The 57,671-nt window shown below is 41.4% G+C and carries 62 protein-coding genes, 1 tRNA gene, 4 pseudogenes, 1 riboswitch and 1 other annotated feature (1 of these 69 running past the window's edge); of the genes and pseudogenes, 8 read left to right on the top strand and 59 right to left on the bottom strand.

The annotated features are described in order from the left end of the window. From DW059_RS07535 to putP, 32 genes and pseudogenes are all read right to left on the bottom strand, one after another. Window positions 1-250 carry the 5' end (the start) of a DNA-directed RNA polymerase subunit alpha gene (locus tag DW059_RS07535; protein WP_022242763.1) on the bottom strand. It extends 713 nt beyond the left edge of the window, so the window shows 250 of its 963 coding nt (coding positions 1-250); it begins with the start codon at window positions 248-250; the stop codon falls past the left edge of the window. Window positions 251-309: 59 nt separating this feature from the next. Next, window positions 310-903 carry a 30S ribosomal protein S4 gene (gene rpsD / locus DW059_RS07530; protein WP_022242764.1) on the bottom strand — a complete coding sequence of 198 codons (594 nt, stop codon included), beginning with the start codon at window positions 901-903 and terminating at the stop codon, window positions 310-312. An 18-nt stretch (window positions 904-921) separates the two neighbouring features. Next, a pseudogene (rpsK, locus tag DW059_RS07525) lies at window positions 922-1,313 on the bottom strand (30S ribosomal protein S11). Window positions 1,314-1,363: 50 nt separating this feature from the next. Beyond that, window positions 1,364-1,732 (bottom strand): 30S ribosomal protein S13, encoded by a 369-nt coding sequence (rpsM, locus tag DW059_RS07520; protein WP_022242766.1) that lies wholly within the window; start codon window positions 1,730-1,732, stop codon window positions 1,364-1,366. Between the two features lie 262 nt (window positions 1,733-1,994). Further along, on the bottom strand, window positions 1,995-2,108 hold the full coding sequence (gene rpmJ, locus DW059_RS07515) for a 50S ribosomal protein L36 (RefSeq protein ID WP_003022746.1): 114 nt from the start codon (window positions 2,106-2,108) through the stop codon (window positions 1,995-1,997). Window positions 2,109-2,278: 170 nt separating this feature from the next. After that, on the bottom strand, window positions 2,279-2,497 hold the full coding sequence (infA, locus tag DW059_RS07510; protein WP_022242767.1) for a translation initiation factor IF-1: 219 nt from the start codon (window positions 2,495-2,497) through the stop codon (window positions 2,279-2,281). 19 nt (window positions 2,498-2,516) lie between these two features. Then, window positions 2,517-2,783 carry a KOW domain-containing RNA-binding protein gene (locus DW059_RS07505; protein WP_117698353.1) on the bottom strand — a complete coding sequence of 89 codons (267 nt, stop codon included), beginning with the start codon at window positions 2,781-2,783 and terminating at the stop codon, window positions 2,517-2,519. Then, complete coding sequence (gene map / locus DW059_RS07500) at window positions 2,765-3,547, bottom strand: type I methionyl aminopeptidase (RefSeq protein WP_022242769.1); 783 nt, start codon at window positions 3,545-3,547, stop codon at window positions 2,765-2,767. Before map ends, DW059_RS07505 begins: the two co-directional genes overlap by 19 nt. Before the next feature lie 3 nt (window positions 3,548-3,550). Continuing rightward, window positions 3,551-4,195 carry an adenylate kinase gene (locus DW059_RS07495; RefSeq protein ID WP_022242770.1) on the bottom strand — a complete coding sequence of 215 codons (645 nt, stop codon included), beginning with the start codon at window positions 4,193-4,195 and terminating at the stop codon, window positions 3,551-3,553. A 117-nt stretch (window positions 4,196-4,312) separates the two neighbouring features. Continuing rightward, on the bottom strand, window positions 4,313-5,629 hold the full coding sequence (gene secY / locus DW059_RS07490) for a preprotein translocase subunit SecY (RefSeq protein WP_117698352.1): 1,317 nt from the start codon (window positions 5,627-5,629) through the stop codon (window positions 4,313-4,315). Then, window positions 5,629-6,069 carry a 50S ribosomal protein L15 gene (gene rplO / locus DW059_RS07485; protein ID WP_022242772.1) on the bottom strand — a complete coding sequence of 147 codons (441 nt, stop codon included), beginning with the start codon at window positions 6,067-6,069 and terminating at the stop codon, window positions 5,629-5,631. The genes secY and rplO overlap by 1 nt, the downstream gene beginning before the upstream one ends. A 25-nt stretch (window positions 6,070-6,094) precedes the next feature. Continuing rightward, complete coding sequence (rpmD, locus tag DW059_RS07480) at window positions 6,095-6,274, bottom strand: 50S ribosomal protein L30 (protein ID WP_022242773.1); 180 nt, start codon at window positions 6,272-6,274, stop codon at window positions 6,095-6,097. A gap of 13 nt (window positions 6,275-6,287) precedes the next feature. Then, on the bottom strand, window positions 6,288-6,797 hold the full coding sequence (gene rpsE, locus DW059_RS07475; protein WP_022242774.1) for a 30S ribosomal protein S5: 510 nt from the start codon (window positions 6,795-6,797) through the stop codon (window positions 6,288-6,290). An 18-nt stretch (window positions 6,798-6,815) separates the two neighbouring features. Continuing rightward, window positions 6,816-7,184, bottom strand: a complete 369-nt coding sequence (gene rplR, locus DW059_RS07470; protein WP_117698351.1) for a 50S ribosomal protein L18 — start codon at window positions 7,182-7,184, stop codon at window positions 6,816-6,818. Between the two features lie 18 nt (window positions 7,185-7,202). After that, complete coding sequence (gene rplF / locus DW059_RS07465) at window positions 7,203-7,742, bottom strand: 50S ribosomal protein L6 (protein WP_022242776.1); 540 nt, start codon at window positions 7,740-7,742, stop codon at window positions 7,203-7,205. A gap of 190 nt (window positions 7,743-7,932) precedes the next feature. Beyond that, complete coding sequence (gene rpsH, locus DW059_RS07460) at window positions 7,933-8,337, bottom strand: 30S ribosomal protein S8 (protein WP_117698350.1); 405 nt, start codon at window positions 8,335-8,337, stop codon at window positions 7,933-7,935. A gap of 115 nt (window positions 8,338-8,452) precedes the next feature. After that, complete coding sequence (locus DW059_RS07455) at window positions 8,453-8,638, bottom strand: type Z 30S ribosomal protein S14 (RefSeq protein WP_022242778.1); 186 nt, start codon at window positions 8,636-8,638, stop codon at window positions 8,453-8,455. 17 nt (window positions 8,639-8,655) lie between these two features. Continuing rightward, on the bottom strand, window positions 8,656-9,195 hold the full coding sequence (rplE, locus tag DW059_RS07450; RefSeq protein ID WP_022242779.1) for a 50S ribosomal protein L5: 540 nt from the start codon (window positions 9,193-9,195) through the stop codon (window positions 8,656-8,658). Between the two features lie 24 nt (window positions 9,196-9,219). Beyond that, window positions 9,220-9,531, bottom strand: a complete 312-nt coding sequence (gene rplX, locus DW059_RS07445; protein WP_022242780.1) for a 50S ribosomal protein L24 — start codon at window positions 9,529-9,531, stop codon at window positions 9,220-9,222. Between the two features lie 13 nt (window positions 9,532-9,544). Further along, window positions 9,545-9,913 carry a 50S ribosomal protein L14 gene (gene rplN / locus DW059_RS07440; protein WP_022242781.1) on the bottom strand — a complete coding sequence of 123 codons (369 nt, stop codon included), beginning with the start codon at window positions 9,911-9,913 and terminating at the stop codon, window positions 9,545-9,547. Window positions 9,914-9,931: 18 nt separating this feature from the next. Next, entirely contained in the window at window positions 9,932-10,189 is a 258-nt protein-coding gene (gene rpsQ / locus DW059_RS07435) for a 30S ribosomal protein S17 (protein ID WP_022242782.1), read from the bottom strand. Between the two features lie 64 nt (window positions 10,190-10,253). Further along, window positions 10,254-10,463: a 50S ribosomal protein L29 gene (gene rpmC, locus DW059_RS07430; protein ID WP_022242783.1), complete on the bottom strand. Its 210-nt coding sequence runs from the start codon at window positions 10,461-10,463 to the stop codon at window positions 10,254-10,256. After that, complete coding sequence (gene rplP / locus DW059_RS07425) at window positions 10,453-10,890, bottom strand: 50S ribosomal protein L16 (RefSeq protein WP_022242784.1); 438 nt, start codon at window positions 10,888-10,890, stop codon at window positions 10,453-10,455. The genes rpmC and rplP overlap by 11 nt, the downstream gene beginning before the upstream one ends. Beyond that, entirely contained in the window at window positions 10,890-11,546 is a 657-nt protein-coding gene (gene rpsC / locus DW059_RS07420; RefSeq protein WP_117698349.1) for a 30S ribosomal protein S3, read from the bottom strand. The genes rplP and rpsC overlap by 1 nt, the downstream gene beginning before the upstream one ends. A gap of 10 nt (window positions 11,547-11,556) precedes the next feature. After that, complete coding sequence (gene rplV / locus DW059_RS07415) at window positions 11,557-11,943, bottom strand: 50S ribosomal protein L22 (protein ID WP_022242786.1); 387 nt, start codon at window positions 11,941-11,943, stop codon at window positions 11,557-11,559. A gap of 27 nt (window positions 11,944-11,970) precedes the next feature. Further along, window positions 11,971-12,252: a 30S ribosomal protein S19 gene (gene rpsS, locus DW059_RS07410; RefSeq protein ID WP_022242787.1), complete on the bottom strand. Its 282-nt coding sequence runs from the start codon at window positions 12,250-12,252 to the stop codon at window positions 11,971-11,973. Between the two features lie 18 nt (window positions 12,253-12,270). Next, entirely contained in the window at window positions 12,271-13,113 is an 843-nt protein-coding gene (rplB, locus tag DW059_RS07405) for a 50S ribosomal protein L2 (RefSeq protein ID WP_022242788.1), read from the bottom strand. Between the two features lie 68 nt (window positions 13,114-13,181). Beyond that, entirely contained in the window at window positions 13,182-13,481 is a 300-nt protein-coding gene (rplW, locus tag DW059_RS07400) for a 50S ribosomal protein L23 (RefSeq protein ID WP_022242789.1), read from the bottom strand. Beyond that, window positions 13,481-14,101, bottom strand: coding sequence for a 50S ribosomal protein L4 (rplD, locus tag DW059_RS07395; protein ID WP_022242790.1), 621 nt, complete (start codon window positions 14,099-14,101; stop codon window positions 13,481-13,483). Before rplD ends, rplW begins: the two co-directional genes overlap by 1 nt. A gap of 27 nt (window positions 14,102-14,128) precedes the next feature. Beyond that, complete coding sequence (gene rplC, locus DW059_RS07390; RefSeq protein ID WP_022242791.1) at window positions 14,129-14,812, bottom strand: 50S ribosomal protein L3; 684 nt, start codon at window positions 14,810-14,812, stop codon at window positions 14,129-14,131. Window positions 14,813-14,904: 92 nt separating this feature from the next. Continuing rightward, window positions 14,905-15,216: a 30S ribosomal protein S10 gene (gene rpsJ, locus DW059_RS07385; RefSeq protein WP_117698348.1), complete on the bottom strand. Its 312-nt coding sequence runs from the start codon at window positions 15,214-15,216 to the stop codon at window positions 14,905-14,907. Window positions 15,217-15,626: 410 nt separating this feature from the next. Then, on the bottom strand, window positions 15,627-17,198 hold the full coding sequence (putP, locus tag DW059_RS07380; protein ID WP_117698347.1) for a sodium/proline symporter PutP: 1,572 nt from the start codon (window positions 17,196-17,198) through the stop codon (window positions 15,627-15,629). 159 nt (window positions 17,199-17,357) lie between these two features. Here putP and DW059_RS07375 point away from each other — a divergent pair, with 159 nt between their 5' ends. The 3 genes from DW059_RS07375 (at window position 17,358) to DW059_RS07365 (ending at window position 21,410) form a co-directional block, all read left to right on the top strand. Then, on the top strand, window positions 17,358-18,176 hold the full coding sequence (locus tag DW059_RS07375; RefSeq protein ID WP_117698346.1) for a hypothetical protein: 819 nt from the start codon (window positions 17,358-17,360) through the stop codon (window positions 18,174-18,176). Between the two features lie 193 nt (window positions 18,177-18,369). Next, the gene (locus DW059_RS07370; protein WP_117698345.1) at window positions 18,370-19,023 is read left to right on the top strand and encodes a zinc ribbon domain-containing protein; all 654 of its coding nucleotides are present in this window, start codon (window positions 18,370-18,372) and stop codon (window positions 19,021-19,023) included. 76 nt (window positions 19,024-19,099) lie between these two features. Next, window positions 19,100-19,330, top strand: a binding site (T-box leader). An 85-nt stretch (window positions 19,331-19,415) separates the two neighbouring features. Next, entirely contained in the window at window positions 19,416-21,410 is a 1,995-nt protein-coding gene (locus DW059_RS07365; protein ID WP_117698344.1) for a 2-isopropylmalate synthase, read from the top strand. 174 nt (window positions 21,411-21,584) lie between these two features. Here the strand turns inward: DW059_RS07365 and DW059_RS07360 are convergent, their stop codons facing one another. From DW059_RS07360 to DW059_RS07280, 17 genes and pseudogenes are all read right to left on the bottom strand, one after another. Then, window positions 21,585-22,610: a LacI family DNA-binding transcriptional regulator gene (locus tag DW059_RS07360; protein WP_117698343.1), complete on the bottom strand. Its 1,026-nt coding sequence runs from the start codon at window positions 22,608-22,610 to the stop codon at window positions 21,585-21,587. Window positions 22,611-22,676: 66 nt separating this feature from the next. Then, window positions 22,677-24,485, bottom strand: coding sequence for a glycoside hydrolase family 13 protein (locus tag DW059_RS07355; RefSeq protein WP_117698342.1), 1,809 nt, complete (start codon window positions 24,483-24,485; stop codon window positions 22,677-22,679). A 17-nt stretch (window positions 24,486-24,502) separates the two neighbouring features. Continuing rightward, window positions 24,503-25,345, bottom strand: a complete 843-nt coding sequence (locus tag DW059_RS07350; RefSeq protein ID WP_117698341.1) for a sugar ABC transporter permease — start codon at window positions 25,343-25,345, stop codon at window positions 24,503-24,505. Between the two features lies 1 nt (window position 25,346). Then, window positions 25,347-26,246, bottom strand: coding sequence for a carbohydrate ABC transporter permease (locus DW059_RS07345; RefSeq protein WP_117698340.1), 900 nt, complete (start codon window positions 26,244-26,246; stop codon window positions 25,347-25,349). A 4-nt stretch (window positions 26,247-26,250) separates the two neighbouring features. Beyond that, a complete protein-coding gene (locus tag DW059_RS07340; protein ID WP_147326033.1) occupies window positions 26,251-27,477 on the bottom strand; it encodes an extracellular solute-binding protein in 1,227 nt (408 codons plus the stop codon). Window positions 27,478-27,533: 56 nt separating this feature from the next. Next, entirely contained in the window at window positions 27,534-28,697 is a 1,164-nt protein-coding gene (locus DW059_RS07335; protein ID WP_158552081.1) for a starch-binding protein, read from the bottom strand. Window positions 28,698-29,034: 337 nt separating this feature from the next. Next, window positions 29,035-29,937: a TraX family protein gene (locus DW059_RS07330; protein WP_117698337.1), complete on the bottom strand. Its 903-nt coding sequence runs from the start codon at window positions 29,935-29,937 to the stop codon at window positions 29,035-29,037. Window positions 29,938-30,100: 163 nt separating this feature from the next. Then, window positions 30,101-30,487 (bottom strand): hypothetical protein, encoded by a 387-nt coding sequence (locus DW059_RS07325; RefSeq protein ID WP_117698336.1) that lies wholly within the window; start codon window positions 30,485-30,487, stop codon window positions 30,101-30,103. A 109-nt stretch (window positions 30,488-30,596) separates the two neighbouring features. Further along, window positions 30,597-31,346 carry a DUF4367 domain-containing protein gene (locus DW059_RS07320; RefSeq protein ID WP_117698335.1) on the bottom strand — a complete coding sequence of 250 codons (750 nt, stop codon included), beginning with the start codon at window positions 31,344-31,346 and terminating at the stop codon, window positions 30,597-30,599. Then, window positions 31,343-31,885, bottom strand: coding sequence for an RNA polymerase sigma factor (locus DW059_RS07315; RefSeq protein WP_117698334.1), 543 nt, complete (start codon window positions 31,883-31,885; stop codon window positions 31,343-31,345). The genes DW059_RS07320 and DW059_RS07315 overlap by 4 nt, the downstream gene beginning before the upstream one ends. 39 nt (window positions 31,886-31,924) lie before the next feature. Beyond that, window positions 31,925-33,133: an MFS transporter gene (locus tag DW059_RS07310; protein ID WP_117698333.1), complete on the bottom strand. Its 1,209-nt coding sequence runs from the start codon at window positions 33,131-33,133 to the stop codon at window positions 31,925-31,927. After that, window positions 33,130-33,606, bottom strand: coding sequence for a YbaK/EbsC family protein (locus tag DW059_RS07305; protein ID WP_117698332.1), 477 nt, complete (start codon window positions 33,604-33,606; stop codon window positions 33,130-33,132). The genes DW059_RS07310 and DW059_RS07305 overlap by 4 nt, the downstream gene beginning before the upstream one ends. A gap of 23 nt (window positions 33,607-33,629) precedes the next feature. Beyond that, the gene (gene hydF / locus DW059_RS07300; RefSeq protein WP_117698331.1) at window positions 33,630-34,820 is read right to left on the bottom strand and encodes a [FeFe] hydrogenase H-cluster maturation GTPase HydF; all 1,191 of its coding nucleotides are present in this window, start codon (window positions 34,818-34,820) and stop codon (window positions 33,630-33,632) included. A 13-nt stretch (window positions 34,821-34,833) separates the two neighbouring features. Next, window positions 34,834-36,250: pseudogene (hydG, locus tag DW059_RS07295) on the bottom strand ([FeFe] hydrogenase H-cluster radical SAM maturase HydG). An 85-nt stretch (window positions 36,251-36,335) separates the two neighbouring features. Then, entirely contained in the window at window positions 36,336-37,391 is a 1,056-nt protein-coding gene (gene hydE, locus DW059_RS07290; RefSeq protein ID WP_117698330.1) for a [FeFe] hydrogenase H-cluster radical SAM maturase HydE, read from the bottom strand. Further along, complete coding sequence (locus DW059_RS07285) at window positions 37,381-37,650, bottom strand: TM1266 family iron-only hydrogenase system putative regulator (protein ID WP_117698329.1); 270 nt, start codon at window positions 37,648-37,650, stop codon at window positions 37,381-37,383. The genes hydE and DW059_RS07285 overlap by 11 nt, the downstream gene beginning before the upstream one ends. Window positions 37,651-37,895: 245 nt before the next feature. Then, window positions 37,896-45,458 carry a GBS Bsp-like repeat-containing protein gene (locus tag DW059_RS07280; RefSeq protein ID WP_158552078.1) on the bottom strand — a complete coding sequence of 2,521 codons (7,563 nt, stop codon included), beginning with the start codon at window positions 45,456-45,458 and terminating at the stop codon, window positions 37,896-37,898. Between the two features lie 256 nt (window positions 45,459-45,714). Next, window positions 45,715-45,814: riboswitch (TPP riboswitch) on the top strand. Window positions 45,815-45,848: 34 nt separating this feature from the next. Here DW059_RS07280 and thiT point away from each other — a divergent pair. Continuing rightward, window positions 45,849-46,505 carry an energy-coupled thiamine transporter ThiT gene (thiT, locus tag DW059_RS07275; RefSeq protein WP_117698327.1) on the top strand — a complete coding sequence of 219 codons (657 nt, stop codon included), beginning with the start codon at window positions 45,849-45,851 and terminating at the stop codon, window positions 46,503-46,505. Between the two features lie 181 nt (window positions 46,506-46,686). Here thiT and DW059_RS17585 read toward each other — a convergent pair. Then, window positions 46,687-48,059 (bottom strand): annotated as a pseudogene (locus DW059_RS17585) (sodium-dependent transporter). Window positions 48,060-48,442: 383 nt separating this feature from the next. Between DW059_RS17585 and DW059_RS07265 the strand changes: the two are divergent. The 3 genes and pseudogenes from DW059_RS07265 to DW059_RS07260 all read left to right on the top strand — a co-directional run bounded on the left by DW059_RS07265 (window position 48,443) and on the right by DW059_RS07260 (window position 49,563). Then, window positions 48,443-48,910, top strand: coding sequence for an Hsp20/alpha crystallin family protein (locus tag DW059_RS07265; protein ID WP_117698326.1), 468 nt, complete (start codon window positions 48,443-48,445; stop codon window positions 48,908-48,910). A gap of 56 nt (window positions 48,911-48,966) precedes the next feature. Beyond that, window positions 48,967-49,092: a hypothetical protein gene (locus DW059_RS16735; RefSeq protein WP_255415056.1), complete on the top strand. Its 126-nt coding sequence runs from the start codon at window positions 48,967-48,969 to the stop codon at window positions 49,090-49,092. A 31-nt stretch (window positions 49,093-49,123) separates the two neighbouring features. Further along, window positions 49,124-49,563, top strand: a pseudogene (locus tag DW059_RS07260) (Hsp20/alpha crystallin family protein). A 104-nt stretch (window positions 49,564-49,667) separates the two neighbouring features. Here the strand turns inward: DW059_RS07260 and DW059_RS07255 are convergent. After that, the gene (locus DW059_RS07255) at window positions 49,668-50,141 is read right to left on the bottom strand and encodes a methylglyoxal synthase (RefSeq protein ID WP_117698371.1); all 474 of its coding nucleotides are present in this window, start codon (window positions 50,139-50,141) and stop codon (window positions 49,668-49,670) included. A gap of 217 nt (window positions 50,142-50,358) precedes the next feature. Then, window positions 50,359-50,432, bottom strand: a tRNA-Pro gene (locus DW059_RS07250). A 168-nt stretch (window positions 50,433-50,600) separates the two neighbouring features. Here DW059_RS07250 and DW059_RS07245 point away from each other — a divergent pair. Then, complete coding sequence (locus DW059_RS07245; protein WP_117698325.1) at window positions 50,601-52,922, top strand: diguanylate cyclase domain-containing protein; 2,322 nt, start codon at window positions 50,601-50,603, stop codon at window positions 52,920-52,922. A gap of 79 nt (window positions 52,923-53,001) precedes the next feature. On the opposite strand, the gene DW059_RS15900 is transcribed toward DW059_RS07245, so the two are convergent. The 7 genes from DW059_RS15900 to DW059_RS07220 all read right to left on the bottom strand — a co-directional run. After that, the gene (locus DW059_RS15900; protein ID WP_156454671.1) at window positions 53,002-53,139 is read right to left on the bottom strand and encodes a hypothetical protein; all 138 of its coding nucleotides are present in this window, start codon (window positions 53,137-53,139) and stop codon (window positions 53,002-53,004) included. Between the two features lie 70 nt (window positions 53,140-53,209). After that, window positions 53,210-54,325 carry a 3-dehydroquinate synthase gene (aroB, locus tag DW059_RS07240; protein ID WP_117698324.1) on the bottom strand — a complete coding sequence of 372 codons (1,116 nt, stop codon included), beginning with the start codon at window positions 54,323-54,325 and terminating at the stop codon, window positions 53,210-53,212. Window positions 54,326-54,452: 127 nt separating this feature from the next. Next, the gene (locus DW059_RS07235) at window positions 54,453-55,352 is read right to left on the bottom strand and encodes an NAD-dependent epimerase/dehydratase family protein (RefSeq protein WP_117698323.1); all 900 of its coding nucleotides are present in this window, start codon (window positions 55,350-55,352) and stop codon (window positions 54,453-54,455) included. Window positions 55,353-55,391: 39 nt separating this feature from the next. Next, window positions 55,392-55,853, bottom strand: coding sequence for a GNAT family N-acetyltransferase (locus tag DW059_RS07230; protein WP_117698322.1), 462 nt, complete (start codon window positions 55,851-55,853; stop codon window positions 55,392-55,394). 84 nt (window positions 55,854-55,937) lie between these two features. Continuing rightward, window positions 55,938-56,417, bottom strand: a complete 480-nt coding sequence (locus tag DW059_RS07225; protein WP_147326032.1) for a hypothetical protein — start codon at window positions 56,415-56,417, stop codon at window positions 55,938-55,940. Window positions 56,418-56,492: 75 nt separating this feature from the next. Beyond that, window positions 56,493-56,660 (bottom strand): hypothetical protein, encoded by a 168-nt coding sequence (locus DW059_RS15895; protein WP_156454672.1) that lies wholly within the window; start codon window positions 56,658-56,660, stop codon window positions 56,493-56,495. Between the two features lie 473 nt (window positions 56,661-57,133). After that, on the bottom strand, window positions 57,134-57,671 hold a 538-nt coding region (locus DW059_RS07220; RefSeq protein ID WP_117698321.1), incomplete at its 5' end, for an IS3 family transposase.

The raw sequence follows: 57,671 nt of genomic DNA, 5'->3' as shown, positions 1-57,671 counted from the left end.
CTTTGATGTTCATAATGATTTCAGTAACATCTTCCTTTACGCCAGGAATAGAACTGAACTCATGAAGTACACCATCGATTTTAACCTGACTTACTGCTGCACCTGGCAGGGATGACAACATGATTCTTCTTAAAGAATTACCAAGTGTTGTACCATATCCTCTTTCCAAAGGTTCGCATACGAATCTTCCATATCTTTTGTCTTCAGAAATTTCAGCAATTTCAATTGTTGGTTTTTGAAAATCGAACACTACAAAGCCCCTCCTTCTTTCGGGTAATTTGTTTCTTCTTTCAGCCCGCTAGTTTATGATTATTTAGAATACAACTCGACGATAAGCATCTCGTCTACTGGTACATCAATCATTTCTCTGGAAGGTAACTCTTTTACGGTTCCCTGCATTTTCTCTGCATCAACATCAAGCCATTCCGGAACTAATCTGCCGCCAGCTACTTCTACGACATCTTTCATTCTCTGGGAATTTTTACGGCTCTCTTTGATTTCGATTACATCGCCAGCTTTTACCAGGTAAGAAGGAATGTTAACTAACTTTCCGTTAACTGTAACGAATTTGTGGTCAACGATCTGTCTTGCTTCTCTTCTGGTTCTTGCAAATCCAAGACGGAAGATAACATTATCAAGACGGCTCTCTAAGATAGTCATCAGGTTTGTACCTGTCATACCTTTCATCTGGTCTGCTTTATCATAATAGTTACGGAATGGTTTCTCTAATACTCCGTAAATGAATTTTGCTTTCTGTTTTTCGCGAAGCTGAAGGCCATACTCAGATACCTTCTTGTTCGCTCTCTTTAATTCTCTGTTAGATTTTTTATCATATCCCAAATAACTTGGCTCTAAACCAAGAGATCTGCATCTTTTCAGAACAGGAACTTTATTTACTGCCATTTTAGATATCCCTCCTAATTATACTCTACGACGTTTGGTGGACGACATCCATTATGAGGAACTGGAGTTACGTCACGAATAGAAAGAACTTCAAGTCCGGCTGCCTGAAGGGCACGGATTGCTGCTTCTCTTCCTGATCCTGGTCCTTTAACCATAACATCAACTGTTTTTAATCCATGTATAAGAGCTGCTTTTGTAGCAGTTTCTGCTGCCATCTGTGCAGCATATGGAGTAGATTTCTTTGAACCTCTAAATCCAAGACCACCGGCACTTGCCCATGATAATGCATTACCTTCAGCATCTGTTAATGTAACGATGGTGTTATTGAAGGATGCCTGAATATGTGCCTGTCCATGTTCAACGTTTTTTCTTACACGCTTTTTTGTCACTTTTTTTGTAACTTTAGCCATATCTAAACTAACCTACTTTCTTAAATTTAAAATTATAAAGTTGCCAAGAATTATTTCTTCTTGTTTGCAACAGTTCTCTTAGGACCTTTTCTTGTTCTTGCATTGGTCTTTGTTTTCTGACCACGAACTGGAAGTCCTTTTCTATGACGGATTCCACGATAGCATCCGATTTCCTGTAATCTCTTGATATCAAGAGCTGTCTGACGTCTTAAGTCACCTTCTACAACCTGAGTCTCATCGATTACTGCACTAATTCTTTTTACCTCGTCGTCAGTTAAGTCTCTGCAACGGGTATCAGGATTAACGTTTGCCTCAGCAAGGATACGGTCAGCACTAACTCTGCCGATTCCATAGATATAAGTCAAACCAATCTCAACACGTTTTTCTCTTGGTAAATCTACACCTGCAATACGAGCCATGTGTGTTTACACCTCCATATAGATTTCTTTGTTAATAGTAAGGAATTCCAAAGACCCATGCAGCTGCGGTTTCCCGCCCTGAAATGTGTGCATACACCTTTTTCTTCCTATAGTAATGATTGCTTAGCAATCCCAGCCACAATCTGCTGCATCCTCTCGGTATGTAAGGACTGCGCAACAGACCACGCGCGTTCGCGTTATATTATGAACAGCACATTCTCATGCGCTGCAGCCGCACATAATTTTTCAAACAAAGTGGAAATTAACCCTGTCTCTGTTTGTGCTTAGGGTTTTCACAGATGATTCTGATGCTTCCCTTTCTTTTGATAACTTTGCACTTCTCGCAAATAGGTTTAACTGATGATCTTACCTTCACAGCATAATCCTCCTTTCTACTTGCCTGCGCCCCGGAAAACCTGTTTCCATGGGTATTTCTCTTTTCTTTCTGCTAAACAGCATAATATGCCCTTGTTTTCACAAAAGCGTCCATTTAGCATTTTAGCATAGAGAATCCGAAAAATCAACTACTTTTCTCGAATTTTCTCCTTATTTATCTCTCCAGATAATTCTGCCCTTTGTCAGATCATATGGAGACATCTCAATCGTAACCTTATCACCTGGTAAGATACGAATGAAATTCATTCTTAATTTGCCGCTGATATGCGCCAGTACCTGATGGCCATTCTCAAGCTGCACCTGAAACATTGCGTTTGGAAGCTTTTCCAAAATTGTTCCTTCTACTTCAATTACATCTGCCTTTGACATTTTCTTTCCTCCTGCTAAATCAATCTTTTCTGGTTAATATATATTGCTCATAAGCCTTAATCAGCTTTGCTGCTTTTGCATTTTCTGTAAGCCCCGGGTTATTTACTGCTTCTAAGACTTCCTGCGGAAGCTTTTTTACAAGCTGTACATGTTTGTAGCTTTTCTTTCTCGGCCGGTCACAGGTTCTTGTGGTTCCATTTACAAGATAGACGAATTTTTCATCCTGTGACTGCACTACATAGTACTGATTCCGGTCGTGACCTGCCTTTACTCTTGCCAGATACATTCTCTTTCCTCCTCTGTCAATGTAAGGATTTCCGGTCTTCCTTCTGTAATCAAAATGGTGTTTTCATAATGTGCAGATAAGGAACCATCGTAGGTTACTACTGTCCATTCATCATCCATCCATTCCACATCCGGGCTTCCGGCATTTATCATCGGCTCAACTGCCAATGTCATTCCTGCCTTCAGCTTCAGTCCTCTTCTCCACTGACGGAAATTCGGAATCTCCGGTTCCTCATGAAGATGGGTTCCAATGCCATGCCCTACCAGATCATATACAACTCCGTAGCCGTAACTTTCTGCATAATCTCCAATTGCTCCTGAGATTTCATAAAGCCTTCTTCCGGCTCTTGCATACTGCATTCCCTGGAAAAAGCTTTCCCGGGTTCTTTCTATTAAAAGAGCAGCCTCTTTACTGATTTCACCAACTCCATGGGTTCTTGCCGCATCGGAATGATATCCCTTATAGATAAGACCAGTATCAAGGCTTACGATATCGCCTTCCTTAATAATATGGTCTTTTCTTGGAATTCCATGAACAACTTCGTCGTTGACCGATACACAGACGGATGCCGGATAGCCCTGATAATTCAGGAAATTCGGTTCGCAGCCAAGGCTGCGGATGGTCTCTTCTCCGATTTTATCAATCTCCCATGTGCTGATTCCAGGTTTGATTGCACGTTCCAGTTCCTGATGTACTTTAGCAAGATACTTTCCTGCCTGACGCATCAGCTCTATTTCTTCTGCTGATTTAATCGTAACCGACATTATTTACGCTCCTAAGATTGTAACGATGGCTTTGAATACTTCATCCATCGGCTGTGTTCCGTCTACAGATTTTAAAATGCCCTGATTCTTATAATAATCAATCAATGGCTGTGTCTGCTCATGATATACTTTTAATCTCTTCTGAACTGTCTCTGGCTTATCATCTTCACGCAATACGATTTCGCTGCCACAACGGTCACAGATTCCTTCTACCTTTGGTGGAATGGAAATAAGATGATAGGTTGCTCCACAATTTAAGCAGGCTCTTCTGCCGCTCATACGATTTACGATATTTTCGTCTGGAACATCTACATCAATTGCATAGTCCATCTTCTCGTTTATTTTACCAAGTGCTGCATCCAATGCTTCTGCCTGAGGAATGGTTCTTGGAAAACCGTCCAGTACGAAGCCGTTCTTGCAGTCATCCTGCTGTATTCTGTCCATTACCAGATCACAGGTTAATTCATCCGGAACTAAAGCTCCCTGGTCCATATACTGTTTTGCTTTCTTGCCTAATTCTGTTCCGTTTTTGATATTTGCACGGAAAATATCTCCTGTTGAGATGTGTGGAATAGAATATTTATCTGCAATCTGTTTTGCCTGTGTACCTTTACCAGCACCCGGCGCTCCTAACATAATAATTTTCATATAAAGAAAACCTCCTGTTTACCTTCTTCTTTGCAAGCTAATCTGCTTTTTCTTCTATAAACAACTTTAGTGCACCACAGGAGACGCTGCATTTGCAGCACCCCCTTCTGGTACACATTAGTCATTCAAAAATCCTTTATAGTAACGAACTAACATCTGGGATTCGATCTGTTTAATTGTCTCGATAACAACACCTACGATAATGATGATAGATGTTCCACCGAAAGATACGTTTGCTTTAAATACTCCATTGAAGAAGATTGGAATAACTGCAACAATGGATAAGCCTGCCGCACCGATAAAGACAATGTAATTTAAAATCCGATTCAGATAATCGCTGGTTGGTTTTCCAGGTCTGATACCCGGGATAAATCCACCCTGTCTCTTCATGTTGTTCGCAATCTCCAGCGGATTGAATGTAATGGATGTATAGAAGTATGCAAATGCAATAATCAATACAAGATATACAGCCAAACCAATGCTGTAGATTGGCTCCTGTGGGTTGCACCAGTTAGACTGGGATAATCCCTTTAAAATCTTACTGCCAATTCCTGTTCCATTGCCCTTTCCTAAGAGAGACGCAATAACAACCGGGAACTGCATTAAAGACTGTGCGAAGATAACCGGGATAACTCCACCGGTATTTACTTTCAGAGGAATATGCGTAGACTGACCGCCTACCTGTTTTCTTCCCTGAATTTTCTTCGAATATTGTACCGGAATCTTTCTCTGAGCTGCCTGAAGTACAACGACAAAGACAACGGTTACTAAAATGATTGCTGCGATAATTACTACTGCAAGAACTGCTTTTGCAGGAATCTTTCCTTTTACAAACTGCTCATACAGTGTTCCAAAATCGCTAGGAATTCGTGAAATAATGTTGATTACAAGTACGATAGAAATACCGTTTCCAACACCCTTTTCCGTAATTCTCTCACCAATCCACATAAGTACTGCAGAACCTGCTGTCAAGGTTACAATTACCTGAAGAACCGTAAGCCATCCTTTATCGGTCAGATAACCGCTTCTGGAGAATCCGATTGCCATTGCAATTGCTTCGATTAAAGCCAGAGCAACAGTCACATAACGTGTAATCTCTGCAATTTTCTTTCTTCCTTCTTCACCGTCACGCTGCATCTCTTCCAGTTTTGGAATTGCAATCGTCAACAGCTGCATGATGATGGAAGATGTGATATATGGTGTGATATTCAATGCAAAGACGGACATCTGTAAGAATGAACCGCCTGTTACTGCATCGAAAAAGTTAAACGCATCACTACTCTGATTAGCAAACCAGTCTGCAAACACATTCCGGTCAACACCCGGAATCGGTAACTGTGAACCGATTCGGATGATAATCAGCATAAAAAAGGTAAATAAAATTCTATTTCTAATATCTTTTACTTTAAATGCGTTACGAACTGTATCAAACATTAGATCACCTCAGCTTTTCCACCAAGAGCCTCGATTTTTTCTTTTGCGCTTGCGCTGAATGCATTAGCCTGAACTGTGAGCTTCTTAGTAAGTTCGCCGTTTCCAAGGATCTTAACTCCATCTCTTGGATTCTTTACGATACCTTTTTCCAGTAAAGTTTCAACAGATACTACTGCATCGTTGTCAAATACTTCAAGAGCAGATACATTGATTCCAACGATAGTCTTGGAATTAATACATTTGAAACCTCTCTTCGGTAATCTTCTGTATAAAGGCATCTGGCCACCTTCAAAGCCTGGTCTTGGAGCTCCGGAACGAGCTTTCTGTCCCTTGTGTCCTTTACCAGCGGTCTTACCGTTTCCTGAACCGTGACCACGGCCTCTTCTGAAATTATCACTATGCTTAGAACCTAATGCCGGCTGTAAATTGGATAAATCCATTTCTGGCACCTCCTTATCTCTATAATTAGATTTCTTCTACTTTCACTAAATGTCTTACCTGCTGAATCATTCCTCTAACAGCTTTGTTATCCGGACGTTCAACTGATGCGCCAATTTTCTTAAGACCTAATGCTTCTACTGTCTTTTTATTCTTTGGCACTGCACCGATAGTAGATTTTACGAGTGTAATTTTTAAATTTGCCATTTCTTATTCCTCCTTAACCTACTACTTCTTCTACAGATAATCCACGAAGTTTTGCAACTTCTTCCGGGGATTTCAGTTTGCTTAAAGCATCGATAGTAGCAAGTACTACGTTCTGCTTATTGTTGGAACCAAGAGATTTTGTACGAATATTCTCGATTCCTGCCAGCTCACATACGTTACGAGCCGGACCGCCTGCGATAACACCGGTACCTTCTGGAGCTCTCTTTAATAAAACAGATGCACCAGTATGTTTTCCGCTGATATCATGAGTAATACTATTGTTCTCATCTAATTTTACAGTGATAAGTTTTTTCATAGCATCTTCTTTTCCTTTGCGGATTGCTTCAGGAATTTCAGTTGCTTTTCCAAGTCCTGCGCCCACATGACCATTGCCGTCACCAACAACAACAAGAGCTGTGAAACGCATGTTACGTCCACCTTTTACAACTTTCGTAACGCGCTTGATTGATACCACTTTTTCTGTTAATTCTAATTGACTAGCATCAATAATTGTACGTTTCATGTACTGTTTTCCTCCTTATTAGAATTCTAATCCAGCTTCTCTTGCTGCGTCAGCTAATGCTTTTACTTTTCCGGAATATATGAAACCGCCTCTATCAAAGACAACTGTTGTAATACCTTTTTCTAATGCTTTCTTTGCAATTGCAGTACCAACCTGTGCTGCTGCATCAACGTTATTAGTCTTCTCGCAAGCTGCTTTTACATCTTTATCCATTGTAGATGCTGCTACGAGGGTATTGCCAACTGTATCGTCAATAATCTGAGCGTACATATGATTATTACTTCTAAACACAGCTAAACGTGGTCTCTCTGCTGTTCCAGCCAGGCGATTACGCAGTCTTCTATGTTTATTTTCACGAGCTGCTGTTCTTGATTCTTTATTAACCATCTCTCGTCACTCCTTTAATTATTTCTTACCAGTTTTACCAACTTTACGTCTAATAACTTCATCAGCATATTTGATACCTTTTCCTTTGTAAGGTTCAGGTCTTCTCTTATCTCTGATTTCAGCTGCGTACTGGCCAACTTTTTCTTTATCGATACCTTTGATGATAATCTTGTTACCATCTACTGTAGACTCTAATCCTTCTGGATCTTCCATCTCTACCGGATGAGAATATCCAAGGTTTAATGTAAGTTTCTTTCCTGCTTTAGATGCTCTGTAACCTACACCATTTACTTCAAGTTCTTTGGTAAATCCATCTGTTACACCAACAACCATGTTGTGAATCAGTGTTCTTGTTAATCCGTGTAAGGATTTCATTTTCTTCAAATCATTTGGTCTTGTAACGGTTACTTCAGAACCTTCTACTTTGATTTCCATCTCGGATGGTAATACTCTGCTTAATGTTCCTTTTGGACCCTTTACAGTCACCTGATTATTTTCTGCTAATTCCACAGTAACACCTGCTGGAATTGCGATTGGCATTCTTCCAATTCGTGACATGCCCGTACCTCCTGTATAATTTGTGGTTTATTGTTACCTGCGCTATGCCTTAAGAATATACTCTTAAGGTAGTTCTGCTCGCTAACTTCGCACCGCACCCCAAAGGGCTTGCGCTCAGTAATCTCACAGAACGGCTTTCACACTAGCCTCAATCTTCGCCTGCGGCTCGATTTCATCAAGTGTTCAATGCCTACCAAACAAATGCTAATACTTCGCCACCAACCTGAAGCTTTCTAGCCTCTTTGTCAGTGATGATTCCCTGGTTTGTGGAAAGAATTGCGATTCCAAGTCCACCAAGTACCTTAGGAAGATTATCTTTACCAGCGTATACACGAAGTCCTGGTTTAGAAATTCTCTTCAGTCCGGTAATAATCTTTTCATTCTTATCTGCACCATATTTTAAGGTTACACGAATGGTCTTAAAGATTCCATCTTCAATGATGTCATATTTTGCAATGTATCCTTCTCTTACTAAAATGTCTGCGATTGCCACTTTGATTTTAGAAGCCGGGATATCAACTGTATCATGTTTTGCAGTGTTTGCATTACGGATTCTTGTAAGCATATCTGCAATTGGATCACTTGTCATTGTCATGATGTGTCTGCCTCCTATTATTCTTCTCTTTCTTTGTTGTAGATGTTCTCTGTCAAGTTCGACCTACGCCACAAGGGCTTCGGTCTCACTCAATTTAAGAGAATGGCTTTACAGCCTACCAGCTTGCTTTCTTTACGCCCGGAATCTGACCTTTGTAAGCCAGTTCACGGAAGCAAACTCTACAGATTCCATATTTTCTTAAATATGCATGTGGACGACCACAGATTCTGCAACGATTGTATTCTCTAGAAGAGAATTTCTGTTTACGCTGCTGTTTTACTTTCATAGAAGTCTTTGCCATTTAAATTCCCTCCTGTCTTATTTAGCGAATGGCATATTGAATAATGTCAATAATTCGCGTGCTTCTTCGTCTGTCTTTGCAGTTGTTACGAAAATAATATCCATTCCTCTTACTTTATCAACCTTATCGAATTCAATTTCAGGGAAAATGATCTGCTCTTTGATACCAAGAGCGTAGTTACCTCTACCGTCGAAAGCGTTCGGATTAACTCCTCTGAAGTCACGTACTCGTGGTAAAGCTAAGTTTACCAGACGGTCTACGAACTCATACATCTTCTCGCCTCTTAAAGTAACTTTACATCCGATTGGCATTCCTTCTCTTAACTTGAAGTTAGCGATGGAATTCTTTGCCTTTGTAGTAACTGGTTTCTGACCGGAAATTGTTTCCATATCTTTCATAGCTGACTCTAAGATTTTAGCGTTTTCTTTTGCTTCACCAACACCCATGTTGATAACAATCTTAGAAAGCTTTGGTACTTCCATAATGTTTTTATAGCCGAACTTTTTGGTCATTGCATCAATGATCTCGTTCTGGTACTGATCTTTAAGTCTACTCAACTTGCTGCTCCTCCTCTCTTACGATTAATCGATTACATCACCTGTAGATTTTGCATAACGTACTTTCTTATCTCCATCCATTTTGAAACCTACACGGGTAGCTTTTCCTTTGTGAAGATACATTACGTTAGAAGCATCAATAGGTCCTTCCTGATGGATGATTCCACCCTGCTGGTTAGCCATGCTTGGTTTTGCATGTTTTGTTACCATATTGATACCTTCAACAAGTAAAGTATTGTTTTTCTTATTTACAGCAATTACTTTGCCTTCTTTGTCTTTGTCTTTTCCAGCGATTACCTTTACAGTATCACCTTTTTTAATTTTCAAGCTTGCCATTTTCGGGTACCTCCTACAATACTTCCGGAGCCAGAGAAACAATTTTCATAAACTGTTTTTCACGAAGCTCTCTTGCTACTGGTCCAAAAATACGAGTTCCTCTTGGGGTTTTATCATCTTTGATAATAACTGCAGCGTTTTCATCGAATTTGATATAAGAGCCATCTTTACGACGAGCACCTTTTACTGTACGAACAACGACTGCCTTTACAACGTCACCTTTTTTAACAACGCCGCCTGGTGTTGCATCTTTAACAGTAGCTGTAATTACATCACCAATATTTGCATATCTTCTGGTTGAACCGCCCATAACACGGATGCACAGCAATTCTTTTGCTCCAGTGTTATCAGCAACCTTAAGTCTGGTTTCCTGTTGTACCATGCCGGTAGCCTCCTTCTATTATTTTGCTCTTTCCATAATCTCTACAAGTCTCCATCTCTTATCTTTAGAGAGTGGTCTTGTTTCCATTACTCTGACGGTATCACCGATTTTACACTCGTTGTTCTCATCATGAGCTTTTAATTTGTATGTCTTCTTTACGATCTTGTTATATAATGCATGTCTTACGTTATCTTTAACAGCAACAACAATGGTCTTATCCATTTTATCACTTACAACAACGCCTACACGTGTTTTTCTAAGATTTCTTTCTTCCACGACGAATCTCCTTTCATTTATGATTGCCTGTTTGCCTGCTTAAGCAGGTATGATTCTTTTGAAATTATTCAGCAACTTTTTCTTTCTGAGTAATAACGGTCTGGATTCTGGCAATATTCTTTCTAACTTCTTTGATTCTGCTCGTGTTATCCAGCTGATTTGTTGCGTTCTGGAATCTCAAATTGAAAAGTTCTTTTTTAGCTTCAACCAACTGCATTTTTAAATCAGCAGCGGACTGTGTGTTTAATTCTTCTAAATATTTACTAGTTTTCATTTGATTCACCGCCTTCTAAGTCTGCACGAGAAACCACTTTGCATTTACAAGGTAATTTGTGTGTAGCAAGACGTAATGCCTCTTTTGCAACCTCATCAGATACATCAGAGATTTCAAATAATACACGTCCTGGTTTTACTACAGCTACCCAGTACTCTAAAGTTCCTTTTCCGGAACCCATACGGGTTTCTGCTGGTTTTGCAGTTACTGGTTTGTCTGGGAAAATTTTAATCCAGACACGGCCACCACGCTTGATATATCTTGTCATAGCAATACGGGCTGCCTCAATCTGATTGGAACGAATCCAGCATGGTTCAAGTGCTACGATACCGTAGGAACCATTTGTAATTTTATTTCCTCTCATCGCTTTTCCGGCCATAGAACCACGGAACTGTTTACGATGTTTTACTCTCTTAGGCATTAACATTACTGAACTCCTCCTTCCTTATTTCCTTTTGTAGGAAGTACTTCTCCTTTATAAATCCAAACTTTAACACCGACTTTACCGTATGTGGTGTCTGCTTCAGCAAATCCATACTCGATATCTGCTCTTAATGTCTGAAGTGGAATAGTTCCTTCTGAATAGAACTCGGTACGAGCCATATCAGCTCCGCCAAGACGTCCGGATACGGATGCCTTAATACCCTTTGCTCCAGCTTTCATACATCTTCCCATGCAGGATTTCATTGCTCTACGGAAGGAAACACGGTTCTCTAACTGAAGTGCAATGTTCTCAGCTACTAACTGAGCATCTTTGTCTGGTCTCTTTACTTCTTTGATATCTACAACAAGTTTCTTGTCTGTAAATTTCTGTAATTCAGCTTTTACTTTCTCGATTTCAGCTCCGCCTTTACCGATTACAACGCCCGGCTTAGCTGTGTAAAGGATAACCTTTACTCTGTCGGATGCTCTTTCGATTTCAATCTTAGAAACACCTGCAGCATATAATTTCTTTTTCAGAAATGTTCTGATGTTATAGTCTTCTACTAAGAAATCAGCAAAATCAGATTCTGCGTACCATTTGGAATCCCAGTCTTTGATAACGCCGACTCTTAAGCCATGAGGATTAACCTTCTGTCCCATGTTTGCCCTCCTATCTTTCATTCAGCACAATTGTTAAGTGGCTTGTTCTCTTCTCGATTCTGTAAGCTCTACCCTGTGCTCTTGGTCTGATTCTCTTCATTGTTGGTCCTTTGTTTGCGTAGCACTCCTCAACATAAAGGTTTTCTGTGCTCATTCCGTTATTGTTCTCTGCATTTGCAATAGCAGATTTTAATAACTTCTCTATTACGCTTGATGCGTATCTTGGATTGTAAGTTACAATCGCAAGTGCTGTCTCAACATCTTTACCGCGGATAGCATCTAATACGAAACAAGCTTTCTGAACTGACATTCTTGCATAAGACAACTTTGCGGAAGGTCTAGTATCTTTTACTGCATTTCTTTCTCTCTTAATCTGACTTCTATGTCCTTTTGCCATGAGTGAAACCTCCTTTCAAAATTCTATTTATCTAACGCCTGATTTCTTCTCGTCTTTTCCATGGCCTCTGTAAGTTCTTGTTGCTACGAACTCACCGAGTTTGTGTCCAACCATATCCTCTGTGACATATACAGGAACATGTTTTCTTCCGTCATGAACAGCAATTGTATGTCCAACGAAGGATGGGAAAATTGTGGAACGACGTGACCATGTCTTGATAACTGATTTATCATTTGCTGCGTTCATAGCATCTACTTTTTTCAGTAAGCTTTCGTCTGCAAATGGTCCTTTTTTAAGTGATCTTGCCATTTTATTTCCTCCTATCTACTATTTAATAGCTCTGCCGTCTCTTCTTCTTACGATTAACTTGTTAGAAGCTTTTTTCTTCTTACGTGTCTTAAGTCCAAGAGCAGGTTTGCCCCAAGGTGTACATGGACCTGGACGTCCAACTGGTGCCTTACCTTCTCCACCACCATGTGGATGGTCATTCGGGTTCATAACAGAACCGCGGACTGTCGGGCGGATACCCATGTGACGTTTACGTCCCGCTTTACCGATATTTACAAGGTTGTGGTCACCGTTACCGATTACACCAATGGATGCACGGCAGTTCAGAGGAACCATTCTCATTTCTCCTGAAGGAAGACGAAGTGTTGCGTATTTTCCTTCTTTAGCCATCAACTGTGCGCTGTTACCTGCAGAACGTACTAACTGTCCGCCCTTGCCAGCGTATAACTCAATGTTGTGTACCTGGGTACCTACCGGGATGTTCTCCAGTGGTAAGCAGTTTCCAACTCTTACTTCTGCTTCTGCTCCGTTCATAACAGTCATTCCGTCTGTTAATCCTTCTGGAGCAAGGATATATGCTTTCTCGCCATCTGCATAACTAATTAAAGCGATGTTAGCTGTTCTGTTTGGATCGTACTCGATTCCGATTACAGTTGCCGGGATACCATCTTTTCTTCTCTTGAAGTCGATGATTCTGTATTTTCTTCTGTTTCCACCACCCTGATGTCTTACTGTAATTTTACCCTGATTGTTACGACCGGAGTTCTTCTTTAAAGAAGTTGTAAGGGATTTCTCAGGAGTCTTCTTTGTGATTTCAGAGAAATCAGATCCAGTCATATTTCTTCTGGAAGGTGTATATGGGTTGTATGTCTTAATTCCCATTGTTTTTCTCCTTTCAATAAATAAGTTTATTATCGCACTTTTCTGTGCCTAGCTGAGTTTCCCGGATTTTACAGTCCGGAGAAAATCTCGATATCTGCACTATCTTCTGTTAACTGAACGATAGCTTTCTTTGTTTTCGCAGTTTTTCCAACTACAGCACCACGTCTTTTGTTCTTGCCCTCCTGGTTCATTGTGTTAACCTTGGCAACCTTAGCGCCTTCGAACATTTTCTCAACTGCTTCTTTGATCATGGTTTTGTTAGCTTCCGGATGTACTAAGAAAGTATATTTCTTTTCTCCCATAGCTGCCATACTCTTCTCAGTTACTACTGGTTTGAGGATTACATCATAATACTGTACGTTTGCCATTATGCATACACCTCCTCGATTTTTTCAACAGCAGCCTTTGTTGCTACTACTGTGTCATATTTCAATACATCAAATACGTTCATTTCGCTGGTCTGTGTTGTCTTAACAGTTGCAATGTTTGCAGCGGATTTGATTACGTTTGTATCCATATCGCCTAAAATAACTAATGCTTTGTCTGCTTTCAGATTGTTCATAACCTCTGCGAATTTCTTTGTTTTGATTTCGTCTAATTTCAGTTCATCAACAACGATGAATTTATTTTCCTGAACTTTAGATGTTAAAACAGATTTTAAAGCTGCTCTCTTTTCTTTCTTGTTTAATTTGAAAGAATAGTCTCTTGGTACTGGAGCGAATACTGTACCACCGCCAGTCCACTGTGGAGATCTTGTTGAACCCTGTCTTGCATGACCAGTTCCTTTCTGTCTCCAAGGTTTTCTTCCGCCACCGGATACTTCAGAACGTGTCTTAGCTTTCTGAGTTCCCTGACGATTGTTAGCTAACTGCTGAACTACTGCCATGTGTACCAGATGTTCGTTAATTTCTACACCGAATACAGCATCGTTTAAGTCCATATTGCCAACTTCTTTGCCTTCCATATTATAAACAGATACTTTAGCCATCTGTGTGTTCCTCCTTTCTTAAATGCACTATTTTGCTGCTTTTACTGATTCTTTGATTGTTACTAAAGCTTTCTTAGGTCCTGGAACAGCACCTTTGATTAAAAGCAGGTTGTTCTCTGCGTCTACTCTTACAACTTCAAGGTTCTGAGTTGTAATCTTAACGCTTCCCATATGTCCCGGCATTCCTTTGCCCTTGAATACACGGCTAGGTGTAGAACAGGAACCATTAGAACCCTGATGACGATGGAATTTAGAACCGTGAGCCATAGGTCCTCTATGCTGACCAAGTCTCTTAATAGCGCCCTGGAATCCTTTACCTTTAGAAATTGCAGTTGCGTCTACATGATCGCCTTCTGCAAAGATATCTGCTTTGATTTCATCTGCAAGATTATAATCAGCTGCATTTTCAAGCTTGAACTCTCTTACAAATCTCTTTCCAGACACACCAGCTTTTTTGAAATGTCCCATTTCAGCTTTGTTTACGCCATGTCTGTTTCTGATTTCTTTCTTACCGTTGGCATCTTTGTTTACAACTTTTTCTTTCTTGTCAACAAAACCAACCTGTACTGCACTGTATCCGTCGTTTTCAACAGTTTTAATCTGTGTTACTACACAAGGACCAGCCTGTAATACAGTTACCGGCACTAATACGCCGTCTGCATTGAAGATTTGAGTCATTCCGACTTTTGTTGCTAAAATTGCTTTCTTCATTATCTTTCCTCCTGTTTTTTCTACAGCGGAACGGTTTCCCGTTCATCCTAGAAAGCCTTGCGGCCCCTCAGGATTTACTACTTGTTTTGACTTTATTTCATTTTGATATCGATGTAGACACCAGCTGGCATTTCTAATCTTGATAATGCATCAACTGTTTTCTGTGTCGGAGCAATGATATCAATCAGTCTCTTATGAGTTCTCTGCTCGAACTGTTCTCTGGAATCTTTGTACTTGTGTACTGCTCTAAGAATGGTAACTACCTCTTTCTTAGTTGGCAGCGGCACCGGTCCGCTCACCTGTGATCCATTTTTCTTTACAGTCTCGATGATTTTTTTTGCTGATGAATCTACTAATTCGTGATCATAAGCTTTCAATGTGATTCTCATTACTTGACTTGCCATAAAAAAAGTCGCCTCCTTTTCGCACTTTAATTCAGTACGACAAGCGGTGACTGTACACTTCTCCGTGTGTGTCATAAGCTTTACACACGTTGTTTCTACCTCTGTAGACCATATTCGTGATACAGTGACTTGTCGCCAGTTTCCTAACTTGACATTCGCTCCACGGAAAACCTGCCACAGTGGGCAGCAACCTCACGCTTCTACGCTATCAATGTCACAGCAAGGATTAGTATACACGACAGGTTACGCTTTTGCAATACTTTTTTTAGAAAAATTGTATTTTTTTGTGTACAATCCATTTCCTATCTTTTTTACGGTATTTTTCACTTCTGCCTTGTTTTTTCATTATAAAAAGCTGTTTACTTGCCGGCATCCTTTTGCCATTGCAAATAAACAGCTTTTCTTTTCTATTATAATTCTATGCTCTTGTCAGCAACGTCTGCAAATTCTTTCTGCATTTCCTCGCTTGGTGCTTTGGTGCAAAGACTCACAATTACGATACAGATTAAACTTAAGAAGAATCCTACCAGAAGGGAATAGATTCCGGTTCCGGTTCCAAGTGTTACCATGGCACCGTCTGCGTTTTTCATCAAAGGAATATAATCCCAGATGATAACTGCCAGACCGCCGGATATAATTCCTGCAATTGCTCCCGGTTTGTTCGTACGCTTCCAGAACAGGGATAATACTACCAGTGGTCCAAATGCGGCGCCAAAGCCTGCCCATGCATTGGATACCAGTCCCATGATGGAGTTGTTCGGATTCAGTGCAATGATATAAGCAATAATTGCAACCACTACTACGGTAATACGGCTGACCATAAGGACCTTTTTATCACTTGCTTCTTTATTTACCACACCTTTATAAATATCTTCTGATACGGAAGATGCGGTTACTAAAAGCTGTGAATCTGCAGTAGACATAATTGCTGCAAGGATTCCGCACAGGAAGATTCCTGCAACAAACGGCAATGCATACTGCTTCGTAAACAAATGTGTAATCATATTAATGAATACATTTTCCGCAGAATCTGCCCCGGCGCTTCCAAGCACTTCCGGATACAGGTACGCTCTTCCAACCACACCAATGATGCAGGCAAAGGTTAAGGATAATGCTACCCAGACAATTGCAATACCTTTGGATTTCTTTAATTCTTTCTGGCTCTTTACCGCCATAAATCTGGTCAGGATATGAGGCATTCCGCAATATCCCAATCCCCATGCGAGCTGCGAAATAATATCGATGGCACGATATGGCTCTCCACCATTCTGCCAGAGGCTCATATAGGAATCGCTTCCTCCCGCTACTCCGCTGGCATCTAAAAGTTCTCTTAATCCGCCATTGCCACTTACCACCGCATATGCCATCAGAGGCACTGCAAGAAGTGCAACCAGCATCAGCATTCCCTGGATAAAGTCTGTTACACATACTGCCATAAAACCTCCCATGAAGGTATACAGTAAAATAACAACTGCACCGATGGTTAAAGCTACGGTATAATCAACACCAGTTACTGCATGGAACAATTTTCCGCCTGCTGCAAATGCAGATGCAGTATATACCAGGAAGAATACGACTATTACTATAGAAGAAATACACAACAACACATTCTTCTTATCATGGAAACGATTCTGGAAATACTCCGGTAAAGTCAGGGAGTTATTGGCACGGATGGTATATCTGCGCAGTCTTCCGGAAATAAATATCCAGTTGCAGACCGTTCCAATAAACAGTCCAATAGCAATCCATGCCTGACCGGTTCCAAATGCATATACCGCACCCGGAAGTCCCATCAGAAGCCATCCGCTCATATCAGATGCCTGTGCACTTAATGCTGCCACCCAGCCGCTTAAGCCTCTTCCTCCAAGAAAATAATCTTCTGAATTCTTTGTACTTTTCATATATTTCGCACCTATGGCAATCATCACACCCATATATACCACAAATGCTGCAAGAATCCACAGCACGTTACTGTTAAACATAAAATGTCCTCCTCTTAAATTACTTAATATTTAGAATAGCAATTGTTTGTTTTGTTGTAAAGTCTTATTTTATTTTGCCGATATTATTTATATAGTAGATTCTCATAAACGGCATATGTGAAAATGGATTTTCACAGAACTTTTCAAGGAGGAAAAGATATGAATCTCAAACTCGAAAACTCACTTGTGGTTCTTTCCCAACGCAAGAAGGAACAGGGGCTCCCGCAGCGTCCTACAAAAAAAGAACGGAACCAGGAGCTGACCCGGGAGGAACGCCTGTTACAGCATTATCAGGAACAGATTTCCCAGATGCATGAAAGTAATTTCCAGCAGGAGCTTCAGGCAAAATTAGATTCCGGTCAGGAATTAACTCCGGAGGAAGAACAGTATTTAGAAAAAGTCAATCCGGATGCCCTAAAAGAACATGAGAAGTTAAAGGAAGAAGTGGCAGCTTACCGCAAACAGCTTCAAAACTGCCGTACCAAAAAGGACGTTGAGAAGCTAAAGCTCTATAAAATGGGGCAGTTTATGTCTGAGGTTAAGACGGTTTCCAATGACCCCCACATTCCAAAAGCCAAGAAAAAGGCTATGTTAGAGCAGATTTTAAAGCGCACCTATGCCATTGAAAAAGAACACAATGATTATACCAAGACGCCGGAATATCAGACAAAACCGGACAAAGAGCCTTATGAAGATGTAAGTCCAGCCGATAAGGATAAAAGTTCTGCCGATTCAACCAATGCAACGACATCCGATTCTACCGATAATGCAGAAATCTCTTCCGGTTCAGATTCTGCCGAAGAGTCTGTGGGTGCAGCGGATGATGGCTCAGATAAGCACACTGCCGATTTGGTCAAAGCAGAGCATGACGATAAGTCTGGTGAAGAACCTGTCACTGCTCAGTCTGTACGACGCGAAATTAATATCCATCTTTCCGGGCTCCGCAAAAAAGCAGCTCATATTGATGCCAGCGTGTAAGGCAGATGGGGATTTCTTCTTATTTTATTGTTTACAGATATCAGGAAAACAGATAGAATGATATGATATAGGTGATTCGATGATATTTTTAAGGTTTTTGAGAGAAAGATGATTTCATTCTGTCAACGACCTGAATACAATACATCTGCATTACCTTATATAATATAATGAATACAAAAGGGGGAGACATTTTATGCAATGTCAATCATGCGGAACACAATATCCAGATAACTTTAGAACCTGCCCGAACTGCGGTGCACCGGCTCCAATGCCAAACCAGCGTCCATACAACGGACAGCCAAATCCTTATAATGGACAGCCCCAATTTAATAACGCTCAGCAGAACCCTTATAATGGACAGCCTCAGTTTAACAATGCTCAGCAGAACCCTTATAATGGACAGCCTCAGTTTAACAATGCTCAGCAATATCCTTATGGCAATCCATACGCTGCACCGAATCAGGTTCCACAGGGAATGAGTAAACACGATTTCTATCATTCTCCACTCTGCAAGAAATACAGAGGAAATATTATTGCTTCTTCTGTTATCATTTATATATGTGTAGGAATTAATCTGCTTCTTATTGCTTTTTTACATAATTATACCTCACTGATTGATGCTGCAATTATGCTCGGACTCGGACTTGCTATTCATCTTGCGCAGAGCCGTGTATGCTCCATTTTACTTTGTGTCTATGGCGTCATTAATACCATTTTCGTATTCCTTTCGTCGGGAGAGTTTGGCGGATGGCTGATTCTTGTGGCAGCAATTTATGCTATTGTGGCAACTTTCCAGTATCAGGGTGCTTGGAATAAATATAGCAAGAGTGGTCAGATTCCTTATTAAAATATATCAATATAAGTGATTAAATTTAATCATACACAAATGTACTTTTTTGTGTTAGTATTACCAAAGACATTTGAAAAAGGCTATGAAAAGGAATAGTAACTGTCAGGAATTCTCTCAGAAAGCCGCCGGTTGATGCAAGACGGCAGAAGGAATACAGTGAACTCGCCTTGAAGCTGCCGGCTGAACCCTATAGTAGGTCGCGACGGACTCCCACCGTTACCCGGGAATGGCATGATAGTGCTAATGAGTGCATGTAACAACATGAAATAGAGTGGTACCGCGAAAGTTTTCTTTCGTCTCTATGATTCATCTTCGAATGATAGAGACGGAAGATTTTTTTACGCGAATAACACTGCAACATAATCAGAATATTTTTTTGGAGGTTCAATATGAAAGGATACGAAAAATATCAGCGTGCATATTTTATGCCGCCTGAATGTACTTATGACTGGGTAAAGAAGGATTATATCGACAAGCCGCCTATCTGGTGCTCCGTTGATTTACGTGATGGCAACCAGGCTCTGATTGAGCCGATGAGCTTAGAGGAAAAGCTGCAGTTCTTTGAAATGCTGGTTAAAATCGGTTTCAAAGAAATTGAAGTTGGTTTCCCTGCTGCTTCCGAGACAGAATACAACTTTATGCGCGCCTTAATCGACCGCAATATGATTCCGGACGATGTTACCGTCCAGGTTCTGACCCAGGCAAGAGAGCATATCATCAAGAAAACCTTTGAAGCGGTAAAAGGTGCTCCGCACGCAGTCATTCATCTTTACAATTCTACCTCTGTTGCACAGCGTGAGCAGGTATTTAAAAAGAGCAAAGAGGAAGTAAAACAGATTGCCATTGACGGGGCAAAGCTTTTGAATAAACTGGCTTCTGAGACCGAAGGAAACTTCTCCTTTGAATACAGCCCGGAAAGTTTCCCGGGAACTGAAGTGGACTATGCCGTGGAAGTCTGCAACGCAGTACTTGATGTATGGCAGCCAAAGGCTTCTAATAAAGCAATCATTAATATTCCAACCACTGTTGAAAATGCAATGCCGCATGTATTTGCCACTCAGGTAGAATACATTCACAAGCATTTGAAATATCGTGATGCCGTAACACTTTCCCTGCATCCACACAATGACCGTGGCTGCGGTGTCTGTGACGCAGAGCTTGGTATTCTTGCCGGAGCCGACCGTATCGAAGGAACTCTTTTCGGTAATGGTGAGCGTACCGGTAATGTAGATATCATCACACTTGCCATGAACATGTTCTCACACGGCGTTGATCCGAAGCTTAACTTCTCCAACCTGCCTGCAATCCGTGAGAAATATGAAAATTTTACCAGAATGCACGTTTACGAACGTCAGCCATATGCCGGTGATCTGGTATTTACCGCTTTCTCCGGTTCCCATCAGGATGCCATTGCCAAAGGTATGGCATGGCGTGAAGAGAAAAAGCTCAACGAGTGGTCTGTCCCTTATCTTCCGGTTGACCCAATGGATGTGGGCAGAACTTACGATTCTGACGTTATCCGTATCAACAGCCAGTCCGGTAAAGGTGGCGTAAACTACATTTTGAAACAGAACTTTGGCATTTCTCTGCCAGAGAAAATGCGTGAGGAAGTCGGCTATCTGGTAAAACATGTTTCCGATGAAGAGCACAAAGAGCTGTCTCCACAGTGGGTATATGAAATCTTTGAAGATAAGTATGTAAAACGCCAGCCTTACTTCCAGATCGAAGAATGCCACTTCAAACAAGTGGATGGTATTATGGCAGAAGCTACGATTGTTCATGGTGGGCAGAACCGCCTGGTAAGCGCCAACGGAAATGGCCGTCTGGATGCTGTCAGCAACATTATCAAACAGTACTTCGGCATCAGCTATGAGCTGTCCATATACGAAGAACACGCTTTGAGCCATGGTTCCTCTTCCAAGGCTATGTCCTATGTAGGAATCACCTGCTATGGTCAGATGTACTGGGGTGTTGGTATCGACGACGATATCATCAAATCCTCTATCAGCGCACTGGTTGTTGCAGTAAATCAGGTTCCTTCCATAAAATCCAGTGTTGAGATTCAGGATAAGCGCTTAATGGAAATGAAGAATTACATTCAGACAAACTACCAGACCGTCACCTTAGAGGATATGGCAAAACAGTTCCACCTCTCTGAGCCGTACATTTCCAAATATATTAAGGAAAAATCCGGTCAAACATTCGTTGAACTGGTTCAGGGTGTCCGCATGAAAAAAGCAAGAACTCTTTTAAAGAACGGAAATATGACTGTTGAAAACATTGCATACTCCGTGGGTTATCAGAATGTAGAGCATTTCAACCGCCTCTTTAAAAAGAAATACGAGATGACACCGGTACAGTACCGCAATTCCTGTAGTAAATAAATCTTGATTTAAGAATTTAATTAAAGAAACACGCTTAGACCTTGTACTAAAAAAGTACTCGGACTAAGCGTTTTTTCGTAGTTTCTATCTTCCCGGCAAACTGTTATTTCCAACCGACCATCGGATCTGATTAACTGCCGTATCTGATTGCAGCGATATCAGTCAGCTACGATATCAGGTCGACTGCCTTACAATCAATGTCGGGATTGTAATATAAGACTGGGCATACAGATTCGGTTTTCTGATTTTCTGGAGGATGTATTTTCCCGCCTGTATTCCCATGTCATACATATCAATATTTACTACGGTCAGCTGCGGCTTCAATATCTGTGAAAATGGATAATCATCAAAAGTAATGACCCTGATATCCGAAGGTATCTCTATTCCGGCATGATGTAATGCATTGACGCAGCCATAGGCAATGTAATTGTTGGCACAGATAATGCCATCCGGTCTTACTTTATTGGAAAGAATCTCTTTGGTCATCTCATATCCACTGTCACATTGGGATTCCCCTCGCTGCACATAATCTTTCGGCACCAGCACATCATGCTCATTCAGAACCGACAACACGCCGTCCAGACGGTGCATGGAAATCTTATCCTCTTCCGTTCCGCCAATAAATGCAAGGGACTGACAGCCCTGCTCCAGCAGATGTTTCGCTGCCAGCTCACCCGCCAGGCGGTTATCAATATCAATCCAGCAGAAATGGCTGGTAAAGTTAGGATTGCCAATCACCAGATGAGGAATGGATTCCTGAAAAATCATTTCATCCAGTTCTTTAGAAATAACAGCCGCATGAATGATATAGCCGTCTGCCGCCTTCTCTTCTGCTGCTTTGTGGATATAATCCCTCGCTTCTACAGATGACATATTCTTTATCACCAGGCTATAGCCTTTTTCCGTTAAGACATACTCCATCCCACACACCATTTCAAACATATGCGGGTTGGCAAATCCTGCATTCTTCCCCAACGAGGTCACAAAGACAATGGTCTTTGTAGACTGTGTGACAAAATTTCTCGCGCGGAGGTTCGGATGGTAATCCAGTTCCTGCATGACCTTTTTCACCCGGTCTATGGTCTCCTGAGAAATGGAATAAGAGCCATTCATAACCTTTGAGACCGTTGCCGTAGACACTCCTGCCTGCTTTGCCACATCCTTAATCGTAACCGCCATTTTCTGTCCTTTCTGCGCCAAAATAATTTTCCGCCATCATATCTGCATGCTATTGCCCGATATCCTGTTACCATGCAATGCGTGCTATCACTCTTCCACTCTGCCTTTTATTATTACATAACCGTAGCCGTCTAATTTACTTCCCAGCAGTCCATGCACCAACACAATCTCACTCTGTCCACTGCCCGGCTCTGCCAGAAATGCCGCAACGTCCATCGGTTCTTCATTCCTGTTTATCATAACACGAATCCGCTCTGTAGCACTATATCTTTCATAAATGTAGAGTCCGCCTTTTTCCTGGGTGTAAACCGTACGGAAATCACCTCTTCGCAGCAGTTCTTCATGCAGGCGCAACCGAATCAGGCTTTGCATAAAGTCGAAAAGAGTATCGCCCGAATTCTGTTCACCAGATTTTTCCCGGAGTCCTTTTTCTTCCATTGTTTTTGCTTTGCATGCCTTTTTCCATGGCATTGCCTGCCGGTAGTCCGCCTCTTCAATTCCGGTTACGCCAAGCTCATCACCATAGAAAACGGATGGCATACCCGGAAATGTCATCTGGAAAATCAGTGCCAGCCGGTACTGCCATTCATTTTCATTGCAAAGGGAATAGAACCGGCTCACATCATGGCTGTCTAAAAGGTTTAACTGTGCAAATACCGTCTGTTCCCGGTAACGCATCCGCATATTTGTAACCCGGCTGTCAAATGCCGCGCTGCTGATGCTCTCTTCTCCAAAGAAACGTTTACAGTGTTTCCGGAAATCATAATTCATCGTTGAATCAAATATGGTTCCATCCAGCCAGTGATTGGCAGTCTCCCAGACTTCACCGATTAAGATTGCCTCAGGGTTGACTTCTTTTACCTCCCGGTAGAATCTGCGCCACAGGGCATCATTAATCTCACTTGCCACATCTAACCGCCAGCCATCTGTGTGAAATTCTTCCACCCAGTATCTCCCTACTTTGCAGATAAAATCTGCCACTTCCGGGTTTGCCGTATCAAGCTTTGGCATCATCCGCTCGTAACCGAAACATTCGTAATTCGGATACTCCTCCGGGTCTTCGGGGCGGATAACCGGGAACTGCAATCCATAGAACCAGTCCTTTTTACCGGATGCTTCGCCTTTCTGCACCACATCCTCAAATGCCGGGAAATGCCAGCCGCAATGATTAAATACACCATCAATAATCACCCGGATTCCGTTGGCATGGAAGGTGTCCACCAGCTCTTTAAAATCATCATTTGTTCCAAAGCATGGGTCAATGTGAAAATAATCCAGCAAATCATATTTATGATATTCGCCTGCTGCAAATATCGGATTAATGTAGATGGCATTGACGCCAAGGTTTTTCAGGTAATCCACATTTTCGGTAATGCCCTTAAGACAGCCTCCCAGCTTTCCTCTTACCACATTTCCTTCAAAGGTGGATTCTGTCGGTCTGCCGCTGATATACGTTTTTCCTGTAGCAAAGCTGTCCGGGAAAATATTGTAAATAACGGCATCCTTCGCCCACTCCGGTGGTCTTACGATGTCTGCTCTGTGATTAAAAGGAAGCTGGTAATATTCGGAGCGGTCATCCACCAGTTTTGCACTGAAGCAGTCTCCGTAATAATAGATTTCTTCCGTCCCACTTTCCAGCCTGAAATAATAGCACAGCCGCTTATAGGGGCGCACCAGCTTCACCTCATAATAGTCAAATAATTCACTGCCTGCCACCACATGCATTTCTGCTTCCGTGAAAATTACCGGTGTCAGGCGGCATGCCCGGTCTCCGAAATACAACCTGCAGCGTTTGATATCATCTTTGGCTGTACGGAGCCGGATTGTCACATGCTCTTCGTCTGTTCCATATGCATACTGTGACATGGGTATATGTAAAATTGCACTTTTGTTCATTCTCTGTCCAGCCTTTCTTAACCTTTTACACCTCCGGAGGTCAGTCCGGTTGTCATATTTTTCTGAAGTGCAAAGAACACAATCAGAATTGGTATCGATACCACAATGGACGCTGCCGCAAATATCGGCCAGCTTCCGCTCATTTCCGTTGCCTGCAGGGAATATAAGCCTGCTGCTAACGTATAGGTATCGGAACCTGTCATAAAATTGATTGCAAAAATGTATTCATTCCATACATAGATAAGCACCATCATGGCTGTTACTGCGATGGTCGGCTTTGCAAGCGGCAGTACGATTCTCGTCACAAGCTGCACAGGCGTTGTACCGTCAATCATTGCCGCCTCTTCAATTTCTACCGGAATCGTGTCAAAATATCCTTTCATGTTCCACAGGGCAAATACTGCCATGGTTCCCGTGTATACAATAATCAGACCCGTTCTGGTATTAATCAGTCCCATGGGTGACAGCAGCTTATACAGCGCTGTCATGGAAAGTAGGGATGGAAATGCATAGAGCAGTATCAGTGTCCGAAGGATTGCTTTTCTGCCCGGAAATTCCTTTCTGGAGAAAACATATGCCGCCGGAATTCCTGTTCCAAGGGAAATGCCAAGGGTTACTACTGCTAATATCAGACTGTTTTTCAGCCACAGCATAATCGGTTTTTCCGTAAATACTGCTTTATAATTTGCCAGGGTGAAATGCTTCGGAAGGAAAGAAAAATTTGTACTCAATAAGCTGTTATCCGCATTTAGGGACACGGAAAATGCATACAATACCGGCACCAATACCACAAAGCAAAGCAGGATAAGAAAGATATTTGCAAAGACGAGTCCAATATTTTCTCTGGTTCGTTTCTTCATGTTAGTCCATCTCCTCCTTTGGCTTCATATTGGTCAGCACAGAAAATACAATCAAAATGACAAATATTATCATGGAAATTGCAGAACTGTAGCCGTAATTGTTCGTTATAAATGCCTTTTCATAGGCATAGGTCAGGATTGTCTGCAGATTCGACCCGGTCTTGGCACCCACCTGCTGCGTCAGCAGGAACAGGATATCAAACTGCTTAAAGGTGGTAAATGTTGTAATTACGACCGATGGTGCAATGATTGGCTTGATCATCGGAATCGTAATATACCACATTTTCTGTAACCAGGTTGCTCCGTCCAAAACAGCACTTTCGTAAAAGCTCTTTTCAATACTCTGCAATGCACCGTCCATAATCGTTATCATAAATGGAAGTGCCAGCCAGAGGTTTACGGTGGTACAGCATAAAAATGCCATACCATCGCTGCCCAGCCATTTTACCGGCCCGATGTTGTACTTTGCCAGCCACTGATTGAGCAAGCCAAACTGGGAGTTAAACATTCCTGTTTTCCACAGAAGAATGGATACATAGCCCGGCATTGCCCAGGGGAAAATCAGCAGCGTCTTATATAGATTTCTCAGGCGGAGCCGCTTTAGGTTCAGCAGATTTGCCAGCAAGAATGCTATGATAAGCTGCAACACCATGTTTATAATTGTCCATAAAATCGTTACCAGAAATGCCTGTATAAAGCCATTATCCAGCACCAGCAGGGCATCCTTATAATTTTTCAGTCCAATCAGTTCATAATTATTCCAGTGATACACATTCATATTGGTCAGTGAAATGTACCCGGTATACAGGATTGGAAAGATTACGATGAGCAAAATCAGTATCAGGGATGGTGCCGACCAGGAATAGGCAAACAGGATTTCTTTTTTCTTATTTTTCTTCAATTTGTTACCTCATACTTTCAATCAACTGCAACGCCTCCTGCTGCGCTGCCTCTGCACTTTCCGTCACATCTTTTCCACTCATGTTGACATCGGTTAAAAGATTACCAACCACCGTCCACATTACATCCATTTCCGGAATATTCGGCATCGGTACTGCATGTTCTGCGGTATCGTGCATTGCCATAACCACTTCATCTGATGTGATTTCATCCATTTCATAGCAGCTTTCCATCGCCGGTGCACAGCCGCTTGCTTTTGCAAGATCCACCTCTACTTCCGGATCCATCAGGGCACGAAGTACTTTTTCTACCGCATCCTTCTTATTTTCTGCAGCATTTTTCAGCACATGAATTCCCTGCACTCCCATATATGGAGAAATCGGATTTCCGGTCTCGTCAATTACCGGCATTGCTGCCACACCAACGTCCATTCCGCTTTCTCTTACGGTTGGCACCAGCCAAGGCCCTGCAATGGTAGAATGTGCCATACCTTCTTTAAACAGGGTATTTACCGTTGCATACTCCGTCTCTCCCGGCATCAAATCCACAAATTTCTTGTGATATTCCAGGGCTGCAATGGTTTCTTTGGAATCCAGCCCCGGTGTGCCATCGGCTGAGAGAATCGTACCGTTAAAGCCATTGATCCAGCCTGCTGCATAGTATGGCGTACTGTGCTGTTCCACAAAGCCATAATGTCCGCCGGCAGTGTTATCCTGCATATATTGATACAGTTCTTCCGTAGTCTGCGGCACTTCATCATCCTTCATATAAAGCCGGTTATACATGAATAACAAAGTCTCGTAATAGACAGGAAGCTGATAGATTTCTCCCTTGTAGGTTGCTGCCTCTAAGGTATTATCCATATATACATCCAGCTCCTCTTCCGGGATAATGTCTGTAATCGGTGCAAGAATGTCCATCTCTGCATATACTCCAATTTTATCATGGGCAAAGAAATACATATCCGGTGCTGCTTTCGGGTCACTTCCCACCATCTTAAGGCTTTCTGTCAAATCACTTTTCTTCTCCAGCACAACATGTACATCCGGTTCCAGTTCCTCCAGTTTCTTCTGAAGGACTTCCGCCACTGCATCTTCTTTATCATGCCAGATTGTTATGGTAGTCTTATCCGTCTCTGACACGCTGTTTCCACCACAGCCGCTTAACAATCCTGCTGCCATGGTAAGTGTAAGTGCCATTGACATCAATTTACTTCTAACTCTTCTTCTCACTTCTGTCCTCCTGTCTTTTACTTGTGACTTTTTCTTGTTTCTTATTTATTTAATCTTTATTTATTTTTTGCATTTTTCTTCGCTACAACTATTATAATCACAACTGCTGCCGCAATAACTACAATACCGATTACGATTGGAGCAGTATTGTTGCTTCCTGTTTCTGCTGTCTCTGCCGGAGCTTCGGTTGCCGGTTCTGCTGCCGCATCTACCTGTGGCTCTTCATAGCTTACTTCAAAGTTATCGGCATCTTTTACCACAAGCCAGATATCCTTTCCTGTATCCACAGAAATATCACTGGTCTGAACACTTCCTTCATTTCCATTGACAATAATGGAATTTACCCAGCCCGGTACTTCTTTTATGAGCCATCCATTTTCGCCTTCTTCTAAGGCTTCGCCCGGCCAGGATGCAAATGCATTGGTTCCATCCGGTGCCGACCATGCCCAAAGGCAAGGTGCATCCCAGTCAGACGGTGTGATTACATGTACGGTTATATTTGCCACCTCTGCTTTATCCGGGTCTGTATAACTAAAATCTGCTTTTCCGTCTGCATCTACTGTTACCCAGACTTCTGCAGCATCAATAGAAATGTCATCGGTCTGAACGCTTCCTTCGTTGGCATTGATAATGATAGAATTTACCCAGATTGGAGCTTTGGCGGTATACCAGCCATTGTCATCCTGCTTCATTTCCATGCCCGGCCATGCTTCAAATGCGTTAGTTCCATCCGGTGCTGACCATGCCCAGAGGCAAGGATTTTCCCAGGCTGCATCTACTTTTGCATGGATTGCAAATTTCTCCACATATTCCGGTGTCTCACCGGTGGTCTGCTTGTCATAGGTTACTTCTGCATTATCTGCGTCTGTTACGGTAATCCAGCAGTCCTTTTCTCCATCCAGCACCTGCTCTGCAGTCTGGACATTTCCATCATTGGCATTTACAATCACATGATTTACCCAGGTTGGAACCCAGATGTAATACCAGCCTTCATTTGCGCTGTCTGTGTCCATCTCTTCGCCCGGCCACGCCTCAAATGCATTATTTCCATCATCATCCCATGCCCAGACACATGGATTTTCCCAGTCCTGCGGCACCTGTACATATACTGCTTTCTTTGCATCCGTTGCTTCGTCTGCTTTTATTGTCTGCGGTATCATGGCTATCGTCAATACTGCCATAAAGCAAAATGCAATTATTTTTTTCATCACTTTACTCATAAACATTCCTCCTATACATCCTTCATCAGTATCTTCCAAAACAATCTGCGCGCTTTTTGTTTGATAAGCTGATTATATTTCACCCGAAATTGTCGGTCAATTCTTATTTAGGTAATCGTTTTCCCTTATTTTATGGTGGTTTTTACTAATTTGTTTTGGTTTTTTTGTAGATGTTTCACAGTGATTTCTTATCAATGTGCACAAAGAGGAAATTTTTGTGAATTATTAACGAAACAGTTTCCCTGTTGTTTCCTTAGCAGATACCGGAAAATGTAAGAAATACGCTTTGCGAATTTCCCGCAAAAAAGGTATACCGGCAGCAGCCGATATACCTTTCTTATTTATAATAACTTATGCCATACAATACCAGAAATTGCAGCGGATATGCCGCATAAAACAGCCATTTAAGGCTTTTGCCACGCTTTCCGTTGCACGCCAGCATAATTGGCAATGCGCCTATCATCATCCATTGATAGAACTCCGTAAGTAGGGATAAATCCGATGTTCCAAGAGGAATACCCACAAACGAACTGCCAAAATATATGACATCCGCTAATTTATGATAGCCCCAAAAAGAAAACCTGCTCATAATCCGATACAGAATATCTCCCTGGCACATAAACATATACGCCCCACAGAACAGGATATAACGCAGTGCAAGCTTCCACTTGTTCTCTACTGCACAATACAGCCATACTCCCAGCACAATAAAGAACACGCCGCCTTCCGCATCCCAGATTCCACCCAGTAGTGGGAAAATATAATTTGTCCGCAAGACTGTTTGCAACAGCGCATTACCGCGCCATACGTAATCAAACGCCTCTGCCAGAATTGCAAGTCCCATTACCATAGCCTGCCAGAAGATATATATTCCAATGTATGTAAAAAACTTTTTCTTCTCTTTCCGGCTTTCCCATATACAGATAAGCACTCCCGCGCAAAACAGGGTTGTAAATATATTATGATTCGTTGGTTCATATACCACATAATCAAGTTTTCTCTGCAATATGTGCATAATCTGATTAAAAAATACCATTCCGACATTCGCCAGATACAGGCGCAACAGATATTTCTTTCGATTTCTTGTATGGTGAAAGCCCACTGCCAGCGCATAGACAAACAGCGGTGCCACTAATCTTCCCAGCCACCGAAACCATATAGGCGAGTCCGGAAAGAACTCGCCTATATGGTCCATCAGCATCAAGATTAATGCTATGATTTTGATTGTGAATATGTTCATTTTTCATCCTCTGATATACCGATTTTACCGTCGATATAAATATTGCTCATGCCTCTCGCGCTTTTCTCCCGTATTTTCTGTTCATTCTTATATCTCGAAATAACTTTCTCCCTTTGCTGCTAATAGGTGACTGTACTGCTATATGTTGTTATTGTTTCACCATTCACAGTATAACTGCACGCACACGATAATTTCCTCTTGTGCCTGCGACGTAATTCTTAGTCAAATCCAAATTATAGCCTGTTGTAGAATCAAACCAGCTTGTTACATCTGACCATCTTGTACCTGACTGTCTCTGCAATGTCATAGTAGTTGATATAGATGCCTTTACTTTGGCATTAACCTCTGCACGCGCTGTAAATGTAGAACCATTCAACCTTAGTCCTGTACTATAGGCTGCAATATTGGCATATCTTGCTTCTGCTATTTTGTCTACACAGCTATCCACACCTGCTCCATACACTACGGTGCTACCACCAGTCATACACATGCAAAGACATAATGCACAAACAATACTCAGGATTTTCTTTTTTAATATTTTTCTTTCCATTACAAAACCTCCTTTCCACCTGTTCTACTTATGTAACAAACGAAAAAGAGGTTTTATGACAATTTCTTCCAATTTTTTTATTTTTTTCAACAACATTTTATTTCACTTACTATTTTATTGTTTCTGCCATCCTGATTAATTCTTCTTTTGTTAAATCTCCTGCAATCATATAAAGATACTTTCCATCTTCCCAAACGAAATTCCCTCTTCCTTCATCCTGTGCATCATCGGGAATAAAATATCCTTTCACATTCTTAATCATAACTTCCTGCTGTTCATTTCCATTGGAACTGATTCCTAGATTATCTACTATATCGTTGCTCATCTGCCGATACAGCATGCATTGTCCCTTATCGTTTGTATAACGTTGTTCATATGTTCCCCAGCCTTCTTCATGAACCTCTTTCTCCAGTGTATACCCTTCCGGCACCCACTGCGGTTTCTTGCAGACAAATTCGAAATCTTCCTCTGAATCCGGTTCAGCACCAATCTCCATTGTGTTCTTCTCATTGTCCTCTATTGCCACCATTTCCAGATTCTCCGGTTCGCCCAGATTCAGTTGCACATGGTCGGTATACCCGGTCAGAATATATTTTCCGAGCAGGCTCTGGAAAAAGCTTCTGCCCATTACGGTTGTTCCAAGAAGTAATACCAGCACTGCCACAACCACAATGACGCGACGTCTGCCATGCACCGGATAAAGTGCCGGTATCGTATGTTTTCCCATGTCCGGTTGCAGCAGCACTTTTATTTTCTTTCGAAATGTCCTTGAAAAGCGATGCTTTGGTGCAGCCATTGCGCATTCGTAATCTGCCTTACACGCCGATGCAATGGCATCCTTCAGTTCCTGTTCTGTCATAATGAATTCCCCTTCTCTAACTTTTCCTGCAGCTTCTTCCTTGCCCTGCTGGAAATGTGTCTTGCATTGTCAACTGTTGTATCAAGAGCAGTTGCAATTTCTTCATAGCTCAATTCATTATAATATCGTAAATATAATACGTCCTTATATGGATATTTCATTCTGCCGATAAGTTCTGACATGCTGCTGCCTTCCGGAAGTTCAAAGAATTCTCCGTCTCCCTGAGACTCCTGCAGCAGATTTTCAATCGTATCCTCGTCCATCTTGCTTTCGCGGTTCCGCCTACGATATACATTAATTGCTCTGCTCCTAACTATAGTAACAATATAATTCCACGCTTTATGACAGTTTTCACGAGAAATTTTATCTAAATTATTTATAATTGCAATATAGCTTTCCTGCACAGCATCTTCCGCATCTGCAGAATTCTTTAAAATTCCATATGCCACATGGTACATTGCAGAGTCAAACTGCTCACTCAACTTCCTGCAAAATTCCCTGTCCTCTTCATTTTCGATTAGTTCAAGTAACTGAAACATAACACGCTCCCATTTCCTCTGCTGTACTTTTTCCGACGCTTATGCCGTTTTCTTTGTTAAAAGTTCATGCATGATTACCATTACAACCAGTATTGCAAATAAATAGCACGGCAGCAGTGCCACAGAAATCCTGCTGGCAAGCACGCCAAACAGCGGCGGCATCGCCAATATTCCAATATAGGCAAATGCCATCTGCACACCAATGATTGCCTGGGATTTGTCTGCGCCAAAATGTGCCGGTGTGGAATGAATGACACAAGGATAAATCGGCGCACAGCCCAGTCCTATGAGAATCAGACCTGCCAGTGCCAATACATTGCTTCCTGGAAGCACCATTGCCATTATTCCAAGGACAATAATACTCTGTCCCAGCCGCACCATCTGTGTATCATTTAATTTCATTGTGATAAAGCCACTTATGGCGCGCCCAACCGTTATTCCAATATAAAAGAGACTTGCAAAGATTGCTGCTGTTTCGCTTGACACACCTTTATGTAAAGTCAGATAACTGCTTGCCCATAATCCGGCGGTCTGCTCCAGTGCGCAGTAACAGAAGAAGCAAAGCATCACTTCTTTGGCTCCTGCAATTTTTAAGATTTCACGGAGTGACAAAGCCTTTTCTGCTGTTGTGTCAGCTTTTTCTGATACATTCTCCAGTAACTGTTCCATTTCTGCATTCTGCAAATTTTCGGTCGTACTTTTCCGCCCTTTCCACAATGGAAGACTGAAAACAAGCACTGCAGTCAACACAACCTGAATGATTCCAATATATCGATAGCCCATATTCCAGCCCTGCCCCATGGAAAGTGCGATTCCCATGATGTAAGGACCTGCCGTTGCTCCAACACCCCACATACAATGGAGCCAGCTCATATGGCGGCTTTCATAATGTAATGCCACATAATTGTTTAAAGACGCATCTACACTTCCTGCACCAAGACCATAGGGAATTGCCCACAGACACAATGCCCAGAAGGAGTGGGAAAAAGAGAATCCAAACAAAGCCACCGCCGTTGCAGCTACGCTGATTGCAGTTACTTTTCCGGTTCCAAGCTTCTTCGTAAGTCTGTCACTTTGCAGGCTGGATACAATTGTTCCGGCGGATATAATCATGGAAATAATTCCCGCATAGGAAATCGGCACGCCAAACTGCTGATACATGGTCGGCCAGGCGGAACCAAGAAGGGAATCCGGCAGTCCCAGACTGATAAATGCAAGATAAATAATTGCCAGTAATAATTGTGTCATGCTTGCTGTTCCTCCTTGCAGATATTCACCCATTCCTGATATCCAGAACACTGTTCCAATTCCGGGATTGTCAGCTCAATGGCGCTGTTTCCACTGCCACATGCCGGAAATACTGTTTCAAATTTTTTCAGGCTTTCATCGAGATATACTTTTATACCCTCTTTGATTCCAAAAGGGCAGACTCCGCCAACGGCGTGTCCGATATAGTCTTCCACTGCCGCTGCCGGAATCATTTTTGCTTTGGTTCCGAAGGTTGTCTTATATTTGTGGTTGTCGATTCTGGCATCTCCTGCAGCTACAATCAGAATCGGCTGTTCTCCCACCAGAAAAGAAAGCGTCTTTGCAATACGCTCCGGCTCACAATGAAGTGCTTCTGCTGCCAGTTCCACTGTCGCACTGGATTCTGCCAGCTCCATAATCCGCTCCTCCATTCCAAATTCTTTTAAATATGCTCGCGCGCGTTCGATTGACATAGTTACGCTTCCTTTCATCATTTCTAATAGCTGATTTTATCAAGAATTCCAGACAGATATGCAATGGCAACACCATAGTTGCTCATTGGAACTTTCTGTTCTTTTGCACGTTCAATTCTCGTCATGACATACTTTTTATTAAACATACAGGCTCCGCACTGAATTATTAAATCATAATTAGATAAGTCTTTTGGGAAATCTGTTCCGCTGACGATATCCACTGTCAGTCCTGCTCCGATACGTTTTCTCAGCATATCCGGAATTTTCTCCCTGCCGATATCCTCTTTCAGTGGTGCATGGGTGCAGCATTCTGCAATCAGTACCTTTGATTCTTCCGTAAGACTGCTAATGGCTGCTGCGCTCTCTTTGTAGTAAGCGAAATCTCCCTTGTACTCTGCAAACAATACGGAAAATGAGGTCAGAAGACTTTCCTGCGGCTTCTTATCATATACTGTACGGAAAACCTGGGAGTCAGTAATAATAAGCTTCGGTGGTCGCGCCAGCGCCGCCAGCGTATCCTCTAACTTATCCGTTGTGCAGCTCATTACCAGACATTTATGATCCAGCAAATCACGGATGGTCTGTACCTGTGGCAGAATCAGTCTGCCCTTTGGTGCCTGGATATCCTGCGGCATAACAAGAAGGACCAAATCTCCTTCTTCTACCAGTGCTCCGGTTATGGTTTCTTCACCATAATCATCCGGCACAAGTCTTATTAATTCTTCTTTAAATTTTTCTATATCTTCCTTGCTTTTCGAGCTGATAACAAGAATTTCCTGTTTTGTCTCTTCCTTAAGCTGTGCAGCTATAGCATCTGAACCGGTCAGAGTATCCGCCTTGCTCAATACACACAAGATCGGTGTATGCTTCTCTTTAAAATAGTGGAACCATTCTAACTCTGCCTGATATTCCTCCCCGGAAAATAAGAGCACCGCAATATCTGTTTTCTCTGCGGCTTTTTCCGTCTTCTCTACACGCATTTTCCCCAGTTCTCCTACATCATCCACTCCTGCCGTGTCAATAAATACACATGGACCGATACCATGTACCTCCATCGGCTTGTAGACGGGATCCGTTGTGGTTCCCGCTACATCCGATACAATCGCTACCTGCTGACCGGTAAATGCATTAATCAGAGAAGATTTTCCGCTGTTTCTTTTGCCATAAAAACCGATATGTATCCGGTTTGCACTTGGTGTTTCATTCAATGACATTGCTAAAGACCTCCTAGAATCTGAAATCGCGCTGTCCTTCCTCAATTTCTTTCAGATGACGTTTTGCAATTTCTCTTGTTTTTTCATTTGGTACTTTCTCTATCTCCTTAGCAATCAACGCTTCTCCGATTTTTCTGGTATCTTCAGAAGCATAATCAATCAAATATTCCTTCAATGTCATCAGTGCATTCGGATGACAGCAGTTTAAAATCTGCTGGTTCTTGCACAGACTCATGAAACGGTCTCCCGTTCTTCCCTCTCGATAGCATGCGGTACAGAAGCTTGGGATATAACCCATATCCATCAGCCAGTGTACTACCTCATCCAGAGTTCTGGTATCGCTGACATCAAACTGTTCGGAACGTTCGTCTTCCGGCTCCGGATGGTCATATCCACCAACGGAAGTCTTGGAACCACCACTAATCTGGGATACGCCAAGGCGGATAACTTTCTCACGTACCGCCTGGCTCTCTCTGGTAGAAATAATCATTCCGGTATATGGAACTGCCACACGGATACATGCACAGATTTTTGCAAAATATCATCACTGATGCCGTTGTCGAATACATCCGGATCAATGTCATCGGCACGTTTGATCCGTGGCACGCTGATGGTATGTGGTCCTACTCCATGCACTGCCTCCAAATGTTCTGCATGCATCAGAAGTCCTGCAAATTCGTATTTGTAAAGTTCCAATCCAAAAAGTACACCTAAGCCAACATCATCGATGCCGCCTTCCATGGCACGGTCCATGGCTTCGGTATGATATGCATAATCATGCTTTGGTCCGGTTGGATGTAATTTTTCATAGCTTTCTTTATGATAAGTTTCCTGAAAAAGGATATAAGTTCCGATTCCGGCCTCTTTTAATTTCCGGTAATTTTCTACGGTTGTTGCAGCAATATTTACATTAACACGACGAATTGCACCGTTTTTGTGCTTAATGCTGTATATGGTCTTAATACACTCTAAGATATATTCGATTGGGTTATTCACCGGATCTTCGCCTGCTTCAATTGCCAGACGCTTGTGTCCCATATCCTGTAATGCCGTTACTTCCTGACGTACTTCATCCTGTGTCAGTTTCTTCCGGGCAATATGCTTATTTTTTCCATGGTACGGGCAATACACACATCCATTGATACAGTAATTGGACAGATATAATGGTGCAAACATTACAATACGATTTCCATAGAAATCTTTCTTAATCTGTTCTGCAAGGTCATATACTTCCTGGATTTTCTCTTCGTTCTCGCAGGCCAGCAATACTGATGCTTCTCTGTGAGTAAGCCCTTTCCGTAATTTTGCCTTTGCAATGATTTCGTCAATAAGGGCAAGATTGTCCTTATTTGCCTCGCATATGCCAGAGTCTCTTCAATCTCTTCGTGGCAGATAAATTCTTCTGCCTTTAATGATGCTTTGTTATACATAATGTTTCCTTTCTTCCGGGTCAGAAGCTCTTTCCCGTTGGTTATTATATGGTGATTTAAGAAATACCTCTTGTATTTCCTTTATTTATATAAATGGTGAATCTCCTCTTGAGACCACCAGTTTATATCCAATGGATTCCATACGGTTGCCAAGACATCCACGGCATTCCGCTGCCTCTTCCCCGGTACAGATTTTATTATCGTAAAGGGCATACTTCTTCCGCACCTTTACCGGTGACAGATTCGGCATTACCACATTTCCTCCTGCTAAAATGCCAAGCTCCCTGCCCCTTGAATGGATAGTTCCCAATGCTGTAGTTGCCGGAAGCAATACCTTCGGCAGCATCAGGCGGATAACTGCCAGTAAAAACAGCGTCATTTCAAGACTTCCCGGTTCCATCTCTCCAAACGGCGTATCCTTTTGTGGAATAAACGGGCCGATTCCTACCATATGCGGATTGAATGCTTTCATAAAAGCAAGGTCTTCCACCAGATTATCTATGGTCTGATAAGGAGAACCTACCATAATGCCACACCCCACCTGATAACCGATTTCCTTTAAAGTATACAGGCACTGCTTGCGGTTTTTAAGAGACATTTCTGCCGGATGGAGCTTCCCATAATGGGCTTCATTCGCGGTCTCATGACGCAATAAATAGCGGTCTGCTCCTGCCGTGTAAAGTCTTTCATAGCTTTCCCGGCTCCGCTCTCCCAAGGACAGTGTAATGGCACAGTCCGGGTAAGCAGCTTTTATCTTATGAAGTAAATCTTCCAGTAAATCATCTGTGTAGTAGCCGTCTTCGCCACCCTGCAGGACAAAGGTACGAAACCCTAATGCATAACCATTTTCACAGCAGGATAGGATTTCTTCGTCACTCAGGCGGTAACGTTCTGCATTCTGATTGCTTCTTCGGATGCCGCAATAGATGCAGTCATTCTTACAGTAATTGGATATTTCAATCAGTCCTCTGGTATAGACTTCATTTCCAAAGGTCTCTTTCTGTCTTTTTCTCGCCAGTTCAAAGCCGTACTCTGCAATTTCTTTATCGGTATGCAGTTCTAATAATTCTTTATATTCTGTCTCTGTAAGCCGTGTATCCTCATACAGCTTATCAAATAATTCTTTCCCTCTATTCTTCATGTCTGGTCACCACACTGGAATATGCTGTTTTTACACTGATTCCCGGTAATTTTCCGATCTTACCGGTCAGTGCACTGATGGTATCCTGCGGCGCATCGATTGCTATACTTACGATATTTATGCCTCTCTCCCGGTATGGAATTCCCATTCTTCCGATAATATAAGCTGCATATTCATGTAAAATTTCATTTAATACTCCGACGGATTCGTCCTTTTCTATTACAATACCGATTACAGCCACTCTGGTATCTGCTGCCATTTCTTCGTTCCTCTTGTTTTTCTGAATCAATACAATTTCAACGCTTATTTTACGTTTTTAGTATAAGAGATTTATTTTTGGATTACAATTGTTAAGCCCTGGTTTTATGCGTATTTATTGTATTTTTTTACATACTTATAGTCATCAGGCAATACATAGCCATCTTTCGCCTTATAAAGTCGAAAAATCAAGAGACGGAATAAAACTATTCCATCCCTTGATTTATATTATTCTCACAATATTTTTTATTCTTTCCAATCTGCACAGCCCATGTAGTAATTGTAATACACTCGCAAATCTTCTTTTTCAGATTTATCAGTATAATCCTTGTATATACACTTACTTTCCGAATGCATACTAGAACTTTCCAATTTATTTTCTAAATCCCAATTATATATGCTTGCTTCATTCCCACCCAAGACACCTGCTTCATTTATACTCTGTAATTTAGGCAATGCACTACCATGAGTTGTACTCTTATTTCCAGCATATCCAAATTTTTGTTTTACTGCTATACTTCGTCTATAATAATAATCGTAATTATAAAATTTATGATGAGGATTTCCAAACTTGGTTTCTGTAATGGCTGCATACTGCATGTCATATCCTCCACCATTTACATAAATTTGCGCATAATAGATACCCCTATTAGCATTATGATTTCGAATATCTACATGTACGATAAATGTATCTCCATCAACTCTAGTAGCTTCATACCATGCTATATCTGACTGATCTGCTTTTGTCCATACCGGAGTTATAATGGATGTCACAAAACTTGGCACTTGGTCAATCAAAATGTCAAACGTTCCTGTCACGATATCTTTATTCTGAATTAATACATTAAAGGATATCTGTGGGCGTACAATTTCAAAAGTTGTTGTAACGGCACCCTTATAGTCACCTATACCAGTAATCGTTACATATGCTGTTCCAACTGCCATATTATTACGATAAGATAGTTTATAGTCTACATTTTCCTCTAACTTCTTTCTGCCATCCTTTACAACAACTGGTGGTGTCTGTAGATTTCCATTGTAATTTAAGGATGCAACCGTAAGAACCGTACAGTTGTCAATGCTCTTTTCTTTAATTGCAAACGTTACAACTTTCTCACCAGAATATACTCCCATACCGGAAATGATTACCCTGGCAGTTCCCACATTTCTATTGTTACTGTAGCTTACCGTATAATCAACATCTTCTGTTAATACCTTGCTTCCCATCTTAACGACCGGAACCGGCTTATAAGTCTGTCCGGTATACTGCTCTGAAGCAGGGATTCCGGTAACTGTTGCTTTGGATAAACTGTTGCTGATTTTGAATTTCTTAACAATTGTTCCGGTATAATACTGGGTCAGCGGACGCACAGTAATGGATGCATCGCCTGCCAGCTCATTATTTGCATACGTTGTTTCATAATCTTCATTCAGCGTTAAGGTATTGCCACCACATGCCACATGGATAGGCGGACATATCGGGCTTCCGGTATAAAGCTGTTCCGGAACACTGTCAATAATTGCATCCTCAAGGCTTGCCACAATATTGAAGTAAACGCGCTTGGTCTCATCATAGTTGCCAAGTCCTTTAATTACTACCCATGACTCTCCGGCTCTTAAGTTGTTGCCATTGACAACCTGATAATCCTTCCCTTCTACCAAAAGCTTTCCATTGTCATAAATCGTCAGTGCCGGGCGGATGTAATTGCCGGTATACTTCTGATCTGGGATTGCTTCTGCCACAGCATTTCCAATATCATGCTTGGTAATCTTATAGTATACCGTAATGCTGTCTTTGTAGTTACCGCTTTCGGTTGCAGTTACCGTTGCACTTGCGGTTCCGATTGCAGTGTTGTTCTCATAAGTTACTTCATACTGGGAAGAATCAATGGTTAATCCGGTAGAAGTATCTTTTAAAGTAAGTACCGGTTTAATCTCGCTTCCGGTATAATCTACGTTATCGGTTCCGGTAATCTCAATATCTGCAGAAGTAAGTGACTTTCTTGCAATCTGATATGGATATACTGCTGTTCCTACATATCCGGTCTGGTCATTTTCCGTACCAACGATTCCAACATATACTGTTCCAGCATGAATCAGGTCAATGGCACTTGCTTCCGTCGTACAATCTTTATCAATATAGTATTTTACGATGTAATCTTCGTTTTCTGTCAGATAGCTTCCGGTCTTATTGAACTTCACCTGAATGTTCTTCGGCTTGGTATCAAGACCGTTATATACAGTATCGGAAATTCCGGTTACCGTTAAAGTATCATTGGAAAGTAAGGTACCGATGGTAAACTTCTCAATTCGTGTTCCACTGTAGTTACCCTGTCCGGTTACTTTAATCCATGCGGTTCCCACCTGACTGTTATTGGTAGAATATTCATAAGTAAAGTCTGTTCCATTTACCAGTGCTACAATTCCATTTTCCGAATTATCTTTCAGGCTGATATTCGGTGTATAAGTAATCCCCTGAATATAAGGATAGTTCCGGTTTGCCGGGTCAAATCCTGTATCAGAAGCATCGGATAACGCCGCACTGATATTTTCAGAAGAAAGATCCCTTGCCAGAATAGAGAACGGAATTGTCTTGCTTCCGGTATAGTTGGTGGTATCCTTCGGAGTAATCTGAACAAACGGTCCGGAAGTTCCATTTGCATCTTTTACAGCTTCATTGTTAAAGTAAGCTGCCGTATAATCTACATTGCGAACCAGCGGTTCTGCACTGGTGGATGTCATGTAAACATTTAATTCCGGTTCATACTTGGTTTTTAACGGTACATACTGTGGATCTTCTATTTTAGAGTATACTAAATCCTCAACATTTTTCTTTAAAATGTTAAACTCTACCGTTGCAGTTCCGGTACAGCTTGCCACACCGTGGATTGCTGCATATGGTGCATTTGCCCCGCCGGCGTTCGCTGCATTGATATTATTGCGATACTCATCCACTACATAATCTGTGTCTAACGTAAGGGTCTGTTCTTTGTTATTTTCATCATTAAATGTTAATTTAATTTCAGGCTCCTGTGCCTCACCATTGTAGGTTACGTCATCAATTGTCTTGCTTACCGTAGACAAATCACGTTTTGTAATAGTAAAGGTCTTAGTCAGTGTTCCCTTGTAATTGCCCTTACCGATTACAGTAATGGTTTCGGTTGCACCTGCCGGTGCACTGGATGGATTATCTGCATCCGTCTGGTAATATACGCTATAGTTTGCCGGGTCAATTACTTCTGAACCGCCAATCTTCTTAATGACCAGAGAATCCGGTTTAATCAGCTTACCGGTATAAACATAGCTGTCCGCAATTCCGGTAATCTCATAATCTTCCATATGGATGGAATCAATGGTAAATGCTTTCGCCTTGGTGGTTCCCATCAGTTTACCGTTTGCTGTTGCCTGAATGACTACACATGGTCCGTTCTCGCCATTTGCTGCCGCAACTGCAGTATTCTTACGATAAGTTACCGTATAATCTTTTCCTTCTTCCAAGGTATCAAAGGTAGAACCGGTTAATGCATATTTCACAACCGGAACCGGTCTGATTTCCTGTCCGGTATAGGAGAATACATCTCCACCTAAGTCAATGCTTAAATCATCACTGCCCAGATCGTATTTAATCGCAAACTTCGCTGATTTTTCACCACTGAAATAAGTTCCGGTTCCCTCAATCGTTACGGTCGGGTCAGTCAGTGAAACAGATTTACCATTTACAATGCTCTTAATGTTGTAGTCTGTTCCAAGTGCCAAAGTCTTGCCATCACATACTACAGTCATATTTTCAATTGGCTGTGTGGTTGTATTGTATTCGCTTCCAATATATTTCTGTGCCGGAATCGTAATCTCAGCATCTTCAATTTTACCGGTAATTGCAAAATTCGCAACATAGCTGCCTACCCAGTGATTCTTCTCAATTCCGGTAATGAGTACACTGGCCTGCCCTGGAACAGTATTATTTCTATAAGACACGCTGTAATGTGTTCCCTCTATCAGACGTTCCTGGGTATCGCTGCCTTTTACATACACGGTAACGGTAGGTTTCATTCCGCCGGATGCTGCCTGTGCCTTATCATACTCAATGGTATCATAGCTTAACTTCACTTCAATCTGGTCAGCAGAATTATTCATATCTCCATCATAGTAGAAGTAACTATTCTTGGTTCCCTTAAAGTTACCGGTTCCTTCAATGGTAATATCCTGCTGTCCTACTTTAAATTTATCTACCTGGGTCGGAGTATAGGTATAATCTACGCCAGGCTGCAGTGTATATGAATATTCTCCAATTCCGGACTCATTCGGAAAACTCTGTGTTACTGTGAAATCCGGAATATTCTTTTTAAAAATGTAACTCATTCCCTGTAAAGATACGCCTACACCATCAATACTCTTCCGCTGAATAATAAACTGATTAGAGCCTGCAATCTTATCTGCAGTATAATCTGCACTTTCCAGCACACCGGTGTAATTTCCGATACCCTGGATTCTTACATAAGTTGTTCCTGCATTGGTCTTCTCGGCTGCTGTTGCAACATTCTGGAAATCTGCATCAGAATATACCTCAAACTGATAATCCTTATTTGTAGATAATATGCTGGAAGAATCTCCATAGCTTACTTTTACGGAAGGAGTCAGTACTTTATTGGCATAAACCGGACTATTTACATCTACCCGGAGTTTGCTTAATTCGTTGATATCCTTCTGATTAATGGTATAGCTTACGGTTGTTGTTCCTGTATAGTTGCTGTTTTCTGCCGCCTTTAAGGTCAGAGTTGCAATTCCCGCATTGATTGCATTTTCACTGCTTTCAATACTGTATTCCTTATCGGTCAGAATATAGCCATTGGTGGTAGGGTACTGTAATACAACACCATCTCCGTCTGCGGTAGTAGAAATTACAACTTTCTGCTCAATTCCATTATATGTATAAGTTCCATTTACTCTTGCATTCAGTTCAGATATATCTTTCTTTGCAATGACTGCATATCCGGAAATATCTCCATAATACTGACCCTTGCCGGATACTACGAAGTAAATCGTCCCCGCATTGATAAATGCCTCATTTGTCTCAGAGCTTACAACATTCTTATGTGCTGCATCACTATAGAAGGAAATGCTATAGGACGACGGATCCGGAATTGCATCCATCATTTTTGTCTCAATTGCCTGAATCATTTCATCCTTATGGGAATTGCGGTTATAGGTTCCACCGGAAATATTAAATGCCGGCACAACGGTCGCAATATTTGCTCCAATAAAGAATGTGGTTGTTGCGGTTCCGGTATAATTCTTACCGTCTACTGCTTTGATTCTGACATATACTTTTCCGGAATTCTTATGTTCTGAAACCTGTTTACATAATTCATCGTCATAATATCCTTCAACTTCATAATCCACGCCTGCAACCAGTACACGGTTTCCATCAGATACACTGATACCCGGCTCCACTGCTTCTCCGGTATAACCGCAGTTGCTTGCAGTTACGGTCAGCGTGCTCATGTTCTTTGGTGTGATTTTATAAGAAGTACGGATACTTCCGCCTAAATTAGCATAAGTTCCAAGACCGCTGATTAATACATAATAAGTACCTGCGTCCACCGGCTCTGCAATGACCTTCTTGTATGCAGAATCCGTAAAATAAGTAACCTTAAAGTCTTCGCCCTGTACCAGGCCTTTGGCGCCGTTATTATCAGTAATACGGATTGCCGGTACCTGCATGCTGCCATTGTATTCAAAGGTAACCTGTGTCGGATCATAGTTTGCAGAACCTGCAACGATATTACACTCGCATTCATTTAACTTTCTTGGCACAATACTGAAGGTTCCACGGTTCACGCCACCTTCTGCCAGTGCATAATCTCCAGTCAGTCTGATATAAGCCTTTGCATTGTTGGTTCCAATTTCGATATTATCTTCACAGGAAACCACTTCTACATACTGGCTGTCCAATGTGACATTTTTACTACCTTCGGTATAATAAACGGTAATATTTGCAGGATCCGGCACAACAGCACTACCGGTATAAGTCTGGTCTGTAATTACAATATCTGTCGGGCTGATGTTCTTTGGCTTAATCATATAAGTATATACTCTTTCGCCTCCGGCATAGTTACTGCCATCCAGACCAGTTATCTTAAGATAATAGGTTGCTGCATGAATCAGTTCCTGTATGCCCGTAGTGTCTTCCTTATCGTCTGCCGGTTCAGTACATTCCGGATCACGATAAACAGCATAGTCAAAATCCGTTCCTTTTTTCAAAGCATTCCCCTCATCATCGGTTGCTGTCAGGGATAATACTTTGCTCTTGCCGTCAAAGAAGCTGGAATAACTGGTATCTTTATTAATGACACCTGCTTCTGTTCCGTTGATTGCCAGTTTAAAGGTACATTTATCTAAAGATTTTGCTACAATATCAAAATAAATCGGCTCTGCCTTGGTTCCAAGGTCTCCTTCGTAGTAATCCAGTCCGGTTACCTTCACATAATATCTTCCAATAGAAGTCGGTTCAGATACAGTCTTGGTATACTCCGCATCTTTATAATAAGTAATCTTATATCTGGAATCACTGATAACATCACCGGATGTATTGGAGACGGTAATGTTTGGCACATTTTTCTTGCCATTGTATTCCAGTTCATTTTTATCCAATACTGCTTTACCAAGCTTGTCATAGATCTCAAAGTTGATAAATGCGTTTCCGGTTAAGTTGCCGGTTCCGGTAATAATCAGGTTATTGGTTCCGGTCTGTCCTGCAGTAGTTTCATTTCGGTATGCCACGTTGTAGTTGCCGGCAGGAATCTCCACGCCATTCAACTTCACTACTACCTCATTGGTCATATCCGGTTTACTATTCTTTACATAATAATATTTATCACTCTTTAAGGAAACACTGATGCCTGCTGCACTTAAATCTGCCTTGCCAATCAGGAAATTAAAGGTCTTGCTGCCCCGGTACAGAGAAGAAGAATTCGCTGTTACTGTCATCTTCGCTGTTCCGGCATTCGTATTGTCTGCCCAGCTGGTAGTATAGTCAGACGACTGGATTCCTGCGGAGTTCTGGCTGTCAACCAGTGTAAATTCCGGTTTCTGCGCAGTTCCTGTATAAGTAGAATCACTCAGTCCATTTGAAACAGTTACAGAATCTGCCCCAATATTATAATAAATATTGTAACGGTTTTCTGCAATTGTTCCGGAAAATGTATAGTTACTGCTGCTCTTTAATACAATCTTAAAGGAATGTGTTCCAACAGAAGTATTGCTTCCTGCAGTATATTCTACGTTGTAATCATCAGAAGAAAGGTTCACCATGGTAGATGTACCGCTTACAATACCATACACACCGGTAATCGTCGGCAATACATCACCTCCGGTATAATAAACATATCCGTCTTCACCGGTTCCTTCCACTCCTTTATAATTAACACCGATATAGCTTAACTTCTGCTGTGCAATCGTAAAGCTCTTGGTGGTCTGCCATCTGTGGCTGTCTCCGATACCAACGATATCAATATATGCTGTTCCTGCGCTGGTATTATTACGGTAATAAACGGAATAATCCTCTTTTTCCTTTAATGTCACTCCGTCAATCTGAACTGCAACCGCCGGTTTGACCTCCTGTCCGGTATAGGTATAAGTATCATTTCCCGTTGCAGTCGCTCCATTTGCATCTGCTCCTAATGTAATGCTTCCATTGCTTGGAAATGCATCCGCCGCCTCTGCCGGTATTGCCGGAAGAACGCCTGCAATCATACAAACACTTAAAACTAATACCAGTATTCTTTTTCCAACATCCTTGTACTTACGCATAGAACCTCTCCTTGTTGCTTGTTGTTTCCTCATCTTTTTATCTTTACTATATTCCTTTTGCTTTTCAGATTCAAGAGTAACCCTTTTTTCTAAAAAAGCGCAGAAAAAGACACTTCTAAACCTTTTATCGACCGGAAGTTACTTTTTCTTTATATTTTCCAGCGGATTTTTTCATTTTTTAGAAAATCTTTTTCAGAAAATTAACACTTGACATTTTATACTACCACTGTTACCATTACAAACTGAAAACAAAACATCGCTTTGCTAGGGGCGCCTTTGGCTGAGAAACGTATCTGCGTTGACCCTTATTACTTGAACCGGATAATACCGGCGTAAGGAAGCACATAGTTCAACCTCCTGGCAGAGTATCATCTTTAAGGAGGATTTTTTATGTCAATTTTTGCAACATACGACGGCTCATCTTACCAGCTTACCACCGCAGGTTTTACAGCCCTCGTTATCATCATGATTGCCATTCTTCTGATTGGCTGTGCTATCTTCGGTGGAAAGAAGAAATTCAGTGCAAAGCAGCTTGCATTTTCAGCTATGGCAATTGCCCTTGCCATGGTAACTTCCATGATTAAACTTTTCGATATGCCAATGGGCGGTTCCGTTACTTTACTGAGCATGTTATTCATCGTTCTGATTGGTTACTGGTACGGTCTGGGTGCCGGCTTAACCGCAGCTTTTGCTTACGGAATTCTGCAGTTAGTCGTTGACCCTTACATCATCAGTGTTCCACAGATGTTAGTGGACTACCTCTTCGCCTTTGGTGCATTAGGACTTTCCGGACTTTTCAGCAAATCCAAACATGGACTTATCAAAGGTTATATCGCTGGTGTATTAGGCCGATACTTCTTCGCATTCCTTTCCGGCTGGATTTTCTTCGGCATGTATGCTCCGGAAGAATTCCCGAATGCAGTGGTATACTCTCTTGCTTACAACGGTGCATACCTTGGTGCAGAAGCACTTATTACATTAATCATTATCTGTCTGCCACCAGTCCAGAAGGCATTGAATGCCGTTAAGAATATGGCAAATTCATAATATGGTTCTGTCCAAAAAGAGCGTCTTTCCTAATTAGGAAAGAACGCTCTTTTTGATTACGCGAGTAGCGAGAAAAATCGCATGCTTGCATGCAGATTTGACGAGCACCGCGATAACTCGAGAAACTCGCAAAGCGTGTTTCTCGTAGTTGCATTTCTGTATTTTCTTAATTTGTCATTCATTACATCTGAATCCATCCAAAAGCATTTGCTATGGAACTGATTAAAATAATCGCTGCAAAGATCGGACAAAGGTATTTTATCATCACCGTAAATATCTTTTTCCTGCGGAACGGGTTGCCGCCCCGGGTTACTTCTTCTTCAATCCGCTGCACTCCCACCACTCTTGATACCAGAAGGCAGGTTGCAATAGCTGCAATCGGCATCATCACGGAGTTCGTCAGGAAATCAAAGAAATCAAGAATCTGCATTCCGATAATTTTTACATTCGCCAATGGTCCATATCCCAGTGTAGAAAGACTTCCCAAAAGAAGCATTACAATACCGACAATTACCGTTGCTTTCCGTCTTTCCCAGCCCAGTTCATCTTCAAAAGTCGATACTGCACTTTCCGTTAATGCAATAGAACTTGTTATTGCTGCAAACAGCACCAGTACAAAAAACAAAATTCCGACTCCGGTTCCAAGTCCCATGCTGTCAAATACTTTTGGAATCGTAATAAACATCAATGATGGCCCCGCCTGCAGTGTTTCCGGATTTCCACCGGAAAATGCAAAGACTGCCGGAATAATCATCAGCCTGCCATCATGGCAATCGCTGTATCGAAGATTTCCACGTTCTTCGTGGACTCCTCAATAGAAACTTCCTTCTTCATATAAGAACCAAAAGTAATGAGAATTCCCATGGCAATGGACAGGGAATAAAACATCTGTCCCATGGCTGTTACTACCGTCATCCAGGAAAAATTTTCAAAATTTGGAATCAGAAAATATTTAACTCCTTTTAATGCTCCCGGTCTGCTTACGGAATAAACCGTTATTAATATAGAAAGAACAACCAGCACCGGCATCATAAATCTGGATACCCGCTCAATACCATTCCGGACGCCGGCAAAGATAATCCCCAGCGTAAATACCGCAAAAAAAGCAAAGCAGATTTCTGTGGAAAGCCCGCTGGAAATGAAATCGGAAAAATATCCATCCGATGCAAGTTTACTGCCATTTCCCCTGATATATTCCACCAGATATTTCATTACCCAGCCGCCAATTACAGAATAATATGGCACGATTAAAACCGGAATAATCGCATTTATCCAGCCACCGAAAGAGAGCCAGCGGGATTTTCCAAAGGTATGATATGCTCCCACCGGGCTCTTCTTCGTCATTCTTCCGATAGAAGTCTCCGCCATAATCATTGTATATCCAAAAGTCAATGCAAGTATAATATAAATCAGCAGAAAGATTCCTCCCCCATACTTTGCCGCAAGATATGGGAATCTCCATATGTTTCCCAGTCCCACAGAAGCGCCTGCTGCTGATAATACAAACCCTATCTTCCCCGAAAATGTACTTCTTTTCTCATTCTGTGTCTTCATTTTGTTTTTTCTCCTAAACTCATAATTTCCATGACGCAAAGTTATAGAAATCATAACACAGTCTCATAGTTCCTGCAATATTCTTTCCTTTTTATCATGCTACCCCTTATTCCCCCCTATATTTCTGCATTATATCTCCATATATTTCATTTGTTTTTACAGTGCATTTCCATGTTTTTTTCTTTGTTTTTGCACAATTTGTGTTTTTTCACAAATTTTTCACAATTTTATTAGTACTCACCTATTGACAGTGCTAATAATTGGTGCTATAACGTAGTCAGAACAAAGGAGAGGAACAAAAAAAGAGTTCCTAAAACATCCCGGTTCCAAAGAAACAAGGTAAACAAGCATAAAATGATTTATTAAAAAAGGAGAGATGACTTATGTTGATGCCTAGTATTTTTGGAGAGAATTTATTTGATGACTTCTTTGAGGATTTTCCATGGATGGACGATAACATGGATATGAAAAAAACTGAGAAAAAACTTTACGGTCGTAGAGCCGCACGTCTGATGAAGACAGATATCAAGGAACAAGATAATGGTTATGAACTGGTAATCGATTTACCTGGATTTAAGAAAGACGAAGTAAGTGCTTCCTTAGAGAACGGTTACCTTACCATCAGCGCTGCCAAAGGCCTGGATGAAAAAAATGAGGATAAGAAATCCGGCAGATATATCCGTAAGGAACGTTATTCCGGAGCCTGCAGCCGAAGCTTTTATGTGGGTGATGGCATTACCGAAGAGGATATCAAAGGCGAATTTAAACATGGTATTTTAAAACTCTTCGTTCCGAAGAAAGAAGCAAAACCTGCAGTAGAAGACCACAAATATATTGCAATTGAAGGATAATTTCAGACATTGTATTTCAGATATCTGATGATGTAAAAGAAAGGAAGCATGTTATTATGTCAGATAAAAATCCAAAACATCCATTAAAGAAGAAGAAAGTAAAAGCAAAAATTAATGTAGCCGACCATGAGGCTGTTGAAGAAGCCAGAGAAGCTCACAGAAATAAAAAACATTATTATTAATTACAACAATTATTTTCAGGAGGAATGACTTATGTTAGTACCAAGTATTTTTTCAAACAACTTTGTAGATGATATATTCGATGATGTATTTCCATTTGGAGCTTACAATGCTCCTGCAACAGACAACCGTGCTGCCATGAACACTGACGTTAAGGAATTTGACGACAGATATGAACTGGAATTTGAACTTCCAGGTTTTAAGAAAGAAGATATCCAGGCTGAGCTGAAAGACGGATACCTCATCGTCAATGCCAAACACCAGGACAACAAGGACGAAAAAGACAAAGATGGCAAATATATCCGTAAAGAACGTTACTATGGCTCTTACCAGCGTAGTTCTATGTCGGAGATGGCGTTACTCAGGATGACATCAAAGGCGGTTTTGAAAATGGTATCCTGACTCTGACCGTTCCGAAGAAAGAAGTAAAACCTGCTGTGGAAGAAAAGAAATATATTTCCATTGAGGGATAATACCAGGATAATTAAAAGGAAAAAGGGGCGGTGTGAGTATTCACACCGCCTCTCCTTTTTATGTGAGAAACACGCTTTGCGTGTTTCTCGTAGTTTAGCTGACATTACTTTATCGTCGATGCCCGCTGTCTGATATTCTTATTAAAATTAATCACATTGTGATTATATTCTTCATCCATCAACTCGGAATGAATCATAAAATCTGCAGTTGCCTTATTATTTGCAATCGGGATGTCATATACCTGTGCAATACGAAGCAGCGCTTTTACATCCGGGTCATGAGGTGCTGCAGTAAGCGGATCTGAAAAGAAAATCACGAAGTCTACTTTTCCCTCTACTATCTTAGCACCAATCTGCTGGTCTCCGCCCAGCGGACCGCTGTTATAGCCTTTTACCGGCAGTCCCGTCTGGTCTGTAATCATTTTTGCCGTTGTTCCGGTTCCACAAAGGAAATGCTTCTTTAAAATTTCTACATTGTCTTTGCACCACTGGATCAGTTCTGCTTTCTTTCCATCATGGGCAATCAATGCAATATTTTTCTGTTTTCCGATTGTCAAAGTAAGAAAATCCGGTTCCATACTCATATTGTGTCTTCTCCTTTATTGTATTATTTTCCAACCTTTTCATTTATCAAGTGAAAATCAACTCCTGATAAACAATTGCAGCTCGCCAATCACGCTTATATATTGACTTGCTTACGTTCATTATAACATGACAAGATGATTCCAGACAATATTGGGGTAGAAATCTTCATATAAAAAACGAGTACACTTAACAGTGTACTCGTTTTTTTCGTCGATGCGACAGGATTTGAACCTGCGACCTCTGCGTCCCGAACGCAGCGCTCTACCAAGCTGAGCCACGCATCGTTATTCAGTTCTTTCACACGCTCAACTATATTAGCATATATCACATTTTTTGTCCAGTAATATTTTTATTTTCTTTTCTACTTAATCGTTTTATGTTATACTTAAGTCAATCATAAGAACGGCTTTTACAATGCCGAAGCAACTTTTTTTACCAGAGAAAGGCACATTATGGAGAACAACCAGAGACCAACAATTGCAATTATGTTAGGTGACACCCAGTCCAGCTACTCAGAAGACTTACTTCGAGGCTTCTATACCTGTGCCAGAGAAGAAGATATCAATATTATTTTTCTGATGGGACCTCAGATGCCACAATATTGTAAAGATATTTTATCCTGCAGTTTTGACGGGGACTATAATTATCAGTTTGATACGATTTATGATTATGTGCATTTTACCAAACCAGATGCACTCATTATTACCTATGGTTCTCTTTCTATTTTTAAAAGCAACCAGGTAAAGGCAGACTTTCTTTCCCATTATAAAGATATTCCATTTCTGATGTTAGAGGACACACCGGACGATTCTGACATTCCATACCTGATTGCTGACAACTACAACGGCATGCGGCAATGTATCGAACATCTTGTGAATGTCCATGGCTATCGTAAGATTGCTTTTGTAGCAGGACCAGCTAACAACAAAGACTCCAATGAACGACTGAAAGCCTACCGCGATGTTATGGCGGAACATCAGCTTCCGGTCACGAATGATATGGTCGTCTATGGCAACTACTCAGAGCTTGTCACCGAGCAGGTGGAATATATTCTAGACCACAACCCGGAATTAGAGGCAATTGCTTTTGCAAATGATAATATGGCAAAGGCAGGATACCGCGTCTGTGCTGCAAGAGACCTTTTGGTGGGACATGACATTGCCATTACCGGTTTTGACGACATTGACCACGCAAAAACCATGGAGCCACCACTGACCAGTGTTTCCCACAGCAGCTTCCAGTTCAGCTACCAGGCATTACAGAATGCGCTTATGCTCTGTCAGGGAAAGAAGCCACAATCCTGCCGGATGTCAGCCATTTTTCACCAGAGAAGCTCCTGCGGCTGCCAGCTGCACACCGGCTTTACCACACTGTGTCATATCAGCATGGAGCAGCTGCACGATTTTATACACCAGCAGGTCGATGCTATGGCTGAGGAATTATTCTCTTCCATTTCATACGAAAAAGATCGTAATTACTATATCGAAGTTCTACATGCATATTTTGAAAATATATATGAAGAAATCTTTATCCGGAAGGGAACTGACTTCTCCAACGAGCCTCTGATTCGTTATCTGAGAAAGCTTACTGCATATCCCCATATTTCCGGAGAAATGCTCCTAGAGCAACTTACTTCATTACTCCGTACACTGATTAACTTCTCGGAGGAAGAACTGCTGCAGACACAGCTTTCCGGCATTTTATCCTTTACCCAGCAATACGTTCATTCTGCGGATGTCTTCCAGCTAGAAAAAGAAATCATGGATTCTAACCGGAAAGCCTGGTTTGTACCTTCCTTTACAAGAGATTTGATTAACTCCGGTGCCAATTTCAAAGAAACGATTACACATATCATGGAGCGGCTGCATCTGATGAATGTCAAAAGTTCCTTCTTTTTCTTCTTTGACAAACCGGTCATTCATCAGGAAAATGAGCTTGCAGAGTATCCGGACGAAATCTATCTGGCAGCATATTACCATGATGAAAAATCAGTCTACCATGAACCGAGCAAACGTCCAAAAGTAACGACTGCCAATGGATTTTCCAGTTTTCTTCCAAAGGAACACAGCCACTGCTATACATCATTTATCCTCTTTTCCGGAGATGAACAGTTCGGTCTGCTGCTTTGCGAAGTGGAACAGAAAGATATTTCCTTTATGCAGATTTGCAGCCTCCAGATTGGTGCACTCCTGCATTTTATCCAGTTAAATGCCAGCGAACGCCAGATTCAGAAAGAATTGCAGGATTCCATGAAAGTCATTCAGGAGCAGAACAGCATCTTAAGTTATATCTCTGAATATGACGATTTAAGCCAGCTTTTGAACCGCCGTGGATTTATGGAACGGGCATCCCATGCAATTGAATCCAATTTCGGCAAAAAAGCTTATCTTCTTTTTGGTGACTTGGATCACTTAAAGGAAATCAACGACTGCTTCTCCCATCTTGCCGGGGATTTTGCGTTACGCACAGTATCCGAACGGCTGCGTAAATGCCTGCCAAAGGATGCCATTACTGCAAGACTGGGCGGTGACGAATTTGTTTCCTTTATTTTAACCGATATACCGGATTTCAAGGAGCAGCTTTTAAAGAATCTGAAAGCAGAGAGCGATGCTTTTAATGCCGTATGCGATAAACCTTTTTATGTAGAAATCTCTGTCGGCATCTACGACTTCTACTGTAATCCGCAGATGGACTTAACAGACATTCTCAAGCACTCTGATGCAATCCTCTACGAGGAGAAAGCAAAACGTCGCAGCAGCATCAAGAAAGTCTGATTTCGTATCATCCTTCCGAAGGAAAGAATATATATGACATATATAAATGCCGGATGGTAAACCACCCGGCATTCTTTCATTATTCGTCCATTCCCCATTTGTCTTTCATGTACTCTTTTCCGAATCCAGAGCCAATATTTTCATTGATTCTGCGTCCGAAACAGGCATAAAATCCAATCATTGCGGCGAATATCAGAATTCCAATAAATATAACCATAGTAAGCACCCTCCCTGCGTCACTTTGTTTTTCCAAGTATAACATAAGCCACCCGGAATGTCATCTTTTTCTATTTCATATTCATAATAATCTCTCTTGCAACGGCTTCTTCCACCGGTGTAGCAAATACGCCTTCCTCAAACTCTACGATTCCACCGATTCCTTTCTCTACAACGAAACGGAGTTTTCCGTCCCGGACTTTCTTATCCGTATATAATTTCTTAACCAGGGCTTCCCGGTCAATGTATTCCGGAATCTCTACCGGCAGCTTCGCTTTCTCTAACAGATTCTTTACTGCTGTTTTTTCTTCTTCTGTCATGTAACCAAGTCGGTGTGCCAGTTCTGTCATCGCTACCATTCCAACGGAAAGTGCTTCTCCATGAAGCAGTCTATAGTCACTGACTGTCTCAATGGCACGTCCTACCGTATGTCCTAGATTCAAGATTTCTCTTAAGCCCTGCTCTTTTTCATCCTTCATTACCACAGCATATTTAATCTGGCAGTTCTTCTTTGCGATGTATTCACAGGCTTCTCTGTCTCCCGCAAAAATATCTTCCATATGTTTTTCCAGAAATTCAAACATTTCCTTATCTGCCATACAGGCATGCTTGATTGTCTCTGCCATACCACTGGATAACTGTCGCTGTGGCAGTGTTTTCCATGCTGCAATGTCAAGATATACTTTCTCCGGCTGGTTAAAAAGTCCAATCAGATTCGTTGCCAGTGGTGTGTCTACTGCGGTTTTTCCACCAACAGATGCATCTGCCGCCGCCAAAAGTGTCGTAGCATAGTTAATGAATGGCACTCCTCTGCCATAGGTTCCTGCCAGAAATCCAGACAAATCCGTCACTACACCGCCGCCCACGGCAATGATGCAGCAGTCTCTCCGAAAGCCAGCCTCAAGCATAGCATCTTCGACCTCTTCTTTGGTTTTTCTGGTCTTACTGGTTTCTCCTGCTGCAAAGACAAACTCCTTTGCCTGATAACCTGCTTCCTGCAACAATGTTACAATGTGATCTGCATAAAGTTCCTTTACAGTGCTATCAGTAATTACTGCAAATTTCTTAATCTTTCCAACCAGACCGTTTTTTAAATCTTCTATTAACCGGTTCTCAAGCTGGTAGCCTATCTCGATTTCGTAACTGTCATCAACTACCTTCTTCAATTCTACCTGAAATACACTCATGTTTTTCTCCGTTCTATCCTGTGTCTTGTAAATCTGCGCCTGTCACAGATTTTTATTTCGTTTATTATACTATTTTGCTCTTTTCTCTGCAACCACAGGAGCTCTAATCGAAAGAAATTCCCTGTTTTTATACCAGATGTTCCTCTATGTATGCAAGATATGGTTTCTTATTTACCTTATCCTGATTTACCACATACCAGTCATAAGCTTCTTTTAATCCATCCGCCAGTGGCTTCGTCCCACTCATAAGTGCAAGCTGTTTCGCAACGTCCAGTGCATATTCATAATTATAAAAGCTGAAATAATTACGCTGCTCTTCCTCCGCTGTAACTTCCACAAACTCTGCCTGCTTTCCTGCCGCCTGATAGCACAGAGTTACCCAGTCACGAATGGATATGCTTTCTTTATTTCCAACATTGAAAATATGCTGCTCCGGTTGTTTTTCCACCAGAATATCTATAAATCTGCACAAATCCTCCACATGAAAAAATTGCAGCTTCATGCCGCCCTCCTGTGGCAGATAAAATTTCCGGTTTTCCAGTGCACAGTCAAATACAAAGGCTTCCCGGTAAACATTATTCATTGGTCCATATAAATAAGGCGGTCTAAGAATGTATGCTTTCGGATATCTCTCCATCAGTGCTGCTTCAGCCGCTATTTTATTTGTTCCATATGCACCCCAGTGTACATTTTCTGCAAGCTGCATTTCTTCCGTAAATGGTGCCGGCGCATATTCTGGATATACGGCACTTGAACTTATAAGGACATAATCTTCGTAACTTTCCAATGCATTCAGCAAGTCCTCCACATCTTCCCTGGTATATGCGGTATCAATTACCAGGTCAAAATGCAGTCCCTGCAGTGCATCACCGATCGCATGCCGGTCTGCCTGAATCAGTTTTACAGCCGCCGACTGCAGTCTGGTGTTTCGATTTAACACATAAACCTCATCACCTTTTGCCACATAATGCTCTGCAATAAATCGACTCACAAATACAGTGCCACCAGTTACCAAGATTTTTCTCATACTTGTCCTCCTTGTGCATGGGTTTCTATGAAATTTTTATTATTCCCGCTCTATTGTTAAAACCATACATTCTTTAGATTCGGTAAATCCGCAGGCATGATACAAGGCTCTGCCACTCTCCGTTGTATCCAGAATCAGTTCTGTCACGCCACGCAATTTGGCTTCATTTATCAGAAGTTCCATCATATGGCGGGCAATCCCCTGTCCACGATAGTCCTTCTTTGTATATACATTCATAATATGTCCACGTTTTCCGGTAGGATGGGCAAATGTCGGCATGACCTCAATATAGCTGACCGACGCACAGCCAACTACTTTTCTTCCATCCATTGCCAGAATTGTCGTCTGATTACCATCTTCAAAATACAGTCTGCTGCTGTCGACCAGATTATCCGGAAATGTATAATCCTCTGACAAATCATTTACTTCCCGCAGCATCTCCAGCCGGGTACTCATCAGATTCTCCATATCTCTTCGTGACGCATTCATATATGTTATCATAATCATTCCTCCAGGTCGCATTTTTTCTGTCTTCTTCGTACAGCAGTATCATATCACAGAACGGAGGAAATAATACTTAATTTTTTATGATTCTTTGATTTCCATATAAAATGTCACATTCTTACAATCATATCCTACGAACTTCAGTCGATTTTTTCCCTCTTTCAACTGAATAGAATAGGTAGTCAGTTCATTCACTTCAGAATCCGGCGTACATTCCACCACCGTTGACACATTTCCATCCTCATCAATCTGCACCAGCTTTGCTTTTCCTTCATCCAGCGTAAACACAAGCGTTATATCTACCCACGTCGCGCTGCTGCAATTCGCTTCCCAGAGTGTCTCCCTGCCATCAAATTTTCCAACGGTGTATGTCACATTATTTCCATAATTATTCAATACACTATTTGTTTTAGCATACCGGTCCCCACCCTCTGCTATCTGAATATCTGAATCGTACTGCTCTTTTGCAAATTTATTATTACAGCCAGTAAGCAATAGCCCCATAACTAAAATACATACTATGCCAAATCTTTTCATTTTCCCTGTAATCTTGTTTTTCATTCTATTTTTAATCTTCCTTTTCATTTACACTTCCTTTGCGTTCTCTCTTCTTTTCCGTTCACTCTTCCTCTTCATTCACTCTTCTCTATCACCGATTGCATGAACAACGCAGGCAAATCCCGCAACCATCGAAAATAAAATAGCTCCTCCCATTGAATTGTCCAAAAAATCCCCCATAAAGAAACCTACAATTCCCGCAAGTACCATAATACAAACTGCATCCACTGCTTTAAATTTTCTCATAAAAATACCTCCGTTTTTTGCGCTCTTCTTGTTTTTAACTTCTATTTACCCACAACAATTTACATATCATATTATACTTATTATTGTTTCGCATGTATATAGCTTATCTTTAGCTTTCTTTTATGAATTACTTTTTGACTTTCTTTTTTAATGAAATAAAGACGAAGGGATTCAAAAATGCTGTTAAAAATAGATGAACGCCAAAATATCAACTCCACGATGTTGTTTTGCCGAACACTTTTAAACGTTATTCCCATGTTTCTTTCCTCCATGTCATAATTTTTAATACAATAACTATTGAAACAAAAGCTGAGAAAAAGAAATGCTACAATTAAAAAATGCAGTCATTCCTTTTTCTCTATACATTTATTCTGTTGTTTCAACCTCTTCCTGCGGTGTCACATCATATATGATGTGACCCCAAAAAGTTAGACTTTTAAGCGTAGCAGTTTTTATTGGCTGCTACGCTGTTTTTATGCAGCCAAGAGGCTAAGCCTGTATTGCACAGGACTCATCCATCCTAGTTTTTCTTTTATTCGTTGTTCGTTATAATACTTTATATATCGTTCTATTTCCGATTTCAATTCTTCATAGCTATAATAAACTACACCATAATAGATTTCTTGTTTTAATAGTCCGAAGAAATTTTCCATCACTGAATTATCGTGACAATTTCCCTTTCTAGACATACTCTGAAATATTCGTTCTCCTTTAAGGCGATATGAGTATGCTTTCATTTGATATGCCCATCCTTGATCCGAATGGAAGGTTCTTCGATAGGGACAATCAGATGTTACTTCTATTGCTTTTTCTAGAGCATCCATTACATTCTTGGTAGACGGGCGTTTATCAATACCAAAGCTTAGTATCTCTCCATTACACATATCCATAAATGTATCCAGATAAAGTTTGTGCATAGTCATATGTCCTTTAACATCAACTTCATAGTATTTAAACTCTGTTGTATCTGTGGTGATCTTCTGATGAGGTATATGTGTGTTAAAGCGTCTG

The organism is Roseburia sp. AF42-8 (assembly GCF_003435965.1).
Lineage (GTDB): Bacteria > Bacillota > Clostridia > Lachnospirales > Lachnospiraceae > Roseburia_C > Roseburia_C amylophila.
This window is presented reverse-complemented; position numbering and strand designations above follow the sequence as displayed.

Bases quoted from the DNA above. Each gene is read 5' to 3' on its own strand.
- rpmC (WP_022242783.1), bottom strand. From the start codon at position 10,463: ATGAAAACTAGTAAATATTTAGAAGAATTAAACACACAGTCCGCTGCT.
- DW059_RS07350 (WP_117698341.1), bottom strand. From the start codon at position 25,345: ATGAAGAAACGAACCAGAGAAAATATTGGACTCGTCTTTGCAAATATC.
- DW059_RS07335 (WP_158552081.1), bottom strand. From the start codon at position 28,697: ATGAGTAAAGTGATGAAAAAAATAATTGCATTTTGCTTTATGGCAGTA.
- DW059_RS07505 (WP_117698353.1), bottom strand. From the start codon at position 2,783: ATGTATCTGGCAAGAGTAAAGGCAGGTCACGACCGGAATCAGTACTAT.
- DW059_RS07280 (WP_158552078.1), bottom strand. From the start codon at position 45,458: ATGCGTAAGTACAAGGATGTTGGAAAAAGAATACTGGTATTAGTTTTA.
- secY (WP_117698352.1), bottom strand. From the start codon at position 5,629: ATGTTTGATACAGTTCGTAACGCATTTAAAGTAAAAGATATTAGAAAT.
- DW059_RS07370 (WP_117698345.1), top strand. From the start codon at position 18,370: ATGCAATGTCAATCATGCGGAACACAATATCCAGATAACTTTAGAACC.
- rplB (WP_022242788.1), bottom strand. From the start codon at position 13,113: ATGGGAATTAAGACATACAACCCATATACACCTTCCAGAAGAAATATG.
- rplX (WP_022242780.1), bottom strand. From the start codon at position 9,531: ATGGCAAGCTTGAAAATTAAAAAAGGTGATACTGTAAAGGTAATCGCT.
- rplN (WP_022242781.1), bottom strand. From the start codon at position 9,913: ATGGTACAACAGGAAACCAGACTTAAGGTTGCTGATAACACTGGAGCA.
- DW059_RS07245 (WP_117698325.1), top strand. From the start codon at position 50,601: ATGGAGAACAACCAGAGACCAACAATTGCAATTATGTTAGGTGACACC.
- DW059_RS07235 (WP_117698323.1), bottom strand. From the start codon at position 55,352: ATGAGAAAAATCTTGGTAACTGGTGGCACTGTATTTGTGAGTCGATTT.
- rpsE (WP_022242774.1), bottom strand. From the start codon at position 6,797: ATGAAACGTACAATTATTGATGCTAGTCAATTAGAATTAACAGAAAAA.
- map (WP_022242769.1), bottom strand. From the start codon at position 3,547: ATGTCGGTTACGATTAAATCAGCAGAAGAAATAGAGCTGATGCGTCAG.
- aroB (WP_117698324.1), bottom strand. From the start codon at position 54,325: ATGAGTGTATTTCAGGTAGAATTGAAGAAGGTAGTTGATGACAGTTAC.
- rplD (WP_022242790.1), bottom strand. From the start codon at position 14,101: ATGGCTAAAGTATCTGTTTATAATATGGAAGGCAAAGAAGTTGGCAAT.
- rpsH (WP_117698350.1), bottom strand. From the start codon at position 8,337: ATGACAATGACAAGTGATCCAATTGCAGATATGCTTACAAGAATCCGT.
- rpmD (WP_022242773.1), bottom strand. From the start codon at position 6,274: ATGGCAAATTTAAAAATTACACTCGTAAAATCTACTATCGGTGCAGTG.
- DW059_RS07315 (WP_117698334.1), bottom strand. From the start codon at position 31,885: ATGTTTCAGTTACTTGAACTAATCGAAAATGAAGAGGACAGGGAATTT.
- rplF (WP_022242776.1), bottom strand. From the start codon at position 7,742: ATGTCACGAATTGGAAGAATGCCAATCGCAATTCCAGCAGGTGTTACT.
- rplP (WP_022242784.1), bottom strand. From the start codon at position 10,890: ATGTTAATGCCTAAGAGAGTAAAACATCGTAAACAGTTCCGTGGTTCT.
- rpsM (WP_022242766.1), bottom strand. From the start codon at position 1,732: ATGGCTCGTATTGCAGGTGTAGATTTACCAAGAGAAAAACGTGTTGAG.
- infA (WP_022242767.1), bottom strand. From the start codon at position 2,497: ATGTCAAAGGCAGATGTAATTGAAGTAGAAGGAACAATTTTGGAAAAG.
- putP (WP_117698347.1), bottom strand. From the start codon at position 17,198: ATGTTTAACAGTAACGTGCTGTGGATTCTTGCAGCATTTGTGGTATAT.
- rplO (WP_022242772.1), bottom strand. From the start codon at position 6,069: ATGGATTTATCCAATTTACAGCCGGCATTAGGTTCTAAGCATAGTGAT.
- rplW (WP_022242789.1), bottom strand. From the start codon at position 13,481: ATGGCAAACGTACAGTATTATGATGTAATCCTCAAACCAGTAGTAACT.
- rplR (WP_117698351.1), bottom strand. From the start codon at position 7,184: ATGGTTAATAAAGAATCAAGAACAGCAGCTCGTGAAAATAAACATAGA.
- rpsS (WP_022242787.1), bottom strand. From the start codon at position 12,252: ATGGCAAGATCACTTAAAAAAGGACCATTTGCAGACGAAAGCTTACTG.
- DW059_RS07455 (WP_022242778.1), bottom strand. From the start codon at position 8,638: ATGGCAAAGACTTCTATGAAAGTAAAACAGCAGCGTAAACAGAAATTC.
- rplC (WP_022242791.1), bottom strand. From the start codon at position 14,812: ATGAAGAAAGCAATTTTAGCAACAAAAGTCGGAATGACTCAAATCTTC.
- DW059_RS07355 (WP_117698342.1), bottom strand. From the start codon at position 24,485: ATGAACAAAAGTGCAATTTTACATATACCCATGTCACAGTATGCATAT.
- DW059_RS16735 (WP_255415056.1), top strand. From the start codon at position 48,967: ATGTCAGATAAAAATCCAAAACATCCATTAAAGAAGAAGAAAGTAAAA.
- DW059_RS07495 (WP_022242770.1), bottom strand. From the start codon at position 4,195: ATGAAAATTATTATGTTAGGAGCGCCGGGTGCTGGTAAAGGTACACAG.
- DW059_RS07365 (WP_117698344.1), top strand. From the start codon at position 19,416: ATGAAAGGATACGAAAAATATCAGCGTGCATATTTTATGCCGCCTGAA.
- rplV (WP_022242786.1), bottom strand. From the start codon at position 11,943: ATGGCAAAAGGACATAGAAGTCAGATTAAGAGAGAAAGAAATGCAGTA.
- DW059_RS07225 (WP_147326032.1), bottom strand. From the start codon at position 56,417: ATGAAAAACAAGATTACAGGGAAAATGAAAAGATTTGGCATAGTATGT.
- DW059_RS15900 (WP_156454671.1), bottom strand. From the start codon at position 53,139: ATGGTTATATTTATTGGAATTCTGATATTCGCCGCAATGATTGGATTT.
- DW059_RS07375 (WP_117698346.1), top strand. From the start codon at position 17,358: ATGAATCTCAAACTCGAAAACTCACTTGTGGTTCTTTCCCAACGCAAG.
- DW059_RS07265 (WP_117698326.1), top strand. From the start codon at position 48,443: ATGTTGATGCCTAGTATTTTTGGAGAGAATTTATTTGATGACTTCTTT.
- hydE (WP_117698330.1), bottom strand. From the start codon at position 37,391: ATGAAGAATAGAGGGAAAGAATTATTTGATAAGCTGTATGAGGATACA.
- DW059_RS07325 (WP_117698336.1), bottom strand. From the start codon at position 30,487: ATGGAAAGAAAAATATTAAAAAAGAAAATCCTGAGTATTGTTTGTGCA.
- DW059_RS07255 (WP_117698371.1), bottom strand. From the start codon at position 50,141: ATGGAACCGGATTTTCTTACTTTGACAATCGGAAAACAGAAAAATATT.
- hydF (WP_117698331.1), bottom strand. From the start codon at position 34,820: ATGTCATTGAATGAAACACCAAGTGCAAACCGGATACATATCGGTTTT.
- thiT (WP_117698327.1), top strand. From the start codon at position 45,849: ATGTCAATTTTTGCAACATACGACGGCTCATCTTACCAGCTTACCACC.
- DW059_RS07310 (WP_117698333.1), bottom strand. From the start codon at position 33,133: ATGACACAATTATTACTGGCAATTATTTATCTTGCATTTATCAGTCTG.
- DW059_RS07320 (WP_117698335.1), bottom strand. From the start codon at position 31,346: ATGACAGAACAGGAACTGAAGGATGCCATTGCATCGGCGTGTAAGGCA.
- DW059_RS07285 (WP_117698329.1), bottom strand. From the start codon at position 37,650: ATGGCAGCAGATACCAGAGTGGCTGTAATCGGTATTGTAATAGAAAAG.
- rpsD (WP_022242764.1), bottom strand. From the start codon at position 903: ATGGCAGTAAATAAAGTTCCTGTTCTGAAAAGATGCAGATCTCTTGGT.
- DW059_RS07330 (WP_117698337.1), bottom strand. From the start codon at position 29,937: ATGAACATATTCACAATCAAAATCATAGCATTAATCTTGATGCTGATG.
- DW059_RS07230 (WP_117698322.1), bottom strand. From the start codon at position 55,853: ATGATAACATATATGAATGCGTCACGAAGAGATATGGAGAATCTGATG.
- DW059_RS07305 (WP_117698332.1), bottom strand. From the start codon at position 33,606: ATGTCAATCGAACGCGCGCGAGCATATTTAAAAGAATTTGGAATGGAG.
- rpsC (WP_117698349.1), bottom strand. From the start codon at position 11,546: ATGGGACAGAAGGTTAATCCTCATGGCTTAAGAGTCGGCGTTATCAAA.
- rpsJ (WP_117698348.1), bottom strand. From the start codon at position 15,216: ATGGCAAGTCAAGTAATGAGAATCACATTGAAAGCTTATGATCACGAA.
- DW059_RS15895 (WP_156454672.1), bottom strand. From the start codon at position 56,660: ATGAGAAAATTTAAAGCAGTGGATGCAGTTTGTATTATGGTACTTGCG.